General features: G+C 69.3%; 54 protein-coding genes and 1 riboswitch (2 of these 55 only partly in view). Of the genes, 30 read left to right on the forward strand and 24 right to left on the reverse strand.

From position 1 onward, the window contains the following. Nucleotides 1-653, reverse strand: partial view of a flagellin gene (locus tag WC326_05860; protein MFA7330584.1) — the 5' portion only. Its footprint begins 190 nt before the window's first position; only the first 653 of its 843 coding nucleotides appear in the window; it begins with the start codon at nt 651-653; its stop codon lies beyond the left edge, outside the window. A gap of 294 nt (nt 654-947) precedes the next feature. Between WC326_05860 and WC326_05865 the strand changes: the two genes are divergently transcribed. The 6 genes from WC326_05865 (at nt 948) to WC326_05890 (ending at nt 11749) form a co-directional block, all read left to right on the forward strand. After that, the gene (locus tag WC326_05865; GenBank protein ID MFA7330585.1) at nt 948-2027 is read left to right on the forward strand and encodes a phosphotransferase; all 1080 of its coding nucleotides are present in this window, start codon (nt 948-950) and stop codon (nt 2025-2027) included. Further along, a complete protein-coding gene (locus WC326_05870; GenBank protein MFA7330586.1) occupies nt 2024-3994 on the forward strand; it encodes a UDP-N-acetylglucosamine--N-acetylmuramyl-(pentapeptide) pyrophosphoryl-undecaprenol N-acetylglucosamine transferase in 1971 nt (656 codons plus the stop codon). Before WC326_05865 ends, WC326_05870 begins: the two co-directional genes overlap by 4 nt. A gap of 37 nt (nt 3995-4031) precedes the next feature. Continuing rightward, nucleotides 4032-5138 (forward strand): phospho-N-acetylmuramoyl-pentapeptide-transferase, encoded by a 1107-nt coding sequence (gene mraY / locus WC326_05875; protein MFA7330587.1) that lies wholly within the window; start codon nt 4032-4034, stop codon nt 5136-5138. Between the two features lie 505 nt (nt 5139-5643). After that, nucleotides 5644-6546, forward strand: coding sequence for a sugar phosphate nucleotidyltransferase (locus WC326_05880; GenBank protein MFA7330588.1), 903 nt, complete (start codon nt 5644-5646; stop codon nt 6544-6546). Between the two features lie 28 nt (nt 6547-6574). After that, nucleotides 6575-7420, forward strand: coding sequence for an endonuclease/exonuclease/phosphatase family protein (locus WC326_05885; GenBank protein MFA7330589.1), 846 nt, complete (start codon nt 6575-6577; stop codon nt 7418-7420). 312 nt (nt 7421-7732) lie between these two features. After that, on the forward strand, nt 7733-11749 hold the full coding sequence (locus WC326_05890; protein MFA7330590.1) for a C25 family cysteine peptidase: 4017 nt from the start codon (nt 7733-7735) through the stop codon (nt 11747-11749). Between the two features lie 45 nt (nt 11750-11794). Here the strand turns inward: WC326_05890 and WC326_05895 are convergent, their stop codons facing one another. Together WC326_05895 and upp are read right to left on the reverse strand one after the other, a co-directional pair. Further along, nucleotides 11795-12850 carry a hypothetical protein gene (locus WC326_05895; GenBank protein ID MFA7330591.1) on the reverse strand — a complete coding sequence of 352 codons (1056 nt, stop codon included), beginning with the start codon at nt 12848-12850 and terminating at the stop codon, nt 11795-11797. A 5-nt stretch (nt 12851-12855) separates the two neighbouring features. Next, a complete protein-coding gene (gene upp / locus WC326_05900) occupies nt 12856-13494 on the reverse strand; it encodes a uracil phosphoribosyltransferase (protein MFA7330592.1) in 639 nt (212 codons plus the stop codon). A 179-nt stretch (nt 13495-13673) separates the two neighbouring features. On the opposite strand from upp, the gene WC326_05905 reads away from it, so the two are divergent. From WC326_05905 to WC326_05940, 8 genes are all read left to right on the forward strand, one after another. Then, nucleotides 13674-14654, forward strand: coding sequence for a response regulator (locus WC326_05905; protein MFA7330593.1), 981 nt, complete (start codon nt 13674-13676; stop codon nt 14652-14654). 241 nt (nt 14655-14895) lie between these two features. Continuing rightward, nucleotides 14896-15516, forward strand: coding sequence for a TetR/AcrR family transcriptional regulator (locus WC326_05910; GenBank protein MFA7330594.1), 621 nt, complete (start codon nt 14896-14898; stop codon nt 15514-15516). Beyond that, nucleotides 15513-16982 carry a TolC family protein gene (locus WC326_05915; protein ID MFA7330595.1) on the forward strand — a complete coding sequence of 490 codons (1470 nt, stop codon included), beginning with the start codon at nt 15513-15515 and terminating at the stop codon, nt 16980-16982. Before WC326_05910 ends, WC326_05915 begins: the two co-directional genes overlap by 4 nt. Further along, nucleotides 16979-17935, forward strand: coding sequence for an efflux RND transporter periplasmic adaptor subunit (locus WC326_05920; protein ID MFA7330596.1), 957 nt, complete (start codon nt 16979-16981; stop codon nt 17933-17935). Before WC326_05915 ends, WC326_05920 begins: the two co-directional genes overlap by 4 nt. Next, nucleotides 17932-19104 (forward strand): ABC transporter permease, encoded by a 1173-nt coding sequence (locus WC326_05925; GenBank protein ID MFA7330597.1) that lies wholly within the window; start codon nt 17932-17934, stop codon nt 19102-19104. The genes WC326_05920 and WC326_05925 overlap by 4 nt, the downstream gene beginning before the upstream one ends. Beyond that, entirely contained in the window at nt 19101-20264 is a 1164-nt protein-coding gene (locus WC326_05930) for an ABC transporter permease (protein ID MFA7330598.1), read from the forward strand. The genes WC326_05925 and WC326_05930 overlap by 4 nt, the downstream gene beginning before the upstream one ends. 251 nt (nt 20265-20515) lie before the next feature. Further along, complete coding sequence (gene dtd, locus WC326_05935; protein ID MFA7330599.1) at nt 20516-21007, forward strand: D-aminoacyl-tRNA deacylase; 492 nt, start codon at nt 20516-20518, stop codon at nt 21005-21007. 151 nt (nt 21008-21158) lie between these two features. After that, nucleotides 21159-21851, forward strand: a complete 693-nt coding sequence (locus WC326_05940; GenBank protein MFA7330600.1) for a biliverdin-producing heme oxygenase — start codon at nt 21159-21161, stop codon at nt 21849-21851. A gap of 39 nt (nt 21852-21890) precedes the next feature. Here the strand turns inward: WC326_05940 and WC326_05945 are convergent, their stop codons facing one another. The 12 genes from WC326_05945 to WC326_06000 form a co-directional block, all read right to left on the reverse strand. Then, nucleotides 21891-22532, reverse strand: coding sequence for an NAD(P)-binding domain-containing protein (locus tag WC326_05945; GenBank protein ID MFA7330601.1), 642 nt, complete (start codon nt 22530-22532; stop codon nt 21891-21893). Nucleotides 22533-22596: 64 nt separating this feature from the next. After that, the gene (locus WC326_05950) at nt 22597-22986 is read right to left on the reverse strand and encodes a hypothetical protein (GenBank protein MFA7330602.1); all 390 of its coding nucleotides are present in this window, start codon (nt 22984-22986) and stop codon (nt 22597-22599) included. Beyond that, the gene (locus tag WC326_05955; protein ID MFA7330603.1) at nt 22983-23441 is read right to left on the reverse strand and encodes a DUF2721 domain-containing protein; all 459 of its coding nucleotides are present in this window, start codon (nt 23439-23441) and stop codon (nt 22983-22985) included. The genes WC326_05950 and WC326_05955 overlap by 4 nt, the downstream gene beginning before the upstream one ends. 39 nt (nt 23442-23480) lie before the next feature. After that, nucleotides 23481-23684 carry a PspC domain-containing protein gene (locus WC326_05960; protein MFA7330604.1) on the reverse strand — a complete coding sequence of 68 codons (204 nt, stop codon included), beginning with the start codon at nt 23682-23684 and terminating at the stop codon, nt 23481-23483. A gap of 39 nt (nt 23685-23723) precedes the next feature. Then, nucleotides 23724-24035, reverse strand: a complete 312-nt coding sequence (locus WC326_05965) for a YciI family protein (protein ID MFA7330605.1) — start codon at nt 24033-24035, stop codon at nt 23724-23726. Between the two features lie 3 nt (nt 24036-24038). Next, nucleotides 24039-24743: an epimerase gene (locus WC326_05970; GenBank protein MFA7330606.1), complete on the reverse strand. Its 705-nt coding sequence runs from the start codon at nt 24741-24743 to the stop codon at nt 24039-24041. A gap of 104 nt (nt 24744-24847) precedes the next feature. Further along, complete coding sequence (locus WC326_05975; protein MFA7330607.1) at nt 24848-25927, reverse strand: alkene reductase; 1080 nt, start codon at nt 25925-25927, stop codon at nt 24848-24850. Nucleotides 25928-26035: 108 nt separating this feature from the next. Then, a complete protein-coding gene (locus WC326_05980) occupies nt 26036-26650 on the reverse strand; it encodes a TetR family transcriptional regulator C-terminal domain-containing protein (protein ID MFA7330608.1) in 615 nt (204 codons plus the stop codon). Nucleotides 26651-26749: 99 nt separating this feature from the next. Further along, nucleotides 26750-26932, reverse strand: a complete 183-nt coding sequence (locus tag WC326_05985; protein ID MFA7330609.1) for a DUF4177 domain-containing protein — start codon at nt 26930-26932, stop codon at nt 26750-26752. A 47-nt stretch (nt 26933-26979) separates the two neighbouring features. Beyond that, nucleotides 26980-28356 carry a serine hydrolase gene (locus WC326_05990; GenBank protein ID MFA7330610.1) on the reverse strand — a complete coding sequence of 459 codons (1377 nt, stop codon included), beginning with the start codon at nt 28354-28356 and terminating at the stop codon, nt 26980-26982. A gap of 65 nt (nt 28357-28421) precedes the next feature. Continuing rightward, nucleotides 28422-29234 carry a ferredoxin--NADP reductase gene (locus WC326_05995; GenBank protein MFA7330611.1) on the reverse strand — a complete coding sequence of 271 codons (813 nt, stop codon included), beginning with the start codon at nt 29232-29234 and terminating at the stop codon, nt 28422-28424. 61 nt (nt 29235-29295) lie between these two features. Next, nucleotides 29296-29523 carry a hypothetical protein gene (locus WC326_06000; GenBank protein ID MFA7330612.1) on the reverse strand — a complete coding sequence of 76 codons (228 nt, stop codon included), beginning with the start codon at nt 29521-29523 and terminating at the stop codon, nt 29296-29298. Nucleotides 29524-29723: 200 nt separating this feature from the next. Between WC326_06000 and lexA the strand changes: the two genes are divergently transcribed. The 5 genes from lexA to WC326_06025 all read left to right on the forward strand — a co-directional run bounded on the left by lexA (nt 29724) and on the right by WC326_06025 (nt 32834). Then, nucleotides 29724-30374: a transcriptional repressor LexA gene (lexA, locus tag WC326_06005; protein ID MFA7330613.1), complete on the forward strand. Its 651-nt coding sequence runs from the start codon at nt 29724-29726 to the stop codon at nt 30372-30374. Between the two features lie 7 nt (nt 30375-30381). Next, nucleotides 30382-30636 carry a hypothetical protein gene (locus WC326_06010; protein ID MFA7330614.1) on the forward strand — a complete coding sequence of 85 codons (255 nt, stop codon included), beginning with the start codon at nt 30382-30384 and terminating at the stop codon, nt 30634-30636. Between the two features lie 51 nt (nt 30637-30687). Next, nucleotides 30688-31068 carry a VOC family protein gene (locus tag WC326_06015; GenBank protein MFA7330615.1) on the forward strand — a complete coding sequence of 127 codons (381 nt, stop codon included), beginning with the start codon at nt 30688-30690 and terminating at the stop codon, nt 31066-31068. Between the two features lie 144 nt (nt 31069-31212). Next, complete coding sequence (dinB, locus tag WC326_06020) at nt 31213-32508, forward strand: DNA polymerase IV (GenBank protein ID MFA7330616.1); 1296 nt, start codon at nt 31213-31215, stop codon at nt 32506-32508. Further along, nucleotides 32505-32834, forward strand: coding sequence for a helix-hairpin-helix domain-containing protein (locus WC326_06025; GenBank protein ID MFA7330617.1), 330 nt, complete (start codon nt 32505-32507; stop codon nt 32832-32834). Before dinB ends, WC326_06025 begins: the two co-directional genes overlap by 4 nt. A gap of 178 nt (nt 32835-33012) precedes the next feature. Here the strand turns inward: WC326_06025 and WC326_06030 are convergent, their stop codons facing one another. Together WC326_06030 and rfbC are read right to left on the reverse strand one after the other, a co-directional pair. After that, nucleotides 33013-35592, reverse strand: a complete 2580-nt coding sequence (locus WC326_06030; GenBank protein MFA7330618.1) for a TonB-dependent receptor — start codon at nt 35590-35592, stop codon at nt 33013-33015. A 46-nt stretch (nt 35593-35638) separates the two neighbouring features. Further along, a riboswitch (TPP riboswitch) is annotated at nt 35639-35730 on the reverse strand. Nucleotides 35731-35795: 65 nt separating this feature from the next. Next, nucleotides 35796-36353 (reverse strand): dTDP-4-dehydrorhamnose 3,5-epimerase, encoded by a 558-nt coding sequence (gene rfbC / locus WC326_06035; protein ID MFA7330619.1) that lies wholly within the window; start codon nt 36351-36353, stop codon nt 35796-35798. A gap of 102 nt (nt 36354-36455) precedes the next feature. Between rfbC and WC326_06040 the strand changes: the two genes are divergently transcribed. After that, nucleotides 36456-37676, forward strand: coding sequence for an MFS transporter (locus WC326_06040; protein MFA7330620.1), 1221 nt, complete (start codon nt 36456-36458; stop codon nt 37674-37676). Next, a complete protein-coding gene (locus WC326_06045) occupies nt 37676-38656 on the forward strand; it encodes a GNAT family N-acetyltransferase (GenBank protein ID MFA7330621.1) in 981 nt (326 codons plus the stop codon). The genes WC326_06040 and WC326_06045 overlap by 1 nt, the downstream gene beginning before the upstream one ends. Nucleotides 38657-38812: 156 nt before the next feature. Here WC326_06045 and WC326_06050 read toward each other — a convergent pair whose 3' ends face one another. Together WC326_06050 and WC326_06055 are read right to left on the reverse strand one after the other, a co-directional pair. Next, the gene (locus tag WC326_06050) at nt 38813-39268 is read right to left on the reverse strand and encodes a DUF2231 domain-containing protein (protein ID MFA7330622.1); all 456 of its coding nucleotides are present in this window, start codon (nt 39266-39268) and stop codon (nt 38813-38815) included. After that, nucleotides 39268-40212: a hypothetical protein gene (locus WC326_06055; protein ID MFA7330623.1), complete on the reverse strand. Its 945-nt coding sequence runs from the start codon at nt 40210-40212 to the stop codon at nt 39268-39270. The genes WC326_06050 and WC326_06055 overlap by 1 nt, the downstream gene beginning before the upstream one ends. Before the next feature lie 302 nt (nt 40213-40514). Here WC326_06055 and WC326_06060 point away from each other — a divergent pair, with 302 nt between their 5' ends. Together WC326_06060 and WC326_06065 are read left to right on the forward strand one after the other, a co-directional pair. Beyond that, a complete protein-coding gene (locus tag WC326_06060; protein ID MFA7330624.1) occupies nt 40515-41288 on the forward strand; it encodes a TSUP family transporter in 774 nt (257 codons plus the stop codon). A gap of 63 nt (nt 41289-41351) precedes the next feature. Then, complete coding sequence (locus WC326_06065) at nt 41352-41852, forward strand: hypothetical protein (GenBank protein MFA7330625.1); 501 nt, start codon at nt 41352-41354, stop codon at nt 41850-41852. 285 nt (nt 41853-42137) lie between these two features. Here the strand turns inward: WC326_06065 and WC326_06070 are convergent, their stop codons facing one another. Next, nucleotides 42138-43565, reverse strand: coding sequence for an FAD-dependent oxidoreductase (locus tag WC326_06070; GenBank protein ID MFA7330626.1), 1428 nt, complete (start codon nt 43563-43565; stop codon nt 42138-42140). Between the two features lie 384 nt (nt 43566-43949). Then, nucleotides 43950-44309, reverse strand: a complete 360-nt coding sequence (locus tag WC326_06075) for a phosphomannose isomerase type II C-terminal cupin domain (protein ID MFA7330627.1) — start codon at nt 44307-44309, stop codon at nt 43950-43952. A gap of 594 nt (nt 44310-44903) precedes the next feature. On the opposite strand from WC326_06075, the gene WC326_06080 reads away from it, so the two are divergent. The 7 genes from WC326_06080 to WC326_06110 all read left to right on the forward strand — a co-directional run bounded on the left by WC326_06080 (nt 44904) and on the right by WC326_06110 (nt 52613). Then, nucleotides 44904-45734 carry a methyltransferase domain-containing protein gene (locus tag WC326_06080; protein ID MFA7330628.1) on the forward strand — a complete coding sequence of 277 codons (831 nt, stop codon included), beginning with the start codon at nt 44904-44906 and terminating at the stop codon, nt 45732-45734. 46 nt (nt 45735-45780) lie between these two features. After that, nucleotides 45781-46992: a HAMP domain-containing sensor histidine kinase gene (locus WC326_06085; protein MFA7330629.1), complete on the forward strand. Its 1212-nt coding sequence runs from the start codon at nt 45781-45783 to the stop codon at nt 46990-46992. Between the two features lie 694 nt (nt 46993-47686). Next, entirely contained in the window at nt 47687-48217 is a 531-nt protein-coding gene (locus WC326_06090) for a gamma carbonic anhydrase family protein (GenBank protein ID MFA7330630.1), read from the forward strand. Next, nucleotides 48198-48887 (forward strand): C40 family peptidase, encoded by a 690-nt coding sequence (locus tag WC326_06095; GenBank protein MFA7330631.1) that lies wholly within the window; start codon nt 48198-48200, stop codon nt 48885-48887. Before WC326_06090 ends, WC326_06095 begins: the two co-directional genes overlap by 20 nt. A 76-nt stretch (nt 48888-48963) precedes the next feature. Beyond that, nucleotides 48964-50718, forward strand: coding sequence for a cytochrome c biogenesis protein ResB (locus WC326_06100; GenBank protein MFA7330632.1), 1755 nt, complete (start codon nt 48964-48966; stop codon nt 50716-50718). 178 nt (nt 50719-50896) lie between these two features. After that, nucleotides 50897-51064 carry a DUF5679 domain-containing protein gene (locus WC326_06105; GenBank protein MFA7330633.1) on the forward strand — a complete coding sequence of 56 codons (168 nt, stop codon included), beginning with the start codon at nt 50897-50899 and terminating at the stop codon, nt 51062-51064. A gap of 157 nt (nt 51065-51221) precedes the next feature. Then, nucleotides 51222-52613: a glucose-6-phosphate isomerase gene (locus WC326_06110; protein MFA7330634.1), complete on the forward strand. Its 1392-nt coding sequence runs from the start codon at nt 51222-51224 to the stop codon at nt 52611-52613. Here the strand turns inward: WC326_06110 and WC326_06115 are convergent. The 3 genes in view from WC326_06115 to WC326_06125 are tightly spaced (at most 2 nt apart) and all read right to left on the reverse strand, a layout consistent with a single transcriptional unit that may run on beyond the window. Then, entirely contained in the window at nt 52610-53083 is a 474-nt protein-coding gene (locus tag WC326_06115) for a 4'-phosphopantetheinyl transferase superfamily protein (GenBank protein MFA7330635.1), read from the reverse strand. The genes WC326_06110 and WC326_06115 overlap by 4 nt on opposite strands. Then, nucleotides 53073-54050, reverse strand: a complete 978-nt coding sequence (locus WC326_06120; protein ID MFA7330636.1) for an SDR family NAD(P)-dependent oxidoreductase — start codon at nt 54048-54050, stop codon at nt 53073-53075. Before WC326_06120 ends, WC326_06115 begins: the two co-directional genes overlap by 11 nt. A 2-nt stretch (nt 54051-54052) precedes the next feature. Beyond that, nucleotides 54053-55666 carry the 3' portion of a hypothetical protein gene (locus WC326_06125; protein MFA7330637.1) on the reverse strand. The gene runs 48 nt beyond the window's last position, so 1614 of the gene's 1662 nt are visible here — the last part of the coding sequence; the start codon falls outside the window, past its right edge — the gene reads right to left on this strand; it ends in the stop codon at nt 54053-54055.

Here is a 55666-nt window from a genome sequence, read left to right on the forward strand (position 1 = left end):
CGTTCCACGTAACTGCCGATTCGCGTGCGCTCGGTGTCCTTGGTGTTGATGGCGCTGTCCACCAAGGTGATCGCACTTTGCGCGGAGGCGGTGTTGGTCAAGTCCACGCTGGCCAGGCCCAGTGCGCTGGCCGTCATGTCGTTGATGGTGATCTGATAGGTGTCCACGTTGGCCGCGGCAAAGGTGCCCACCTGCAGGCGAATGCCGCCGGACGCGCTGCCCTGGCTGTACGTGCCGTCCAGCAGATTCAAGCCGTTGTAGTTGGTCACGCTGGCGATGCGCGTGATCTCGCTTTTCAGCTGCTGGAACTCCACGTCCAGGTAGCTGCGGTCCAGACTGGTGAGGGTGCCGTTGGCGGCCTCCACCGACAGGGCGCGCATGCGGATCAACTTGTCGTCGAGGATGGCCATGGCGCCTTCGGCCGTGGCCAGCAGATTGATGCCCTGGCTGGCGTTGCGCTCGGCTTCCACCATGCTGGCGATCTGGGCACGGAATTTCTCGGAGACCGCCAGTCCGGCGGGATCGTCCCAGGCCTTGTTGATGCGCAGGCCGCTGGAGAGCCGTTCGACGGCGACCCCCAGCTCGCGGGTGGTGTTGGCCAGGGCACGCTGCACGGACAGCGACGGGATGTTGTGGTTGATGCGGAGCGCCATTTTCGCCTCACGGTTGGGCGCCGCCCCAGGCTGCTTGGCCGGGCAGGCGCGGATTGTCGTCCGGCATCCCTCATCGGCAAGAGTCCGGGACTTCTGGAGTTCCAAACCTGCAAACTTGAGTCGCGGAGCGCTTGGCGGAAGATTCTGCCCTGAGATGGAAAGCCATCCACCGGCAGCGAGGGAATCACAAGACCGGCGCCCAGCCAAGGCGATCTTCCCTGGTCCGCGAGGCCACGGATGGGCTCGCCGGCTGCCGTCGGCTCGCGGGAAAGCCCTATTTTGCCCTGCATGAACATGCCCAACCCCACCCTTGAGCCCGCTGCCTGGTTGACGGCGGCCGGCATTCCCCACCACCTTCCGCGGGCCTGGCGCATGCCGGGCGGGGGCAGCGACCGCGTGATGACCCGGATCTGGCCGGACGGCGGCAAGCGCAAGAGCCTGGTGCTGGTGGAGAATCCCCACCCCCAGACCTTCGGTGGACCGCTGAACGAAAACCACTCCTTCTGGTACGTGGGCGGCCTGCTGCGCAAGGCGGGCGGACACGGGCCGGCGCTGGTGTTCGCGGACCTGGAACAGGGCTGGTACCTGGTGGAGGACCTGGGCGACACGCTGCTGCTGGCGCTGGTGGAGGAGGCGGGGCGTGAGGATCCGCGCGTCGAGGGTTGGATGGAGGAAGTGCTGGACATCCTGCTGGATCTCCAGCACGGTCTGCAGGACGTCTTCGACCCGGCCCGCGTGCATGCCCTGCCCTACGATTTCGAACTGATGACGGTCTGGGAATCCGGCTACTTTCGCGAACGCTTCCTCGAGGGCTTGCTGGACCTGCCCCTGGACCGGGCGGCGTTTGACGGCGAGTGCGGGGAGCTGGCCCGCCGGGTGGAAGCTTCCACTCCCAAGGGCGTGCTCTTCCGCGATTTCCAGTCCACCAACGTGCTGCGCACGGACGACAGCTGGCGGTTGATCGACTTCCAGGGCGCGCGACTGGGTCCGCCCCAGTACGACGTGGCCTCCTTCGTCAACGATCCCTACCTGAGGCTGCCCGCGCCGCTGCGCGCCCGGCTGGTGGAGCGCTTCGCGCGGCGGCGCGCGGCGCGCGGACTGGAGTCCGCGGCGTCTTTCCTTGAGGCGTACCCGCTGGTGGCCGCCCACCGCATGATGCAGGCCCTGGGCGCCTACGGTCTGCTGAGCAAGGTGAAGGGCAAGTGGTGGTTCCTGCAGCACGTGCCTGCGGCGCTAGGCCACCTGGAGGAACTCCTGGTCCAGCCCGCCTTCGACTGCTGTCCGGAACTGCGCCGGGTGACCCAGGTTGCGGCTGAGCAGGTGGCGGGGGGCGTGCTGGACCGGCTGCGCCCGGCTGACGGGGGCGGCGCGTGAGACGCGCGGTCTTCACCGGAGGCGGCACCGGCGGACACGTCTATCCGGCCCTGGCCATCGCCCAGGCCCTGTTGGGTCCGGGCGGCTGGGACGGGCTCTACATCGGCACCCGCGGCCGCGCCGAGGAGCGCATCCTCGCCAGCCTGGAGGCTGGCGGTCCGCTGACCCTGCCCTTCCGCAGCGCGAGCGCCACGGGCTTCCCCGGCCTGCGCAGTCCGCGCCTGCTGCCCTTCCTGTTCAAACTCAAGCTGGGGACGCTGCAAGCCGCCTGGCACCTGCTGCGTTTCCGGCCCCAGGTGGTGGTGGCCACGGGCGGCTACGCCTCGGCACCGACGGTGTTCGCCGCGGCCCTGCTCCGGAAGCTGGGTCTTTTGCGTTGCGGCATCCTCATCCACGAACAGAATGCCAGCGCGGGGTTGATGAACCGGCTGGCCGGGCGGCTGGCCGACCTGGTGGCGCTGACCTTTCCCGAGTCCGCCGCGGCCCTGCCCGGCTGCCGCACGCAAGTGACCGGTTATCCCGTGCGCGCCGGGCTGGAGCGGCTGCCCGACCGGCTGGAGGCGTGCCGCAGCCTGGGACTTAATTCCGACAAACCCGTGTTGTTCGTGTTCGGGGGCTCCCAGGGCGCGCGCGCCATCAACCTGGCGCTCTACCGGATCCTGCCGGAGCTGCTGCGGCAAGGCGTGCAGGTGCTGCACGGCACGGGCATGTCCGCCGGCACGGCCTGGGACGCGGGCCGCGAGCACGCGCTCCAGCTGGAGCAGCTGGAGCGTGACTGTCCGGACTGGAGCCGGCTGGCGCCGTTGTATCACGCCCGGCCCTACTTCGACCAGATCCAGCTGGCCTACGCGGCGGCCGACCTGGTTTGCTGCCGGGCGGGCGCGGGCGCGCTGTTCGAACTGCTGGCCATGGGCCGGCCCGCGTTGCTGATTCCCAAGATGGGCCTGCCCGGCGACCACCAGACGGCCAACGCGCGCAGCGCCGAGAAGGCGGGCGCGGCGGAGGTCCTGCTGGAGGAGCCCCTGCCGGAGGAGGGCCGGCTCGTGGCGGGTCTGCGGCCGGAAGCCCTGCTGGAGCGGGTGCAGACCCTGCTGAACGACCCCGAACGCCGCGCCGGACTGGGAGTCCGGGCCCGCGAGCATTTCCACGCGGACGCGCGCGAGCGGCTGGCCGCGCTGGCGACCGCCCTGGCCGCGGGCGAGCGGCCCGCCGGAGAGCGCGTGGCGCCGGGTCCGCGCTCGCTGGAGCGCACACCCACGCTGGAGCTCTGCCGGGGCGCGACCCGGGAACCCGAGGGCCAGGACCGGCGCTACCTAGAGTACCGCTGCCTGGCGGCCCTGTGCTCCGATTCCTGGGTGGAACGCAACGCGGGGCTCAAGCTGGCGGCGGCCCTGCGCCTGGAGCGTGCCCTGCCGCTGCTGATCCGGCTGGCCGAGGATCCCACGCCGGTGGGCGGTCTGCGCCGTCTGCTGGGCGAGCGCCGGGGCCAGAACGGCTTCATCCGGCGCAACCTGATGACCACGCTGGCCGCGCTACCGGCCACGCCCGAGACCGACCGCGTGCTCCGCGCGGCGCTGGAAGACTCCTACTGGGAGGTGCGCGTGGAGGCCATCCGCACCCTGACCCTGCAGGAGGGGCCGGCGGATCCGGCGCTGGTGGAGCGCATGCAGCGCTTCCGCCGGCAGGGCAACTTCGAGGAGGCCCAGGCCGTGGCCCACTGGTGGGCGGCCTGTCAGCCGGCCGCCGGTTGGCGCGAGTGGATCCTGCCGCTCTCCCTGCACGCCAATTGCCTGGTGCGCGAGGCGGCCATCCGGGCCCTGCAGCGCAAGGTGAAACAGGGCGAGCTGCAGCTGGCCGACCTGCAGGGCGAGCTGGATCTTTTCCTGCTCACCAGCACGCACTTCCGGCCGCAGTTTCCCCTCAAACAGGCCATGCGCGCCCTGGCCGAACAGCGGGAGGTCTCATGAGACAGGCCCGGCGAAGTCCGGCCGGCAGGCGGCGCCCATGCTGACCTGGCTGGCCAATCTGTTGCGCGAGGAACTGGGGGGACCCGGCTTCCTGCGCCTCTTCAACTACATCTCCTTCCGCACGGTGATGGCCGCCATGACCACCTTCGTGGTGAGCCTGATCATCGGCGGGCGGCTGATCCGCTTCCTGCACCTGCGGCGGATCCGTGATGTGGTGGAGGACTACGGCGTCATCGACGTCTCCAACAAGCGCGGCACGCCCACCATGGGCGGACTGCTGATGATCCTCTCCATCCTGACGGGGTACGGGCTCTGGTTCCGGCCGGACAATCCCTTCTCCTGGGCCGGACTCTCCGCCCTGCTCTGGTTCGGGCTGGTGGGGCTGATGGACGATTGGGGCAAGCTCAAGGGCGGCAGCGGCAAGCACGGTCTCTCCCAAAGCGCCAAGTTGGCCCTGCAGGCCCTCTACGCCACGGGCTTCGCGCTCTGGCTGCTTTCCGCCTGGTCGCCCCTGCCCGAGGCGCTGCAGAGCCAGCTCTACCTGCCCTTCGTCAAGGGCCCCGTGCTGGAGCTGGGCTGGTGGAGCGTGCCCTGGACCGTGCTGGTCTTCCTCAGCGTGTCCAACAGCGTGAACTTCGCCGACGGCATGGACGGCCTGGCCGTGGTGCCCGCGGCCATCTCCTTCATGGTTTACGCCGTGTTCGCCTATGTGCTGGGCAACGAGGTCTACAGCCAGTACCTGCAGTTCCAGTACGTGCGCGGCGTGGGCGAGCTGGCCGTGCTGGGCGGAGCCGTGATCGGCGCGGGGCTGGGCTTCCTGTGGTACAATTTCTTCCCGGCGCAGGTCTTCATGGGGGACACGGGCAGCATGGCCCTGGGCGGCCTGCTCTCCGCCGTGATGCTGCTGATGCGGCAGGAGGTGCTGTTCCTCATCGTGGGGGGCGTGTTCGTGCTGGAGGGCGCCAGCGTGCTGATCCAGGAGAAGATCGGCATCGGGATCCTCGGGCGGCGCATCTTCTATCGCGCGCCCATCCATCACGCCTTCGAGCACCGGGGCGTGGCGGAGACCAAGGTGGTCATCCGCTTCTGGATCATCGCGCTGTTCCTGGGATTCCTGGGCCTGCTCTCGCTGAAGATCCGCTAAGGCGCGTTCCCCGAGTGGCTTTCACCACAGAGGCACAGAGGCACAGGGTTATTGTTGGATTCCGCCTGGGTTGGGGCTGGCTCGTCGGGGAGTCCGGTTGGCACGAAGACTCAAAGGCTCGAAGCGAATGCAGGGTAGTCGTAGTGGCTCTTTAACACAGGGGCACAGAGTCGCAGTGAGATCGTGAGACCGTTGAATTCAATGATCGAGTGAGGTGAAGCCCGGAAGGGCTGAACCAGGAAATGGGTGAAGCGCGAAGCGCGAACCAACTACCAGGAGACAGGAAGGAGCCGCTGCCGCCAGCGGAAGCCCGCCGGGAGGCGGGCTGACTCTGGCGGTTGATAAAAAGCGCCTCTTTGGCGCCACCTTTCTGGCGCAAGCAGAAAGGTGGCAAACAAGGGCTCCGGTAGATGATTGGGATGCGAAAAACCCCCATCCTAACCTTCCCCCTTGCAGGGGGAAGGGATTGCTATCGATGTGTCACAGCCGACTATGAGGGAATGAAGTGAAGGAACCCATTGGCGTGCTACTCGCTGCCGGGCTGGGGACGCGCCTGCGCCCCCTGACCCTGGTGCGTCCCAAGCCGCTGGTGCCCCTGCACGGCATTCCCCTGCTCGAGTTCGGGCTGCGACAGCTGCGGCAGGCCGGCTGTCGGCTGATCGCCGTGAACGGCCACCATCTGCGCGAGGCGGTGCAGACGTGGCTGCAGGCGCGCGCTGCGGATGGCGGCCTGGACCTGCGCTTCTTCGCCGAGCCCGACCTGCTGGGCGTGGGCGGCGGCCTGGCCCGGATGGCGCGCGAACTGCCACCCGGTCCGCTGCTGGTGCAGAACGGCGACGTGCTGCACGACGGGGAGCTGGGGCGCCTGCTGGAGCGCGCGCGGGGCGCCGAGGTGGCGCTGGCCCTGGGCGGCGAGCCCCGGGTGGTGGAGTGTCCCGCCGGCCGCGTGCTGGGCCTGCGAGATCCGGCGCGCAGCACGCACGGGTTCACGGGCATCCACGTCTGGAGCGAGGCCGCCCGCGAGCGGCTCTGCGCCTGGACCCGGCCGGACCTGATTCCCTTCTTTCAGGCGGAGGCGGCAGCCGGGCGCGACATCCGGGGGGTGGCGTTGGCGGCGGACGGGACGGGCGCGCTCTGGGAGGACCTGGGCCGGCTGGAACGCTATCTGCCCCTGCACCGGGAACTGTGGGAAAACGGCGCCTATCGCCGGTTGCTGGACCGGCTGGAGCTGGCGCCGCGCTGGGATGCCGAACGCGCCCTCAGCCTGGGAGAGCGCAGCCTCTTGCCGGAGGACGCCCGCAACTGCGTGGCCTGGGAGGGCGTGCGCTGGCAGGGCGAGGCCCGGGACAGCGTGTTCCTGGACGGCGTGCAGGGCCGGGGCCTGGTGGCAGGCGAGATCGTGTTGTGACGGAACAAGGCCGGAAGGAAACGCGGGCATGACCCTGGGACGCTGGATCCGTCGACTGGTCTGGTTGGGCCTGGCCGGGCTGCTGGCCTGGGGCCTGCTCTGGCTGTTTCCCTGGACCCATCCTGCGGGGGAGACGACCTTCCGCCTGCTCTCCTGGAACGTGCACGGCTTCCACAACCAGTTTGACGGCGACTCCCGGCAGCTGATCCTCGAAGGGATCGCGGGTCAGGACGCCGACGTGCTGGTGCTGCAGGAGTTCCCCGTCTCCCGGGGGGGCGGGCGGGTGCGCGAGGCCCTGCGCCGGGCGGGCTACCCGCACGAGGCGTTGTTCGCCTACGACCACTCCGTCACCGACGCCTACGCCATGGGCCTGGCCATCTACTCGCGCCACCGCATCCTGCGCTTCCGTGAATTTCCCCTGCTGCCGCTGGCCGAGGGGCGCATCCTGGCCCTGGCCGAACTGGAACTGGAGGGCCGCGTGCTGCGCGTGGGAGGCGTCCACATGCCCAACTCGGACATCCACTTGAACGGCAAGCGGGCGATGATCATGAGCGAGCTCTTCGGCGAGAACCTGCGCACCCTGCAGTGCGAATCGCTGATCGCCGCCCTGCAACCCTGGCGGCAGGAGGCCCTGGTGGTGGCCGGCGACTACAACACCTTCCCGCTCTCGTCGGCCTGGCGCATCATGCGCGGCGAGTACCTGGACGCCTTTTCCGCCAAGGAGTGGACCACCGGCACCTTCAACATCCGTGAAAACCTGGACGTGAAGATCGACCATATCTTTCATTCCAAAAAAGTGCGAAGCTTGACTGCGCAGGTGGTGAATCTGGCCGGCTCCGATCATCGTCCCGTGCTGGCGGAGCTGCAATTCTGACACGATCCACCGCAGGAGGAATCGCCCTCCGCCGGCCCCCAATCTGGAGTGTGCATCGATCCCTGGCTCAGCCTTGCGCCGCCCCCTGCTAGGAGTCTGTCGGACTTGGCCACTTGGCGGGCTTCATCGCCCCACCCGGCCCGGATGTTTCGGAGCTTTCTTGCCCATACCCCCGGTATGCGCTGCGAAATCTCCGAAAAGCCGGCCTCGACTGGGACGCGAATCCCATCCAAGGTCCAAGCCCGACAGACTCCTGGCGCAGCGGACCCCGGCCGTGATCCCGGGGACTTGTGCAAAACCGGAGCCATGAGGATGAGCCTGTACCCCGTCCGCCCCGCCGAGGCCCGCGCCGCCGTTTCCCCAATCCAGTTCCCGCCCCGTTCCGCCGTCGCCGGCGGGCTGGCCGGCCTGCTTCTGTTGCTGGCCCTTCTCCTGCCGGCGTGGGCGGATGCGCCGGCCGCCGGCTGGGAGGACGTGCAGGTGCTGCGCCAGGACTCCCGGGGCGTGGAGTTCCTGCTGCGGCCCAGCGTGCAGGAGCTGGGGATCACGACCGAGGGCCGCTCCCGCCTGCGGGTGGGCGGCAGCACGGACGCCGCGCCTCATCGCCAATTCCAGCTGGCCCTGCCGCCCGGCGCCCGCCCGGTGGTGACGCTTTCGGGCAGTTCCCTGCGTTCCTGGGCCGGTCCCGTGGACGGGGTGGACTTCGCCGGCGAGAACCCCGTGCCGCTGCTGGAGTGGGAGGAGGTGGGCTTCCACGACCTGCGGCTGCTGGTGCTCCGGCTGGAACTGCTGCGCCAGAACGGGCTCCAGGCCACGCTGGTCGAGGATGTCCGTGTGCGTGTGGACTTCGGCGTCGAGGCCGGAGCGGGATTTCCCAGCCGTCTGCCGGCTGCCGAGTTGGCCGCGCTGGTGCTGAACCCGGGCCAGGCCGCGGGCTGGGCCCGGCCGCGGCTGGCGGCCCGGGATGGGCTGACCCAGTGGGACGGCGCGCAGTGGGTGCGGATCCCGGTGACCCGCGAGGGCCTGTACCAGATCACGCCCGGCCAGCTCTCCCAGCTGGGGCTGGATCCGGCCACGCTGGATCCGCGCACGTTCAAACTCTACGGCTACGGCGGCGCGCTGATCCCCGAGAATCCGCTGGCCGCGCGCAACAACGAGTTCGCGCCGCGCGAGCTGCCGGCCCTGCGCCAGCACGATGGCGACGGCGCCTTCGAGTCCGGCGAGCGCCTGCTCTTCTACGGGCGCGGCACCTCGGCGCTGGTGCCCCTGGCCAACGGCTCCATCGGCGTGCAGGACCACTATTACAGCGACACCAACGTCTACTGGCTGCTGCTGGGCGGCGTGGAATCCGGGTTGGAGATGGGCGCCCTGGCCGACGACTCGGGCGCCGAGCCCTTCCTGCTCTCCGCCGTGCGCTGGCGCGGGTTGTTGAACGAGCACAAGGGCTACGGCGAGACCTCGGCCCGGGCCTGCATGGGCGACGTGTTCAACGAGGGTACGCGGGCGGTCTACACCTTCCCCGCCCCGCTGCCGGGAGTGGCGGCCACCATGTGGCTGGAGTACGACTTCTACCCGACCATCACCATGCCCAACGACCTGATCGCCTTCGACCTGAACGGGCAGAGTTTCCCCGTGCAGGGGCTGCCGCACAGCACGCGGCTGGAGGGAGAGCTGTCCCTGGCCGGCGAGCAGCTGAGCCTGGGCGTGGAGCGGCTGGTGGACTCGGGCTATCCCATCCGCCTCAGCTGGTTCTGCCCCAGCTTCGAGGCGCCGGCGCGCTTCGTGGACGACGAGATCTCCTTCGAGCTGCCCCCCGTGCCGGGCAGCTACCAGGTGAACGTGCAGGATCCGCCGGCCACCTTCTGGCTGGTGGACGTGACGGACTTCGACTCGCTGCGTGTCACACAGGGCGCGCTGCTGACGGACCGCGTGAAGCCGCTGACGCCCAACAGCCCCACGGGGCGCGCGCGCCGCTACTTCGGCGCCACGGAGGCCGGGTTGCGTACGCCCGGCGGGCTGAGCCTGGCGCAGATGCCGGACCTCAAGGCCCAGGCCGGGACGGCGAACCTGATCGTGATCGCGCCCGCCGCCTTTGCCGACGCCGCCCAGGAGCTGGTGGATTACAAGAACAGCCTGGGCCCCGCCCGCGCGCGGCTGGCCGTGCTGGAGGATGTCTACAGCGAGTTCAACGGCGGCGTGGCGGATCCGGGCGCGCTGCGGAACTTCCTGCGCCACGAGGTGCTGAGCGCCGAGACGCCCGCGGAGCACGCGCTGTTCGTGGGCAACGGGCACTACGACTACCGCGGCCTGCTGGCCGGGGCCTACCCCCTGCGCATGCCCGCCTGGTACTGGGAGATCTCCTCGCTCACCGACGCGGACTGGATGGTGGACGACTGGTTCGCGCAGGTGGAGTCGAGTTCGCTGATGAGCCTGTCCATCGGCCGGCTGCCGGCCAACAGCGAGTCCGAGGTCCGCGCCTACACGCGCAAGCTGCAGGCCTACGAGGGTGCCGCGGACCAAGGTCTCTGGCGCAACCGCATGCTCTTCGTCGGCGACGACGAGCACGGCGAGAACGACCGCGTGGACACCTTCGAGATGAGCCATAGCCAGGACACGGAGGAGTTGATCCGCACGCGCGTGCCGGGCACCTTCGACGTGGAGCGGCTCTACGTCTTCAATTATCCCACGGTCTACAATCCGGCCATCCGCATCCGCGAGAAGCCCCAGGCGGAGGCCCGGCTGGTGGAGGCCCTCAACGAGGGCGTCGCGCTGGTGAACTACATGGGCCACGGCAACAACATCACCTGGACCCACGAGTACATCTTCTACGCGCCGCGGCACTTCCAGCTGCTGCAGGCCACGGGCCGGCCGGCCATCTTCCTGGCGGCCACCTGCTCCTGGGCGGAGATCGACTTGCCGCTGGGCGAGGCCTTTCCCCAGCAGCTGGTGAACATGGACGGGGGCGGGGCCATCGGCGTGCTGGCCGCCACGCGCAAGACCGGCGCGACCAGCAATTTCCTCTTCGCCAACACGCTGATGCAGCAGCTGTTCCAGCGGGACGGGGACGGCCAGTGGCCCGTGCTGGGCGGCAGCATCATGCGCGCCAAGAACCTCAACGCCTCCGACACCAACCGCCGGCGCTATGTCTGGCTGGGGGATCCCAGCCTGCGACCGGGCTTTCCCCGGGGCACCGGCCACCTGGACAATCTGACCAGCGGCGGCCAGCCCGCGGACACCCTGCTCAGCCAGGCCCTGGCGGGTTTCAGCACCCACGCGGACACGCTGCTGACGGATCCCGTGCAGGACGGCTTCAACACGACCGTGATGCGCCAGGCGCCGCTGGCCCGGCGTTACAACTACGACCCCTTCACCAACAGCACGGTGTATCACGGCATCCATCTGGACTACGAGAGTCCGGGCGCGCTGATCTTCTCGGGCGTCTCCACGCTGGCCGCCGGCCAGGCCGTCAACCGCTTCATGCTGCCCGGCGAGCTGGGCGACCTGGAGCACCCCGCCGAGCTGCGCTGCTACTACCAGGGCCGGACCGGGTCGGGGGCGACCTCCGACGGGCTGGTCTACGCCGAACTGCCGCTGGCGCAGAATCCCAATCCCGCGCTGGACGACAGCGCGCCAACCCTGCGCCTGCTGCTCAACGGGCCGCAGTGGCGCGAGAGCGACTGGGTGGCGCCCAACTCGGTGGTGATCCTCCAGGTGCAGGACTCCTCCGGCGTCAATCTGACGGGGGAGCTGGGGCACCGCATCGAGATGGAGATCGATGGCGGCACGCCCCGGGACCTGACGGCCTCGTTCCAGTACGACCTGGACGACTGGACGCGCGGCGAGGCGCGCCTGGAGCTGCCCCTGCTCGAGACGGGGTCGCATCGCCTGCGGGCCCGCGCCTTCGACACCTTCAACAATCCGGGTTACGCCGAGGTGGAGTTCCAGGTGCTGGATCCCGGCACGCCGGCCCTGGCGGACGTGGTGAACTTCCCCAACCCGGCCCGCGAGCGCACCCAGTTCACGTTCCGGCTGCTGGGCGCCCAGCAGGAGGCGCCCTCCAGCTGCGACCTGCTGGTCTACACGGTGAAGGGTCGCCGGGTGGCGAGCCGGCGGCTGGCGCTGAGCGGCGCCTCGGACTTCATCTGGAGCGAAGCCTGGGAGCCGCGCAACGACCAGGGCGATCCGCTGGCCCGGGGCGTGTACTTCTACCGGGTGCGCCTGCGCCTGCCCGCGCTGAGTTACAGCCTGCTGGACGAGAACGGCCAGTACGTGGTGCGCAGCCTCAAGGCCGCGGACGTGGAGGCCACGGGCAAGCTGCTGGTGGATTGAGGGGCCAGGTGGTCCGCGCCACGCGCGGTGACGGAAAGGGCCGGGCTACTTGAGCCTGGCCCGGCGGCGCAGGCGCTCCAGCTTGTCCGTCAGCCGTTGCCGCTCGGGAGCCTCCAGCGGAAGGACCAGGGCTTCCCGGGCCAGGCGGCGGGCCGCCGGGCGGTCGCCCTGCCGCTCCGCCAGCGCGCTGCGCTTCTCCAGACAGATCAGCCGGTTGACCCGCTGGGGCCAGCTGTCCTGCGCCAAGCTGGCCAGCAGGGCGGCGTAGACGGCGTCCGCCTCGCGCAGCCGCCCCTGGGCCTCGAGGGCCTCGGCCTGGGGAAAGAGGAAGAGCCGGCTGCCGGGAAAACGCTCCAGCGCCTGCCGGCAGATGGAGAGCGTGGAGTCGGGTCGGCCCAGTTCCAGATAGATCCAGCACAGGTTGGCGGCCGGCAGCCAGGGGCTGAAGCGACCCAGGCGGCGGGCCCGCTCCACCATGGCCAGACCCTCGCCGCGCCGGTCCTCGATGAAGGGCAGCCAATTCAGGCGGCGCAACTTCACGCTGGTCCAGAAGCGCAGATTGCCGATGCCCAGCTCCAGGTCCGCCCAGCCCGGACAATCCTTCAACAGCGCCTCCCAGGTCCGCGAGGCGGAGAGGCCCGCCTGCAGGGCCGGGGGCCAGCTCTCCCGCCGCCCGGCGTGGTAGGCCCGCCAGGCCTGGATGCTGCCCTCCAGGAAGCGCAGCGTGCAGTCCGGCACCCGCCGCGACTTGGCCGCGCGCAGCCGCTGGATGCGTACGCCGGCGGAGTCCAGGTCCGCCAGGAAAGCGCCCTCCCAGCGGAAGCTCTCCTCGTCGGTCATGCGGTAGGAGAACACCGTGGCGCGGTAGAACCAGGGCGCGGGGTGCCAGCCCTCGCGGACCACCAGCTCGTTCATGCGGCGCAACGCGCCGTTCCAGTCTTGGCGGATGCAGGCCTCCACGGCCTGGTTGATGGCGGGGACGAAGGACGTGTCCGGGCGGCAGGGCGCGGGTGCGGCCGCGGCCGAGACCCCGCCCAGCAGGAGGAGCAGGAGACCCGTCAAGAGGCAGGAGGGCAAGCGCAGGCTGGAGCGACGGAACACGGGGCTTAGAATTCCGTGCCGAACATGCGGTCGCCCGCGTCGCCCAGGCCGGGCAGGATGTAGCCGCGTTCGTTCAGCTCGCGATCCAGCGCCGCCACCACCACGGGGACGTCGGGATGCTGGGCCTCCAGTTGGGCCACGCCCTCCGGAGCCGCCAGCAGGCAGACCAGGCGCAGGGAGCGTGGCTGGCGCTCCTTCAGGTACTGCAGGGCCGCGCAGGCCGTGCCGCCCGTGGCCAGCATGGGATCCAGCACGATGAGATCCCGGCCGCGCAGGTCGGCGGGCAGCTTTTTGTAGTAGACCACCGGCTCCAGGCTGACCTCGTCGCGGTAGAGCCCCAGGTGCGCCACCGACACGTCGGGCACCAGGTGCTTGAAGCCGGGCACCATGCCCAGTCCGGCCCGCAGGATGGGCACCAGCACCAGCCGATGGGCCAGCCGGTCGCCCGCGTAGTCCTCCAGCGGCGTGCGTACGGTCACCGCTTCGAGTTCCAGGTCCCGCGTGCTCTCCGGCACCAGCAGCGAGGCCACCTGCTCCACGCACTTGGCAAAGGCCTCGGACGGCGTGTCCCGATCGCGCAAGCGGGTCAGGTAGTGCTGGATCAGCGGATGCTGCACGACGCGCAGATTGGAGAAGGAATGCATGCGGGCCTCGGATCTTGATGCTGCAAAGTAGAGGATGCCCCACCATGCCGCAACCGGACCGGGACCGACTGGCGGGTCAATCAGAAAAGCGGCCAGGATTTCCCTCGCGTTTTCGTGCGCCGGGTTTAAGTCCGCCGGGCCGCTGGCCGATCTACAGCCTGTGAGCAAGCCAGATCCACATGTTTGAGCGCATCCAGGGCCTCCCCGCCGAGGGCGAGGGGATCAAGGGTCTGGAGTTGGTGTACCGGGCCGGACTGGAACCGACTTCCACCTTTTTCGCTTTGGCCGCCAATCACTTTCGTTCCGTGAAGGATTGTCTGGGACGGCCGCTGGCCTACCTGGACGGCCTGGGGGACGAGGTGGAGCAGCTGCACTCCGCCTATCAGCTGATGAATGGCGAACTGAGCGGACAAGCCCAGGGCACCCTGTTCATGGCGGCTCTGGCGGCGGGTTTGCAGCGGCGGCTGGGCGGAGTCGAGCCGAATTTCAGCGTGGACACCCGGGCCGAAGTCCAGCGGATCTCCTTTGAACCGGGGGGAGATTTCCTCCACAGCTTTTGCTTGCTATATTCGGCCAGCTTCATGCACTACGCCTGGCTTGAGAACAGCGTGGAGCCGCGGCTGCTGCAGCTGCTGGAAGTGGCCGAGTTGTTCTTTCTCACGGATGCGGGCGGTCTGGACGGACCCGGCCTGCCGGAACTGGAGACCCAGTTCCCCCAGGAGGTGTTGAACAGCTTCGTCAATCTGATCCACCCGCATCCCCGGCATCTGGGCAACCTGCTGACCAAGATTCTGCTGCTGGAAGACAACCGCGAGCTGGGCGAGATCATCGCCGACATGCTGTCCAGCGTGGGCTATGTGGTCTGTCAGGCCCCGGACGGAATCAGCGGCCTGGGTCGGATGGAGCGCGAACGCTTCCATTTGATCCTCAGCGATATCCAAATGCCGCGCTTGAATGGCATGGGCCTGTTGAAGGCACTGCGCAACCTGCACCTGGACATTCCCGTGATCCTGACCACGGGCTTCACGGGGGTCTGGCAGGAAGAGCAGGCCCTGCAGCAGGGGGCCGTGGCCTTCCTGCCCAAGCCCTTCGGGATGGCGGACCTGATCCACACCGTGGAGCGGGCCCTGGCCGGTCATCCGGCCCACCATCCGCCATGATACTGCCCCTCTTTTAGCTGTGTGTTTGCAAGTGGTTCAGGCATCCCAGCCTGAGCCACTTGCGCTTTTATCCCCATCCGCTTCCCCACATCAATGCGCAACCAGCCTCGCGCGCCGTCGGCCCCGGCCGAGTCGGCCCGTTTTCTGTGTCCTTCCGGCCGAGAAATCCCGCCCTCCGCTTGCATAACACGAAATGGAATTTTCTATTAGAACTGACTGGTCAGTCATTTATGGAGGGCCCATGAGTCGCGCCCCATCCGCCCAACCCCTGCGCCGGGAGCACGTGCTGGCCGCGGCCGTCCGGCGCTTCGCCTTCGATCCCTTTCACCTGGTGGACATGGAGAGCATCGCCCGGGAAGCCGGCGTGGGCAAGGGCACGCTCTACCGCTACTTCCGCGGCAAGGACGAGCTCTTCCTGGCGGCGGTGGAATACCAGCTCGAGGACGCGCTGGGCTGCATCCACCGTCAGGCGGCGGGCGAGACCCGGCCCGCGGACTATCTGCGGGCGATCATCCACGGCGCCGTGGACTACTTCCTGGCCCGGCCGGAGGGCTTCCGCCTGGTCCAGCTGGCCCACGGCTCGCGGCAGCCCGAGGTGGCCGCCACCGTGGAGCGCGTGCGTGCGCGGCAGCTGCCGGTCTTCGAGGCGCGGATGGCGGCGGCCCGGCGCGCGGGTGAGCTGGAGGTTTCGGATGCGCAGCTGCTGCTGCGCGTGCTGGACGCCAGCATCGTCCAGCTGCTGGGCGATGCGCTGGGCGAGGCCGATCCCACCGCCGCGCTGATCCGCAGCGGCGCCCGGATCAAGGCCCACCTGCCCGACCTGCTCCTGCGCGGCCTCCTGCCCCGGAGGACGGAGGCATGAAGCGCCGACCCATCCCCCTGCTTGCGCTGGCCGGCCTGCTGCTGGTGAACGCCGCCTGGTCCGGGCCGCTCAGCCTGGAGCAGGCGCTGGACGAGGCGCTGGCCGGACATCCCGCCGTGCGGGCCGCCGCCGAGCGGGTGGAGCAGCGGCGCGCGGCGGAACGCCAGGCCCGCGGCCACTTTCTGCCCACGCTGCGGCTGGAAGCCACCTATCAGCACTTGGACGCGCCCCTCAGTTTCGACCTGTCCCCCATCCGTTCGGCGATGATCCAGCTGCAGGCCGCCAACCAGACCGAGTTCGCCAACGTCTACGGGCTGCTGCAGGGCAACCCGGCCCTGAGCGCCGGGCAGCGGGCCGAGTTGGCGCAGACCTTCGCCGCCGGACTGGAGGGCCTGCTGCCGCCCTTCGAGTCCGTCCTCAAGGATCAAAACAACCATGGCGCCAGCCTGAGCGGCGTGCAGCCGCTCTTCATGGGCGGCAAGCTGCTGGCCGGACGCCGGGCGGCCCGCGCGGAGGCGGGGGCGGCCCGCGCCGAACTGGAGCGCGCGCGCGCCGACGTGCGCGGCGAGGCCTTGCGGGCCTATCTGGGCGTGCTGCTGCTGCGGGAGGCCTGCGCGGTCCGGCAGGCCGTGCTGGAGGGCATGCGCGCCCACCGGGAGGACGCCCGGCGCCTGCAACAGGAAGGGCTGCTGAATCGCGTGCAGGTGATGCGGGCGGAGGTGGCCGTGGCGGAGGCCGAACGCAAGCTCTTCGACGAGCGCAGCGGGCTGGATCTGGCCGAGCAGGCCCTGCGCCACGCGCTGGGCCGCGCCGCAGACGCGGAGCTCGAGCTGGTGGACAGCCTGCGCTTCCGGGCCCTGGCGGATTCGCTGGATCCCTGGCTGGCGGCGGCTCGCGGGCGTCAGCCCCTGCTGGCGCAGCTGGAGTGCAAGCAGGCCGCCGTGCGCCAGAAGGTGGCGGCCGAACGCGCCGACCTGCTGCCGCGCTTGGCCGGCGTGGGTCGCTACGAACTGCTGGACGAGGACCTCTCGGCCCTGGAGCCGCGCTGGGTGGTGGGGCTGCGGCTGGACTACCCGCTCTTCCAGGGTTTCCGGCAGGCCGCGCGGCTGCAGGAGGCCCGGCACCAGACGCGGGAGGTGGACGACCTGCGCGAGCAGGCCGGGCGCCAGGTGGACCTCTGGGTGCGGCGCGCCTACAGCCAGCTGCGCAGCGCCGAAGAGCGCTACCGGCGGCTGGAAGCCGAAGGCGGATTGGCGCGGGAGAATCTGGCCCTGAACCAGGCCCGCTTCCGGACGGGGCTGGGCACCTCGCTGGACGTGGTGGACGCCTGGCTGCTGGAGGAGAAAATCCGGCTGGAGCGGCTCGCCTCGCTGCAGCAGTACTACCTGGGGCTGTCCGAGCTGACGACGGCCTCCGGACAACCCGAACGCTTCGTGGAGATCTGGCGGAGTGGGGAGGAACGATGAAGACGCGACGTGCGTGGCTGATTCCGGGCATGGCGCTGGCCCTGTGCCTGGGCGGATGCGGGCGGGAAGCGCCCCATCAGGTCGGGCTGGTGGAGATGGCGGAGATCGACGTGGCCTCCAAGATTCCGGGCCGGGTGGACTGTGTGCTGGTCCAGGAGGGGCAGTGGGTGGAGCGCGGCCGCCTGCTGGCCGTGATCCGCTCCGACGAGATCGAGGCGCGGGTGGAACAGGCCCGCGGGCTGCTGGAGGCGGCGGAGGCGCGCCTGCGGATGGCGCGCAGCGGCGCACGCCCGGAGGAAATCCGCGCGATGGCCAGCCAGCTGGAGAGCGCCCGGGCCCAGTTCGAACTGGCCGAGAAGACCTGGTCGCGCGTGCAGGCCGTCTACGCGGACAGCGTGATCTCCACCCAGGAGCGCGACGAGGTGGAGTTCAAGTACCGGGCGGCGCGCGAACAGCTGGAGACGGGCCGGGCCAAACTGGATCTGGTGCGCAAGGGCGCGCGGGACGAGGAGATCGAGGCGGCGCGGGCCCTGGCCCACCAGGCCGCCAACGCGCTGGCCGAGGCCCAGGCCTATCAGCGTGAGACACGGCTGACGGCCCCCCGGGCGGGGCGCGTGCACTCGCTGGTGCTGGACGCGGGTGAGCTGGCAGCCACGGGCGTGCCCGTGGTCACGCTGGTGGACACGACGGATGTCTGGGTCGTGCTGCAACTGCGCGAGGACCAACTGCAGGGGGCCGCCGGCGGGCGGCGCGTGACGGGCAGCCTGCCCGCGCTGGGCGGCCGCCGCGCCGAGTTCGAGGTCACGCGCGTGGCCGTGCTGGCGGACTTCGCCACCTGGCGCTCCACCAGCCGCAAGGGGGATCTGGACCTGCGCAGTTTCGAGGTCCAGCTGCGTCCGCGCACGGCCTTGGCCGGTCTGCGGGCGGGCATGAGCGTGAGATTGGCCTGGTGAATCCGCTTCGCCCGGCGCTCCGCGATCTGGTGCGCGTGGTCCGGCGGGAGGAGGCGCGCCTGCGTCCCGGCCACCTGGGCTGGGCGCTGGCGCCGCTGCTGCTCTTCCTGTTGCTGGGCGCCCTCTATGCCCGGCACCAGGCACGGGACCTGCCTGTCGGCGTGCTGGACCTGGATCGCAGCGTCCTGTCGCGCCAGGTGGTCCGGGCCCTGGACGCCACGCCCTCGCTGGCGGTGACCCGCTCCGTCGCCAGCCTGGAGGAGGGGCTGGACGACCTGCGCGCCGGGCGCATCCTGGGCCTGTTCGAACTGTCCGCGGGCACCATGTCCGCGCTGCAGGCCGGCCGGCCCGCCGGGGTGGGTCTCTACCGCAACACGTCCAACCTGGTGGTGGGCAACCTGCTGCTCAAGGACGGCAGCGCGGCCCTGCGCACGCTGTCCCTGGGAATCGCGCTGCGGCGGCAGCAGGCCCTGGGGGCGGGCGCGTCCGCCGCGACCCGCGTGCAGCCCCTGCGGCTGGACGCGCGCAGCCTCCACAATCCCGCCACGGACTACGAGTTCTTCCTGGTGCCCGGCCTGCTGGGCGCCCTGCTCTTCATGCTGGCCCTGCTGGACGGCGTGGGGGCCTGCTCCGACGAACGGGCCCGGGGCACCCTGCCGGATCTGCTGCGGGCGGGCGGCGACCGTCCGCTTCCCGCGCTGCTGGGCAAGGCCCTGCCCCACCTGCTGCGCCAGGCGCTGCTGGCCGTCCTGCTGCTGGCGCTGGTCTTTCCGCTGTTCGGGATCGGGTCCCGCAGTCCCTGGCCCCTGTTGCTGGGCTGGCTGGTCCTCTTCCAGTGGACCACGCTGGGCCTGGCCTGCGCGCTGGGACTCTGGCTGCCCTCGCGCCTGCTGGCCCTGGAGGCGGCCGTCTTCCTGGGCACGCCGGCCTTCATCTTCTCGGGCTACACCTTTCCGCTGGAGGCCATGCCCGTCCTGCACCGCGTCTTCGCCCGGCTCCTGCCCAGCACGCCCTTTCTGGAGGGCTTCATCGCCCTGTACCAGAAGGGCGCCGGAGCGGGCACGCTGGCCGGGCCGCTGCTCCAGTTGCTGGGCTTCGCCGGCCTGGGCTGGGGCGCCAGCCTGTGGGGCCTGCGACGTGGGGCCGCGCTGCGGGAGGACGCCCGGTGAATGGGTGGAGCCAGAGCTGGAGCGTGCAGCGCGCTGTCACACGGGGTCTGCTCCGGGACCGGGAGTGGCTGCTGGTGGCGCTGGTCTCGCCGCTTTTCTACCTGTTCTTCTACGGCAGCGCCTACCTGCACAAGGTGGAGGCCGATCTGCCGCTGGCCGTGCTGGACCTGGACCGCAGCGCGCTCTCGCGCACCCTGGTCCGCGGCCTGGAGGCCCACCCCATGCTGGCCGTGACCCGCACGCCGGCGTCCGGCGAGGAGGCCCGGCTGGAGCTGGAGCGCGGGCAGGTCAAGGCCGTACTCTGGATTCCCCGGCGGCTGTCCGCCCGCCTGAAGGCCGGGCAGGCCGCGGAGGTGGAGCTGTGGACCGACGCCAGCCGCTTCCTGCCCGCCAACGACGTCAACCGCGCCGTGGGCGAAGTGGTGGGAACGCTGGGGACGGGGGTGGTGATGAAAGGCTGGCGGGCCCGGGGCGCCGGGGCGGACCAGCTGCCCAGCCGGGCGGATCCCCTGCGCCTGGAGCAGCGGCCGCTCTTCAACGAGCGCGACGCCTACGGGGACTTTCTGCTGCCCGTGCTGCTGGGCCTGATCCTGCAGCAGACCCTGCTGATCGCCGTGGGATTGCTGGCCGGCGGCCTGCGCGCTTCGGGCGGGCTGGCCGAGGTGTCCCGGCGGGCCGGGGGCCGGCCGCTGGCCGCGCTGGCGGGCTTGCTGCTGCCGGTCCTGGTCGTGTACGCGGGGCACGCGCTGTTCATCCAGGCCGTGCCCGTGCGCCTCTACGGGCTGGGCCAGGCGGGGAGTCCCGCCGCCCTGCTGCTGCTGACCCTGCTCTTCCTGCCGACGCTGGCCTGCCTGGGCTGGCTGGCGGCCTCCTGGCTGCCCGACCGACTGGCCGTGCTGCAGCTCTTCGTCTTCAGCTCCTATCCGCTGCTACTGCTCTCCGGCACCTCGTGGCCGCTGGAGGCCATGCCCGCCCCATTGGCTCTATTGGCGCGCCTGCTGCCCGGCACGCCCTATCTGCAGGCCCTGGTCCGCGTGACCCAGACCGGGGCCGGCCTGCGCCACATCCGGCCCGAGCTGCTGCTGCTGGCCGGCCAGCTGCTGGTCTACGGCGCGCTGGCGCGCTGGCGGCTGGCCCGGCAGCTGCGCTCCGCCACATAAAATGAGCGCCCGCCGGTCTTGTGGAACCGCGGGCGCCCGCCACAGCAGAAAAGGGTGATCCAACTGTCGCCCGCCCTGGCGGACCTGGCTTCCCAACAGGTCCGGACGGGTGACCCCTCCTACATCGTCCCGCCGGTGGCCCGTCTTTAGTCCCGGCCCGCGGCGCCCGGAAATCCGCTTGCTCCCCTGCCGCCGATCCTGGACCTTGCGACAGGCCGGGCAGGACGCCGGGTCACAGACGGGAGGTCGGCATGCGGGCCCTGTTGCAGCGCGTGGCCAAGGCGGAGATCACCTGCGCGGGCGGACACCGGGCCGCCATCGGGCGGGGCCTGGTGGTGCTGGTGGGCGTGGAGCACAGCGACGGACCGGCAGACGTGCTCCAGCTGCTGGGCAAGCTGCCGCACCTGCGCCTCTTTCCCGACGCCGGCGGGGTGATGAACCTCTCGCTGCTGGAGATGAATTCCGCCGCTGCGGGCCGGCACGTCACGGGGACCCCGGACAGCCCCGGTGAGTTGCTGCTGGTGAGTCAATTCACCCTGCACGCCGACACCCGGCGGGGGCGGCGCCCCTACTACGGCGCCGCGGCCGCTCCCGCCCAGGCCCAGACCCTCCTGGACCAGCTGGCGGCAGGACTGCTCGCGGCGGGTCTGCCGGTGGCGCGCGGCGTGTTCGGCGAGCACATGGACATCAACCTGCTGGCCGACGGACCCGTGACCCTCCTGCTGGACACCCGCGTGGGCTGATTCGCCCCGCCTTCCCAAAGTTAGCCTTGTCTAACAAATCCCGATGCCGCATATTGAGCCGGTCAGATGGAGGTTGTGGCATGGCCTTGCAGCGCTGGATTCGCCGGGGCGGCTGGGTGGGATTCTGGTTTTTCATGTTGAAAGGTGTGTCATGGCTGTTGATTCCCATGTGGATCGCGGGGAAGGGCTGCGGGGCCTGACTGCGCCGGAGAGCGTCCGGGGACCGGGAGGACTGGCGCTGCTGTTGCGCGAGCAGACCGCCGAGCATCACCGCCGCGCGGAGGGCGCCCACTTCCAGCGCCTGTTGTTCGCTGGCCAACTACCACTGGAGCAGTACGTGCGCTGGCTGGAGCAGCTGCGCGCCGTCCACAAGGCCCTGGAGGCCCGACTGTGGCTCAACTGGGACTCCCCGGCCTGGCGCGAGCTGACGGCCCCGGACCGGCGCCGCAGCGTGCAATTGGAGCAGGATCTGCTCAGCCTGGAGCGGACCATCCTGGCGGAGCCCGGCGCGGCCACCCAGCGCTTCCTGGCCCAGCTCGCCAGCCTGCCCGACGACCCGCCGGCCGCCCTGCTGGGTGCGCTCTACGTGCTCGAGGGCAGCAGCAACGGCTCGCGCATGATGGCCCGCGGCCTGCGCGTCGCCTACAACCTGCCGGGCGTGGAGGGCACACGCAACCTGGACCCCTACGGCGAGGCCCAGCCCGTCCGTTGGCAGGCCTTCCGCGCCGCGCTGGACGAGGCCCTGCCCGAGAGCGCCTGGCCCGCGGCCCTGGACGGGGCGCGGATCTGCTTCGAGGCGATCACGCAGATGGGCGAAGATCTGCTGGCCCAGTCCGCCGACTGAGGCCTTCCGCGCCTCCGGCGTGCCGGTGGGCCGCCGCGGTCACGACGCCAGCAGCTTGAAGGCGTGGCTCCACTCGCCGCGCAGGAAACCCGGCAGACACCAGAGCATGACCAGGGGTTCGATGGCCCGGGCGCCGCGCACGTCGCCCATGTCCACGCTCTGCCAGCCGAACTGCGCCAGGATCCGGCCCGCGCTCTCCTTGGCCTTAAGGTCGTCGCCGCAGATGAACATGCTGGGTGGGCCGCCCGGCAGCTCGGGGTTGACCATCAGCGCGCTGCCCACGCAGGAGAAAGCCTTCACCAGCCGGACGGCGGGAAAGGCCTCCTGCAGGCGCTCCAGCAGGGATTCGCCCTCCTCGGTGAACAGGCGCAGCACGCCGCCCTCCGGCGGCAGGTCGGCGATGGGATTGGTGGCGTCCAGCACCACCTTGCCCGCCAGCCGCTCTTCGCCCGCGGATTCCAGGACCGCCACCGCCGCCGTGCCCTTCACGGCCAGCACCAGCAGCTCGCCGAACTCCGCCGCGGCAGAGACACTGCCCAGTTCGAGGCCGGGCTGGGCGGCCTGCAGGTCCGCCAGCTTGCCCGTGTCCCGCGTGCCCAGACACACTTGGTGGCCGTGCCGCAGGAAGCCCGCGGCCAGGGTGCGGGCCACCACGCCGGATCCTAGTACGCCGATCTTCATGTCTCACACCTCTTGGATTTGGCTTGTTGTGGGCGTCCGGAGCCGCGTGGCCGGAACGCCGGACTCAGCGCTCGGGGGGCTGGGCGTGCAGTTCCAGCCAGGCCTCGGCCGCCGACCGTTCTTCGAAGACCCGCACCTGGATGCCCCGGTTCCGGCAGGCCATCTCGTAGAAGTGCACGGCCTCCGCGGCCCGCCCCTCCCGCATCAGGATGGCCTCGCGGAAGGGCTTGGTCAGCGGCAGCGCATCGATGTGCTCGATGAGTTGCAGCAGGTCGACGGGGGAATGGCCCCCTTCCAGGTCGCGGCAATCCGCGAACAGCAGGAGGTGCTCCAGCTGGGGAACCAGCTCCAGCACGGCCTGCAGGGCCTCGTGCAGTTCGGCCCGGGACACCAGGCCGCTATAGGTCAGTTCCAACCAGGGCCGGTCGGCGGGCAGGCGCAGGGTCCAGCTCATTCGGTTCCCCGGGTTGTGTTCGCCGGCAGTCCGGGCTCGATCTCCAGCGTGATGGCCCGCAGCGAGTAGCCCACCTCGATCACGAAGAGGATGGAGGCCACCACCACCAGACCGATGGAGACCATCAGGAGCAGGGCCTTCAGCCAGCCCAGTTCCAGGCCGCCCAGGCCCTCCAGCGCCGTGGCGAAAATCATGGCGCCGCTGGAGACGATGCTGCTGGACACGCAGAGGATGGCCTTGCGCATGATCTTGCAGCGCCCGTAGATGATCCCGATGGACAGGTCCACCTTGCGCCAGTCCGCCATCGGTTGGGCCTGCTTTTCCTTGAGCAGGTGGCGGATGCGGTCCAGCGCGTGGTTGTAGCGGTTGGTCATGCTGAGCAGCAGCAGACCCACGCCGGAGATGAGCGCCACGGGCGTGAGCGTGGCCTGGAGCAGGTGGCTGAAGTCTTCCATGGGTCCTGTTCGGCTGATTTCAGGTTGCGGGCCTTCCGGTCAGCGGCTCTCGGGTCCGGGCATCACGAACCAGAGGAAGAGGTAGACCAGGATGCCTGGAAAGGCCACGCTGAGGATGGAGACCAGCACGTAACCCAGTCGGAAGCGGTTGGGCGGCCAGCCCAGGTGCTCGGCCAGGCCGCCGCAGACGCCGGCGATCAACGCGTCGCTGGAGCGGCGCAGGGTGCGGGGCGAATCGTACATCTTGCCTCCCGATTCAGGGTCTGTGACACATGTGAGGGGTCAGACGGCCGCCGGCGGATCCACGAAACTGGGCCCCACCCGGCAGGCGCGCACATCCACCTTCTCCCAGACCTTCTCCGTCACGTAGGGCTCTTCGGCCAGCCAGGCGTCCAACTCGGCGCGGGACGCGTACTCGGCGATGATCACGGAGCCCACCATGCGGCCGGACTCGTCCAGCAGGGCCACGCCGTAGAGGTGGCTCCCTGCGGCCCGCAGCCGGCGACCCAGTTCCAGGTGGGCGGGACGCGCGGCCAGACGCCGTTCCAGGGCCATGGAGTCCGTGCCGTCCCAGGCGCTGACGATGAATTGCATGCCTCAGGCTCCTTGCTTGCCGTCGTTGCGGCGGGCGCTCTCCGCCCGGGCCAGTTCGTTGATCCGCCACGTCTCCAGCACGGACTCCGGCGCGCCCTCGCGGGCCGCGCGCAACATGGCCCGCGCCAGATCCACCGTGCTGGTGATCTGCCGCGGGAAGCAGCGCCGCAGCAGGGGCAGGCTCCAGCCCAGACCGCTGTAGAAGGCCTGGTAGAGGCGGGTGCGCGAGCGCACGCCGCGCAGCGGCTGGATCAGGCCCGGCCGGAAGATCCAGACGCCGCGAAAGGGCATCCCAAGCAGCGCGTTCTCGGTGCGCCCCTTGATCCGCGCCCACATCAGCCGTCCGCGCTCCGTGGAGTCCGTGCCCTGGCCGGACACGTAGCAGAAGGCGGCCCGGGGGCTCTGCTCCAGCACGGCCCGGGCGGCGGCCAGGGTCAGGTCCAGCGTGAGACGCGTGTATTCCGCCTCGCTCAACCCCGCCGCGGACACGCCCAGGCAGAAAAGGCAGGCGTCGACGCCCTGCAGCTGCCCGCCCAAGGTGCTGAAATCCTGGAAATCAGACTGCAGTTGTTCGCGCAGTTTGGCGTGGGCGAGGCCGCAGGGACGGCGGCCGATCACCAGCACGTCGTCCACCGCGGGATCGTCCAGGCACTCCAGCAGGACGCCCCTGCCCACCATGCCGGTGGCGCCGAAGAGCAGGACTCGCATGGGACGGCCTTTCGTTGTCGTCACGATGATAGGTCTTTGGCCGCCGTGGCGGCAGGGGGAGGCCCGGCGGACGCGCGCGGCGCCCGCCGGGAGCCTTGGCCGAATCAGGCCAGGGCGGGATAGTCCGTGTAGCCCTTCTCCCCGGGCGTGTAGAAGCTGTCGAAGTCGGGCTGGGCCAGTTCCAGGCCCTCGCGCAGCCGCCGCACGAGATCCGGGTTGGCCAGGAAAGGCCGGCCGAACGCCACCAGCTCGCCCTTGTCCGCCGCCAGCTCGGCCTGGGCGCGGGCCAGGTCGTAACCGCCGGAGAGGATCACCACGCCGCCGAAGTTGCGCCGGATGACGTCCTTGATTTCCTGCGGCACGGCGGGCGCGCCCATGGAACTGTGATCCACCACGTGCACGTAGGCCAGTCCCAGGGCGCCCAGCTCGCGGGCCAGCAGGGAATAGAGCGCGTCGGTGTCGGCGTCGGCCTGCATGCTGTTGAAGGCGCCGTAGGGCGACAGGCGGATGCCCACCTTGGCGGCGCCGATGCGGGCGGCCACGGCGCGGGCCGTCTCCAGGGCGAAGCGGGCGCGGTTCTCCACGCTGCCGCCCCACTCGTCCGTGCGCTGGTTGCTGGCCGTGTTGAGGAACTGCTCGATCAGGTAGCCGTTGGCGGCGTGCAGCTCCACGCCGTCGAAGCCCGCCTCCACGGCCAGGGCCGCGCTGTCGGCGAACTCGGCGCAGGCCGCGAGGATCTCCTCCGCCGACATCGCCTGGGGCGTGGTGTAGGGCTGCAGGCCCGCCGCGTCGGTCCACATCTCGCCGTCCAGCGTGATGGCGGAGGGGGCCAGCACGCGCGCGCCGGCGGGCATGTTCACCTGGACGCTGGCCCGGCCCGTGTGCATCAGCTGCACGAAGATCCGCCCGCCCCGGGCGTGGACGGCCTCCGTCACCGGACGCCAGCCGGCCACGTGCTGGGCCGTGAACAGGCCCGGAATGCGCGTGTAGCCCAGCCCGTTGGGAGAGGGCGAGACGCCTTCGGTGATGATCAGTCCGGCGCCGGCGCGCTGGCCGTAGTACTCGGCCATCAGCGCCGTGGGCTGATGCTCGGCGTCGGCGCGACAGCGGGTCATGGGGGCCATCACCACGCGGTTGGCCAGGTTGAGTCCGTTCAGGTCGAGGCTCTCGAAAAGCGTGCTCATGGGGTGCTCCTGGTTATGATTGACTTGTTCACGTCGCGGTCTTGTTATCAAACCAACCGGTTGGTTTGATGGCGAATCCGCCAACGGCCCGCAAGCGGGCCGGGCGGATCAGGCGCTGCGCAGGCGCAGAGCCAGCAGGTGTTCTTCCAGGGTGGCCAGGGTGTCGGCGAAGAGCTGCGGATCCTGCGCGGTCTTGGCCGTGCCCGTGGCGCCTTCCACCACGGCCACCACGAAGGCCGCCTCGCGCGCCGGATCCACGCCCGGGCGCAGCAGTCCCGCTAGCCGGGCGCGCTCCAGGGCGTCCTGGATCAATAGGCGCCAGTCCCGCATCACGGCCTCGATGCGCCGACGGAACTCCTCGTCCAGGCCGGCCAGCTCCTGGGCCAGGTTGTTGAGCGGGCAGCCGTGCTGGACCGTGCAGAGCGAGGCCTGGTCGCGCTTGCGCCGCAGCAGCACCAGCAGGTCGGTGAGCGGATCCCCGCCCTGGCTGAGCCCGGCCCGCCACTCGTCGAGGAAGGGCGTGCGGTAGACTTCGTCCACCACGGCCAGGCCCAAGTCGTGCTTGGTGGCGAAGTGGTGGTAGAGCGCGCCCTTGCTGACGCCGGTCTCGGCCAGGATGGCGTCCAGGCTGGTGGCCTGGAAGCCCAGCCGGTGGATCTGGGTCGCGGCGCTCTCCAGCAGGGCGCGGCGGGTGGCTTCGGGATTGTGGGCGGTTCGACTCATGGGATGAACATACCGAACGGTCGGTTTGGAGTCAAGCGGTTGCTCGGGAGACCCGCACGACCATGGCCGTGATCAACGGCGTTTTGGAGATCGGCCAGGTCACGCCACGGCGCGCTCGAAGATCAGGATGTACTTGGAGAGGCCGCCGGAGTTGGGCGGCAGGATGTGGGCCAGCCGCCAGCCACGGGCGGCGTACTCGTTCAGGGTGGTCTCCAGCCCTTTGGGCTCGCTGGTCCACAGGCTGGCTTCCACTTCCACGGTCTCGTAGGAATAGCGCGACATGCTGCAGGTCTCCCCGGCTGGGTCCATCATGGTTCATAAGTGTGCGACTACCGCCGCTTCAGCGGAATCGCCTGTCCGCCCTGATGAAGCACGGCTCCCGTCACCCGGCCCGCGGCGTCGCGCTGGAACTCCAACTGGGCGTCGACCACCTTGAGAAAGAACAGCGAGGCGGATTCGGCGAAGAGCGGAAAGGCCTCCTGGCCCGTGGCCTGGGTCATCAGCTGACCGTCCCTCAGAAACACGTCGATCAGGAAGTCCGTGCGCAGCTCGTAGCTGCCGCTCACCTGCTGCAGCACCTCGGTGGGCAGTTCGACCTCCTGGCGCTCGCGGGCCAGCGTGACCGTCTCGCCCAAGGCCACGGCGGCCAGTTTGCCCGCCAGGTCCCCGGGAGCCGGGCCGCTCAGATTGCCCAGCACGATCACGCTCAGCCGCTCGTCGGGATACCAAGCCAGGTGCGTGTTGAAGCCCTCGATGCCGCCGCCGTGCTCCACCACCCGGTGGCCGTTCACCACGTGCACCATGACGCCCAGGGCGTAGTCGTCCAGGTGCGGGGTGAGCAGGGCGGCCAGGGCGTCCGGCCCCAGCAGCCGCCCGTCGTACAGGGCCAATTGCCAACGCAGCAGGTCTTCCGTGGTGGAATAGAGCGCCCCGGCGGAGAAGGGCACGCTCATGTGGATGAAGTCCGTGTTGACGGGTTCCTGCGCGCCGCGCTCGTAGCCGGCCGCGCGCCGAGCCAGCACCCGCCGGTTGGAGTCCTGGCCCGTGTCCTGCAGACCCGCTGGGCGGAAGAGCCGCTCCTGCAGGAAATCGGCGTAGGACTGGCCGCTGACCCGCTCGATCAGATGGCCCAGCAGCACGTAGCCCGAGTTGCTGTAGTTGAACCGCTCGCCGGGTTGGAACTCCAGGGGCAGGTCGCGGAAGCGCGCCACCAGCTGTTCCGGCGTGCTCGCCGTCCCCTTGCTGGCCTGGTAGTCCGGCAGGTCCGTGAAACTGGGAATGCCCGAGCTGTGCGTGAGCAGGTGCCGCAGGGTGATCGCCTTCCAGGCCTTGGGCGACTCCGGCAGCCACGTGCCGATCGGATCGTCCAGGTTCAGGCGGCCCTGCTCCACCAGCGCCAGCACGCCGACCGCCGTGAACTGCTTGGTGATCGATCCCAGCCGGAAGCGGGTGTCCGGGGCGTTGGGAATCCCCCACTCCAGGTTGGCGCTGCCGTAGCCCCGGCTGAGCCAGACGCTGTCCCCGCGCGCCACCAGCACGGCGCCCATGAACTCGCCGCTGTCCACGTAGCTGCGCACGATCTCGTCCAGGCGGGCGAGGTCCGGCCGAGCCTGGGCGGCGCCGGACAACAGGAGCAGCAGGCCGGCGGCGGCCGGCAGCAGCCGACGACGGAGGCTGGCGCGGAGGGTGCGAAGCGGTGCGGACATGCTGACTCCCCTGATTCGGTTTGTCGGGTTGGAGTCCGGCGGCGCGGCTTGTGTTACAACGACCTCTACCAATAGGTCTCCACGTGGATCTGGCCGGGCTGCTGCTTGGTGTGCCGCGTGAAGCCCTCCGCCGTCAGGGTGAGCAGGAGGGTCTCCACCATGGCGGGATTGCCGCAGAGGAAGACGTGCGTGTCCGCCGGCGTCGGCTCGAAGCCCCAGCTCTCGGCCAGCGTGCCCCGGGTCCAGAGGTCCTGGACGTAGCCGGACTCGCCGGCCCAGCGGCTGCTCTCGTCCCCCGGCCGGCTGACGATGGGCAGGTAGGTGAAGTTGGAGCACATGCGCTTCAGGGTCATCAACTCGCTGCGGTAGCCCAGGTCCCAGGAGTGGCGCGCGCCATGCAGCACGGCCATCCGGCGCGTGCCGCCGCAGACCAGCGTGGAGCGCAGCATGCTCATGTAGGGCGCCAGTCCCGTGCCCGTGGAGACGAGCACGATGTGCTGGTCCGCGGGGACTTCCGCCAGGGTGAACATGCCGCTGAACTTGGGCGAGAGCCAGAGGCGGTCGCCGCGGTTCAGGGCGAAGAGCCGCGGCGTCAGCGCCCCGGAGGGCACCAGCACCACGTAGAATTCGAGGAACTCGCGCATCACGGAAGAGGAGGCGATGGAGTAGGCGCGCTTGATCAGGCGCTCCGGCTCGACGGGCTCCTCGTCGGGCTCGCTGGTGACACAGCGGATGGCGCTGCCCGGCAAGGCCAGCACGCCGAACTGGCCGGGCTGGAACTCCGCCGGCTCCCAGCCGTCGGGCACCACGCGCAGGATGGCCAGGCCGGGCGAGACTTCGATGTGCTGGGCCAGGGTGGCGTTCAATTCGACGGCCATGGGTGGATCTCCGGTTGGAGCGGGTTCCCGGCCGTTGGCGTCCGGGAGTCCGCCGTGAAGGTCATTGCTTCGGGGGCCGGCGCGAGGCCACCAGGCCGAACAGGCCGCCGGCCGCCAGCGCCGCCAGGGCGATCACGCCCGCCTGCCGGCTGAGGGCGTTGGGGCCGCGCTGGGGATGCCGGATCCAGGCGAACAGCATCATGAGCAGGAAGAAGAGGACCGAGAAGCCCAGCCCCGCGCCCAGCCACCGGCGGCCGCGGGAAGGATGGCGGGAGGGCGTGCTGTTCATGGGTGCCGCTGCCTCGTGCTGGGGGCCGCAGGGCCGGGTGGTCCACTCAGGAGCAAGATGGGAGTGCGCGGGCGTCCATGCAGGAATTTTCCCGCCGGGACACAAGCCGCCCTGCGGCGGAGGAAAGGTCGTTCGGTGGAGATTTCTCTTGCGGCGGGAACATTTGTTCAGTAGCATGTGAACAAAACCCCGGAGGTCCCATGAGCCCGCGTGGCGCCAACGACAACCTCACCAGTCGGCAGGAAGAGGTGCTGGACTATCTGCGCCAGGCCCTGGAGAAGGGTGGCGCGCCGCCCAGCTACCGCGAACTGGGCGAGCGCTTCGGCATCAAATCCACCAACGGGGTCAAGGTCCTGCTGGACGCCCTGGAGCGGAAGGGCTACCTGCAGCGCGTGGCCGGCCGGGCCCGGGCCCTGGAGCTGACCACCTCGGCGCTCACTGACCGCCGGGACCTGGAACTCAGCGTGCGCAGCGTGCCGCTGCTGGGGCGCGTGGCGGCCGGCGAGCCCATCCTGGCGGTGGAGCACGTGGAGGACATGCTGCAGGTGGACGCCCAGCTGCTGCGCGGCGAAGAGAATTTCGCCCTGGAGGTGCGCGGGGACAGCATGGTGGAGGCGGGCATCCTGGACGGGGATCTGGTCTTCGCCCAGGTGCAGGACTCGGCCCGGGCCGGCGACATGGTGGTGGCCCTCATCGGGGAGGAGGCCACCGTCAAGTTCTACTTCCCGGAACAGGAGCGCGTCCGACTGCAGCCGGCCAACCCCCGCTACGAGCCCATTTTCGTGGAGCCCGCCAGCCCGGAGTTCCGCATCGCAGGCAAGGTGGTCGGGTTGATGCGCCGCTATCGGTAGGTGAAGCATGCGTTACGAGGAGATCGGGGATCCCATCGAGGTGATCACCCTGTTCCGCAACGGGACCATGAGTCCCCTGCGGTTCCGCTGGAAGAACCACGTCTACAAAGTCAGCCGGGTGAACGGCGGCTGGGTGAGCGACGAGGGCTACAACCGGCGCAAGCATTTCGCGGTCTGCGCCGAGGGGCCGGACGTCTACGAGTTGTGCTACGCCATCGAAAGCCAGCACTGGGAACTGACTCGTGTCTGTCTGGTGGGCTGAGCGGCCGGAACGGGGCGACAGGAATCAGGGAGCAAGGGAAAGGGTGTGGAGATGGACTACAAACCGCAGGACTACAACAGCCTGTCACCCTATCTGGTGGTGGCGGACGCCCAGGCACTGATCGACTTTGTGCAGGGCGTGCTGGACGGGGTGGAGCTCGCCCGCCACACGGCCCCGGACGGCCGCATCCAGCATGCGGCTCTGCGCATCGACGACAGCGTGCTGATGCTGGGGGAGGCGCAGCCGGAGTGGCCGCCGCTCCCCGCCCACCTGCATGTCTACGTCCCGGACGTGGACGAGACCTATCGGCGGGCACTGGCTGCGGGAGCCCAATCGCTGCAGGAGCCGGTGGCGGCCGGCGACGGGGACAAGCGTGGCGGCGTGCTGGATGCCAACGGCATCTCCTGGTGGTTCGGGACCCAGGTACCGTGACGGCGAAACCCGCTGGTGAAGCCGCTGCCGGTAGATGAAACGCCGCGGGCTGATGGATCCGGCCCTGCCGGGGTCCGGCCCACTGGACAAATCGAACAAGTGGTGTCAGGCACCGTGCCAGACACCATCCAGGCGGAGGGCACCATGGAGCGCTGCTACCTCCATGTGGACATGGACGCCTTCTTCGCCGCCGTGGAGCAGCGGGACAACCCCGCCCTGCGCGGCCGCGGGGTGGTGATCGGCGGCGGACCGCCGCCCTGGGGCAAAGAGGGCCGCCAACTGAGCGCCCGCAGCTGCGAGGACGCCCAGTCGCCGGAGGCGGCCTTTTCCGGCCGGGGGATCGTCACCACCTGTTCCTACGAGGCTCGGGCTTACGGCATCCACTCGGGCATGCCCATCGCGGAAGCCTGGCGGCGCTGCCCGGACGCCGTCTATCTGCCCGGCTCGCGGGGCAAGTACGGCGCGGCCTCCGAGCAGGTGATGGCCATCCTGGGCCAGTACACGCCGGATCTGGACGTGCTCAGCGTGGACGAAGCCAGCCTGGAAGTGAGCCGCTGCAGCCTGCTCTTCGGCGGGCCCTGGGAGATCGCCCGCACGGCCCAGGCCCGGGTGAGGAGCGAGCTGGGCCTGAGCTGCAGCATCGGCATCGGCCCCAATCCGCTGCTGGCCAAAATGGCCTCCAAGCTGCGCAAGCCCGCCGGGCTCTTCGAGATCCCGGCGGACCAAGCCCAACAGATCCTGGCGCCCCTGGACGTGCAGGCCATGCACGGCATCGGGGAATCCACGGCAACCAAACTGCGTGAATTGGGCATCCACACACTGGGGCAACTGGCGGATTTTCCCACGGCCATCCTGGCGCGCCGCTACGGGCCCGTGCTGGCGGGCAACCTCCAGCGGCTGGCTCGGGGCGAGGGCGGGCGCGTCACCCGACCCTTCGGCTATTCCCGGGAGGAGAAGTCCGTGGGCCATTCCCGGACCTTCGGGCGGGACCTCAAGACCCGGCTGGCCCTGGAGGCCGAATTGTTGGACCTGACGGAGCGGGTCTGTCGCCGGCTGCGCGAGGCCGGGCTGGCCGCGCGGCAGCTCACCCTGCAACTGCGCAGCCCGGATTTCCAGAACCGCTTTCGCCAGCAGCCCCTGCACCGGCCCAGCCAGCGGGAGTCCGATCTCTACGCCGCGGCCCGGCACCTGCTGCACGAAAACTGGCAGGAGGGCGAACCGCTGCGGCTGATCGGCGTCTCCGCCGGACGGCTCAGCCCGCTGGACCGTCAGACGGAACAGCTGGGGCTGTTGGACGGCGGCCGACCGGAGAAGGAGAACCGCCTGAACCGGACGCTGGACGAACTGAAAGACTGGTGGGGGCGGGACGTGATCAGCCGTTGCCAGGTGGTGATGCGCAAGGAACTGCGCCTCGTGGTGTTGGAGGAGGACCCGGCATGAACCAGCCTGTCTGGCCCACGCGGCCGGAGATCCGGCGCCTGGAGGACCTGCCCAACGTGGGCCGCGCCACGGCCGAGGATCTGCGGCAACTGGGCATCCGCGAGCCGGCGGAGTTGTGCGGCCAGGATCCCCGCGCGCTCTATGATCGACTGTGCGTGCTCACGCACTGCCGGCAGGATCCCTGCGTGCTGGACGTCTTCCTCTCCGCCGTGCGTTTCATGGAGGGGGCTCCGGCCCGGCCCTGGTGGGACTACACGCCGGAGCGCAAGCAGCAGCATCCGGATCTCGGCCCGGGAAAGGCCCGCAAGGGGGCGCGCTCCGCCTGAAGCCTGGCTTCCGGCCTGGAGCTGGTCGGGCCATGGGGCTGGTGGGGAAAACAAGGCGGACCGGGAAGCCGGTGTGCCGGGCAAGGGGGGGACGATGCCCGGCTCCTGACCTCCCGATCCGTGAAGTCAACTTGTTAAAAACACTGACCTTGCGCTTCGTTTCGGGGCAATTTTCGCTTCACAGGCTCCAGCGCAATCCCAGCAGCCAATTGCGCCCCGCCGCAGGATACAGACAGGGCTGGGGTTCATAGAGACCGTCCCCGTTGAGATCAAGCCAATCGTTCCAGTAGCCCGCGGTCTCGTATTCCAGGTCCAGCAGATTCTCCACCTGCAGACTGACGGCCAGTTCCTGACCCTGCCAGACCGGCAGACTCCAGCGGGCGTCCAACCCCAGCACCGTGTGGGCGTCCAGGGTCTTGGAGTGGCGCAGCCCGCCGGATCCGTCCAGCAGCCGCGGATCGATCAGGGCCGGATCCAGGGCGCTGAAGCCGTCGTCGCCGGAGGTGTCCAGGTACTGCTCGCCCACGTGCTGCAAGCGGGGCCGCAGCACCAAGCCGGTCAGGGGCCGCCACTCCAGCCAGAGGTTGGCCAGCAGGGCCGGGCTGAGCGCGGCGGGGTTGCCGCCCATGTCGCGGCGCACCACGCTCTCCGACCAATCTGCGCCGTAGTGCGTCTCGTGGAGCACCAGTTCGTCGATGCGGTTCCGGCTCAGGGTCAGGTTACCGCCCGTCTCCAAGCGGGAGTGCAGGCGCAGGCGGCCCGTCAGCTCCACGCCGGCGTGGTGGCTGCGCGGCGCGTTGCCGCGCACGGGGCTTTCCTCGTCCATGCCGCCGTAGGCCACGATTTCGTCGCGCATCTCCAGCCAATAGAGATTCAGCCCCAGCAGGTGCCGCGCGCCGCGCCACTCGCCCCCCAACTCCAGATCCAGCATGCGCTCCGGCTGCACGAGGGCGTCGGACCACTCCAGACTGCCATCGGCCAAGGTGTCCGATCGGGCGAACATGGGCCGCTGTCCCAGGTCGTCGGGTCCGGCGAAGGCGTTCCAGTATTCGCTGCGGCTGGGCTCGCGGCTGGAGGCGGACAGGCTGGCGAAAGCGCGCAGCTCCGCCCGGGGCGACCAGCTCAGGCCCAGGGAGGGATTGAGGAAGAGCTGGGAATCCTCGAAACGGTTGAGCAGGGAACCCTGGAAGGAGCCCCCTGGCAGCTGGCGCAGGGCGTAGCGCGAGTGCTGCAGCGCGAGGGTGGCCGTGCCCAGCCAGCCGGTCCCCAGCGGTCGGGCCCACGAAGCCAGCAGGCCGGCCTTCTCCTTGGCCGTGCGGTGCGTGTAGTAGCGCCCGTTGGGCAGTTCGCCACCCGGGGTTGGGCTGGCCCAGATCACCCGGCCGTAGTGCTCGGCGTCGTAGGTGTAGCCGTTCAGGCCCAGGGTCAGGCGCCCGCCGCCCCAGTCGCGGTGGTGATACAAGTTGAGTCCGCTCTGGCGCTTGTCGATCCAGCGGCGGTTGACCACGTCCACCGGGCCGCCGTCCTCCAGCTCCGGTAGGCCGTAGTCCAGCGGATCGCGGCCGGTCTTCCAGGTCTCGTAGAAGCCGGAGCCGTCCACGTGATACAACGTGGCCTCCAGCTCCGAGCCGTCGGGCAGGGCCAGCAGCAGCTGGGCCTCGCTGTGGGGCTGGCGGAAGTCGTCGATGCTGTTGTCGTAGGCGGCGTCGTTGTTCTGGCTGCGCTGGCGGGGTGTGCCGTCCAGGCCGCGCAGCAGGGTCAGGGGAACGCCGTCCCAGGCTGTGTGGGTCAGCTCCCGGCCCGTGTAGTGCGTCAGGCGCAGGGCGCCCCCCGGCCAGAAACGGCGGGCGGAGAAGAAGGCGCCCCAGGTGTCCACGCCGCTGGCCTGGCGGAAGCCGTCGCTGCGGACCTCGCTCCAGCGCGCGTCCATCTGCCAGCGACCCTCCACCACGCCGCTGGACCAGCCCAGGCTCTGGCGCCGGGTGCCGAAGCTGCCCAGGCCGGTCTCCAGCCGCAGGCCGGGCTCCTCGCCCAGATCCGTCAGCAGGTTGACGCTGCCGCCGAAGTTGCTGCCGCCGAAGTGGCCGCTGCCCGTGCCGCGCTGCACCTGCACGTCGCGCAGGCTGCGGCCCAGGTCCGGCAGGTCGACCCAGTAGACGTAGTGGTCCTCGGGGTCGTTGAGCGGCACGCCGTTGACCAGCACTTCCACGCGCTTCTGGTCGAAGCCGCGCAGGCGGATCTCGCTGTAGCCGATGCCCGTGCCCGAGTACGAGGTGGTGATCAGCGAGGGCGTGCCTTCCAGCAGGCGGCTCAGGTCCTGGCCGTGGTGGGCCAGCTCCAGCTCGCCGCGGCTGAGGTTGGTGTGCGCAAGGGAGCCGGCCGCTGCGGCGCTGCGGCTGGCGGTGACCGTGACGGGAATCCCCTCCAGCAGACTCTGGACGAGGGTCACCGTGAGGACCTGGTTGTCCCGGCCCTCCACCTCCTGGGTGGCGTACCCCACCCGGCTGACGCGCAGATGCGTGGCGCGGCCGTCCTCCAGCGGGAGCCGGAAGCGGCCCTGGGCGTCGCTGACGCAGCCGCGGGGCTCGCCGCTGACCTGGACGTGCGCGCCCTCCAGCGGTCGGCCCGCCTCGTCCAGGACGCGGCCGCTCAGCGTGGCGGCCTGCAACAACAAGGGAAACAGGCCGGCGGCCAGGACGGTCAGCCGGGCCAGGCGCTCCGGGCCGGGCCGGAGTCGCGGGGATGGGACACGGAACATCGTCCTTCCTCCTGGATGAGAAAGGGCACGTAACAAGGCGGGCTGGGGAAAGGAATCCGCTGTTCCCTGCGCCGGCATTATCCGGATCAGGTTCGGAGGGTGTACTCTCAGCCGGTTACGGCACCCCTACAACGTGGTGACTGGAAAAGAATGGCCGGGCGCTCCCGGCGCGGGCTGCAACTTGTCATTGCTCCGCGGGATGGTCAACCGTGCCAGGCGTGCTGGAGGCGCTCACGCAGTTCCGCCAGCCGCGGCGCCGCGGCGTCCTTGGGGGAGAGGCGCGGGTTCGCCAGCGGCCAGGGGATGGCCAGCTCGGGATCGTCCCAGCGCAACACGGCGTCGTGCTCGGCGGAGTAGGGCTCCGTGCAGAGGTACTCGAAGTCCGCCTGCGCCGTGAGGACGCAGAACCCGTGGGCGAAGCGCTCGGGAATCCAGATCTGCTCGTGGCTCTCCGCTGTCAGGTGTTTGCCCGCCCAGCGGCCGAAGGTGGGGGACTCGGGGCGCAGGTCCACGGCCACGTCGAAGACCTCGCCGGAGAGGAGGCGCACCAGTTTGCCCTGGGGCCGCACCCATTGGAAGTGCAGGCCGCGCAGGGTGCCCTGCTGGCTGCGGCTGTGGTTCAGCTGCACGAAGGGCCGGTCCAGGCCCAGACACGCGTAGCGCGTCTGGTGCCAGACCTCCAGGAAGAAGCCGCGCTCGTCGCCGTGCACCGTGGGGCGCACCAGCCGGACCTCGGGAATCTGCAGGGGCAGGACGTCCATGTCACCTCCGGCGAAAACGTAGGAATCGCGGGCAAATGCAACCTTGACCGCCGGTCGCGCTGTCACACGCAGCGCGCGGCTGCGGCACCGAAGGGAGCGGGCATGGGGAGCGGAATCTGGCGCCGGCTGGTGCCCAGGGTGGAGGACACGGATCCGGACATGCGCCGGATGCGTCACTACCTCATCCTGCTGGGAATCTGCTCCTTCGTGGGCTTCCAGATCTGGCGCGGCGTGTTCACCAATTTCGCCGTGGAGAGCGCGGGCATCACGGCCCCGCAGATGGGCATGATCCAGGGCTTGCGCGAGCTGCCGGGCCTGCTGGCCGTGCTGGTGATCTTCCTGCTGCGCCTGCTGCCCGAGCACCGGCTGGCCCTGGCCGCAGCCGCCTCCATGGGCTTGGGCATCGCCATGACGGGCTTCTTCCCCAGCTACGCCGGCCTGCTGCTCACCACGCTGATCATGAGCACGGGCTTCCATTACTTCGAGACCGTGGCCCAGAGTCTGGCGCTGCAGCACATGCCGCCGGACCGGCTGCCGCACTTCCTGGGCCAGATGGGCAGCTGGACGGGCCTGGCCGGACTGGTGGGCCTGGGGCTGGCCTTCCTGCTTAGCGGGCGGCTGGACGAGCGGCAACTGCTGCTGGCGGGCGGTGCCCTGCTCGTGGGCGGCGCGCTGTTCGCCGGCCTGCGCTGGCCGCACTTCCGCGAGCGGGTGCCCCAGCACAAGCACATGATCCTGCGCCGCCGCTACAGCCTCTACTACGCCCTGACCTTCCTGGCGGGGGCGCGCCGGCAGATCTTCGTGGCCTTCGCCGTCTTCCTGATGGTGGAGCGCTTCGGCTTCACGGTGAAGGAGATCACCGGCCTCTACCTGTTGAACAGCCTGGTTACCCTGTTGGCGGCGCCGCAGATCGGCCGGCTGGTGGGCTGGATGGGCGAGCGCTTCGTCGTGCTGTTGGAGTACTCCAGCCTGATCCTCGTCTTCTGGGGCTACACGGTGGCGGACAGCCGCTGGCTGCTGGCCCTGCTCTTCGTCACGGACCAGCTGCTCTTCCTGATGTCCATGGCCATCCGCACCTGGTTCCAGAAGATCGCCGACCCGGCCGACGTGGCGCCCAGCATGGCCGCCGGATTCACGATCAACCACATCGCCGCCGTGGTGATCCCGCCCCTGGGCGGCCTGATGTGGGCCCTGGACTATCGCCTGACCTTCTATCTGGGCATGCTCCTGGCCTGCGGATCGCTGCTGCTGGCCCTGCGCATGCGCACGGAGCGACCCGTGGCCGACGCGGCGGGGCTGGCCGAACTTCCCCAGGAGGCCTGATGGGAAGCGGGCGCCCACCGGATGACGACGAGTGGCGGGAGTTCCTGGCTTCCCGGTCGGCGGCCTCCGTGTATCACACGCCCGAATTCCGCCGGGCCCTGCGACTGGCCGGCCTGAGCGCGCACGTGGAGACGGTGCGGCGGGCCGGCCGGCTGGCCGGGCTGGGGCTGGTGCTGCTGGACCGCCTGCTGCCCGTGCCGCTGCTGGGCCAGAAGGCCTTCGCTCCCGCCGGCCTGCTGGCGGAGGACGAGGAGGCGCTGGTGGAGTTGCTGGACCGGCTGGACCGCCGGCTGCGCCCCCGCTGCCTCTACTTTGAACAATACCTCGACCATCGCGGGCTGGACGGGCTGGTGGCCGCGCGCGGCCAGCGCACCGACCGCCACCGCAATTTCCTGGTGGACCTGGACCGGCCGCTGGAGCAGATCCGCGCCAGTTACAGCCGGGGCATCCGGCGCAACATCCGCGCCGCCGAGGTCCACGGCTTCCTTTGGCGCCTGGCGCGCACCCCGGAGGAGCTGGTGGGAGCCCACGCCCTGCTGTTGGAGACCAGCCGCCGGGTGGGCGCACCCCCACTGCCCTGGGGCCTGCTCAAGGCCGTGCATCACGAGCTGGTGCCGGCGGGCATGTGCCGGATCTACCTGGCGGCGCCCTCGAGCGGGCGCGGGCCGGTGGTGAATGCGCGGGTGGAACTGCTCTTCCAGGGGCGGGCCATCGACTGGTACACGGGAACCTCCGAGTCCTGGGCCGAGAGCCAGGTGGGCACCTGGCTGGTGGACCAGATCCTGGCGGATCTCCACAGCCGCGGCCTGCGGGTCTTCGACTTCGGGGGCGGCGGCCGGGTGGGCGAGTCCTACGGGCCGGCGGAATTCAAACGGCGCTTCGGCGGCCGGGAAGTCGAGATCTCCCGCCACATGCAGGTCTACCACCCCTGGCTGAAGCGGCTGGCCCGCACGGGCTGGCGCTTGCTGCACGCGCGCTGATCTCTCGGGGGGAACTCAACCCGAGATACTCAACACAGAGACACAGAGGCACAGAGAATTTGAGATGGGGTCTTCCGCCAGGCGGAATCTCCTCTCTATTCTTCAATGTGTCTCTGTGTCTCTGTGTCTCTGTGGTGAGAGGTTCGAAGCGCGAGTCTAGCCCAGCTCGGGGTGTCCCACGGCGCCGCCCAGCCAGGCGGCCAGCAGCAGCAAGAGCGCGGCCGCGACGCCCAGGCCCAGGGCTGTCCAACGTTGGGCCCGCGCGGGCTCCTGTCCCTGGAACCGGGCCAGGACGCCCTGCAGCTGCGCGGCTCCCGCGAGCAGCAAGACCAGGAAAGCCGCCCGGCCCGCCACGCCGTGGGTCTCGGCTGCGGCCTGGAGCGACCAGACGCCGCCCGTGGCTTCCGCCGTCAGCCGCAGGTGCTCGTAGGCCGCGCCGCCGCTGAAGTAGACGGCGCCCGCCAACAGTGCCAGCAGCAGCCAGAGCCAGCTGAACAGGCGCTCCCAGAACGGCTCGGCGCGCCGCCATGCCAGCGCCCAGCCGGCCAGGATCAGCGGGAATCCCACCACCGGCAGATGAACCAGGGCCAGATGGGCGTGCAAGGGGCTCATCAGTTGGCGCTCGTGCCGATGGCCTTGCGCGGATCCACGCCCTGCTCCAGTTGCTGGTAGTTCAGCTCACTGCCCCGCATGCTGTGGGGGATGATGTAGGCGCCGGTCATCACCACGGCGGCCAGCACGATGATCAGCCGGTTGGGCCATTCCTTGGGCCGCGGACGCAGGCCCACCAGGCTGCAGGCCACGATCCAGCTCAACCACATGATGAGCATCTTGTTGTCCGTCAGGTCCTTGCCAAAGGGGAAGCCGGTCCAGAAGTGGCCGAAGGCGAATTTCTGGACCAGGGGGCCGAGCATCATGCCGCCCAGGGTCATGCCCACCAGCGCCACCCAGGCGTGGCGGCGCATCCGGCCCGGATCGACCAGCGCGGACAGACCGGCCCGCATGCCGAAGAGCACGGAGAAGAACATCATCACCACGTGCGGCCAGAGGACGAAGCCCGGGACGGGGTCCTTGTAGCGGATGATGATCGGATCCTCGGGCGCGGGCGGAATGCGCTGGGAGCCGTCCGGCGTGGTGACCTCCAGGTAGTATTCCAGCTTGCCCGCCGGCGGCTGGACGGGCAGCGCGGCCACCAGCTTGTCGCGGAGTTCGTCGGCCTCCTTCGCCCCCAGGTTGGGCAAAACCTCCAGCGCCGGACAGAGATCCAGCGGGATGAAGGGCTCCTGCACCTTGTAGCGTTTCCAGTAGAGCGTGGCGCTGACCTGTCCGCCCGCGGCCGGCAGGATCACCCAGGCCTCGCGGGATGTCTCCTGGCTGCGCACCAGCTTGTAGCGCAGGGATTCCCCGGCCACGACCAGCTCGCCGCGGCGCGGATAGGTGGGGCCTGTGCGGCGCTGGTAGACGATGGCTGCGAACATGATCAGCACGGCCAGGGTCCAGAGCAGGACATTGGCGAGTCGGCCGCGCAACGGGGCGGCAGGAATGGTGGTGGTCATGGGTCTCCTGGGTTCTGTCGTGCCTGAAGATAGGGTCCGGCAACCGTGACAATTGTCGGGGAAGGGTCAGGTCGGAGCCAGGTCGGTGCCAGGTCGGTGCCGGGTCGGTGCCTGGCCGGTGCCGGGTCGGTGCCAGGCCGGTGCCTGGCACCTTATCCACATCGTCCTCATTCCTGAACAGCCGTTGGTTGGCCGGCGGGACACCCTGCGGCAGGACGGGCCGGCCTGTCCTACCTTGGGTCGTCCGCTGAACGAACAGGGAAGCCGGGGTCACGCCCCACACAACGCCCAGGAGACCCCGCGTGGAGACGTCCCTGTCCTGGTTCACCCTCGGTCTGCTCTGGCTGGCCTCGCTGGTGGCCGGCTTCGTGGACGCCATCGCCGGCGGCGGGGGCCTGATCACCCTGCCCGCGCTATTGGCCGCGGGTCTGCCGCCCCACCTTGCGCTGGGCACCAACAAGCTGCAATCCAGTTTCGGCAGCCTCAGCGCGGCCCTGCACTACCGCCAGGGCGGGCTGGTGCGCTTCCGCGAGCTGGCCGTCGGCATCCTGTTCACCTTCATCGGTGCCGCCTCGGGCACCCTGGCCGTGCAGGCCCTGCGTCCGGGTCTGCTGCGCCTGCTGATTCCCATCCTGCTGACGGCCGTGCTGGTCTGGACCTTTCTCTCGCCCCAACTGGGCGAACACGACGAGCACCCCCGGCTGGATGCACGCCTCTTCCTGCCCCTGGCCGGGCTGGCCCTGGGCTTCTACGACGGCTTTTTCGGTCCGGGCACCGGCACCTTCTGGACCCTGTTCCTGGTGGCCGGACTGGGACTCAACCTGAAGACCGCCACCGCGCGCACCAAGGTGGTCAACTTCACTTCCAACGTGACCTCGCTGGGCTTCTTCGCCCTGGGCGGCCACGTGCTGCTGCTGCCGGGCCTGGTGATGGGCTCGGGCCAGTTTCTGGGCGCGCGGCTGGGATCGCGGCTGGTGATGCGCCGCCACGTGCGGTTGGTGCGGGTGATGTTCCGCCTGGTGGTGGCGGCCACGCTGCTCAAACTGGTGCTGGATTTGCTCGAGCTGCGGGCGTAGGTTCCGCAGCGGCGGTCCGGCGCAGTCGGGCGTCGGACCCGGCCCACAAGAACGGAGGTGCCCATGATTCCGCGAGTCTTGAGCGGCTGGCTGCTCGGTCTGCTGCTGATGGGCGGAACCGGGTTCGCCCAGGACGAAGTGGCCTATCCGCCGGTGGACGGCGAGCTCGCCGCCTGCCTGCAGGAGGCCAAGCTGGTCTGGGAGCCCGACGCCGACGGCGACTGCCGCCTCCTGCTGGAGTACGAGTCCGGCCGCAGCCAGCAGGTCTTCGTCAATTCCCGCACGGAGGAGTTGGACGGTTGGCGACTGCGGGAGATCTGGTCTGTGGCGGGAATGGGCGCGGCGCTGCAGGAGCCGGTGACCATGGAACTGCTGCTGCGGACCAATCCCGACCAACTGCTGGGAGCCTGGGGCTTCCGGCAGATCGGCGAGCAAACGGCCGCCGTGTTCGTGTTGAATGCCCCGGCCACCTGCGATCCGCAGCAGCTCCGGCGGCTGATCGGGCTGGTGGGTCGCGGCGCCGATGAAATGGAGCAGTCGCTGGGCGAAGGCGACCAGTTCTAATCTCTCGCACGAAATCACATCTCAACACAGAGACACAGAGACACAGAGCAGAGTGTTGGTTTGTGACTTGGACGTGTCAGCTGTCCAGGCCCGCGCAACTCCAACTCAATTCTTCTCTGTGACTCTGTGTCTCTGTGGTGATTCCCCCTCGCTGGAGGGTCAGGAACGCTTGGCCCGATCCACGGCCTTGAGGATCTTCAAATTCAACACCACGAAGCGCATGAGCTGGAAGAGCTTGTTGTTCATCCAGAAGCGGTCCTTCTGCGTGATTTCCATCCGAGGCTCCTATTCCGGAATGAACTGCCAGCCCGGGCGGCCCTGCAGCTTGTGCATGAAGGTGTGGTGGATCATGCGCTTCATCCAGGCGCCGGCCAGACCCATCTCCATGTGCGTTACGAAGGGATCGCGGCCGTTCTGATCCGGGAACTGCTTGTGGTTGGGCACCACGGGGTAGATCAGGATGGTGGCCGCGGATCCGTCCCAGAGGCTGTCGCCCATGCTGGCGATGCAGGCCGCGGCCATCTCCGTCATTCGTTCCGAGTGGCTGGTGCGGCCACGGGTCACCAGGTCGATGATGTTGAGCGCGCAGAGGCGGCCGATGATCCCGGCCACCATGCCCGTGCGCGGCGGCGCAGCCGTGATGGCCAGGCCCGTGGGCGTGGTGTGCGGCTGGCTGATGGGCCCGGGCGGCGCGAAGGCGATGCCTGCGGCGAAGATGTTGGGGAAGCGCGGATTGCGGTAGTCCGCCGGCCAGGCCTCCGGCGTCTGCTGGAGCTGGTCGTAGGGCAGCCCGTAGATCCCGTCCACCTTCACGAAGCCCGCCGGGTTGAAGATCTCGTCCGCCAATCCCTCGCCGCCCTCCACGCTCAGGCGCTGGCCCTGGAACTGGGGAATGAGCATGGAGAAATCGAAGGGCGTCTCGCCCGGCCGGCCCTCATAGTCTTCCCAGTAGATGCGCCCGGGCTCCACGGCCTTCACGCCTTTCTGCACGTCCCAGCTGATCCCGAATTCCTTGAAGGCTGCGCCGAGGAAGGCTTCGCTGGTTTCCGCCCGCGAACCCGGTGGCATGTGGATGCCGCCGATGCCGAAATCGCCCAGGGCCGCCTCGTTGGAGAGCCAGTGCAGGTCGGCCTTGTCCCGCAGCCCGCGGGCCACCAGATCCTTGTGCAGGTTGCTGATGTACTCGAAGGCCGCGCCCTGGCAGGTGGCGCCGGGATGGCCCGTGCCGATCACCAGGCGGGCGCGCTCGCCGCGCTGCATGCGCTCGACCTGCTCCAGGTAGCGGTCCCGGGCGTTCTCCGCGTGGGGCAGCGTGCAGATGCTCTGGCTGTGGCCGCCGTGCGGTCCCAGTCCAGGCGTGCCCTCGAAGTTGAGCTTGGGGCCGGTGGCCACCAGCAGGTAATCGTAGTCCAGTTTCAGGTCGCCCGCCGCCCCGGGCCGTTCCACGCGCACCCACTGTTCCAGCGGCTGGATTGCGCGGGCCATCCCCTGCACCAGCCGCACGTGGAAGCGGTCCAGCACGGGCTTGAGCGGAAAGCGCGTACGGGCCGGGGCCATCCGGCCGGTGCCCACCCAGACGAAGGAGGGGATGAAGTAAAAGTGGTCGCTGGCGTTGACCACCGTGATGTCGTGCTGCTTCCCCAGGGCGCGACCCAGGTACAGCGCGGCGGTTTGGCCGGCAAAGCCGGCCCCGATGACGACTACCTTGGCCATGGGCCTTCCTGTTTGTTGCTGGTGTGTGGCTGGCTGACGGGCCGCCTGTCGGACTTGGCGGCCTCCCTGTGGCGTACCCAATGTGGGGTGCCCGGGACGGCGATCGCAACGAAAATCTGTGTCCACGGTGGGGAGTGGCGGCCCCGGGCGGCGGGGGTCCAACTTGTCGACTCTGTGCTGGATCGGGCGGTTTGCGGTCGGATGCTGAACACGTTTCCGCAGTCGTGGAGTGAACTCAAAGCTGCTCAAGGGCCGGTCCGCGCGGAAAGCGATGGGCACGGGGTTTGCACTTTCCGTGGTGGTCCTCAGGGGGCTAGAGGATCACTTGCAAACACACAGCACGTGCTGCGGCCGGCGCCGAGGGGGCGTCGGCCGCGTCTCGTTTCAGCCCTCCAAGCGGCCGTAGTCGTCTTCCCGCCGCTCGATGTCATCCTCGCCGAAGTAGCTGCCCGTCTGGGCTTCCACCAGCACCAGGTCCGTCGGGCCAAGATTGGCCACCCGGTGCCAGCTGCCCAGCGGAATGTCCAGCGAGCCGCCCGCTGCCACGTCCAGCTCCTGCTCGTCCAGGGTCACGCGCGCCGTTCCGGCGGCCACGAACCAGTGCTCGCGCCGCTGCTGGTGGCGTTGCAGGCTAAGGCGCTGGCCGGGCTTGACCACGATGCGCTTCACCTTGAGTTCGGGATCGTCCAGCAGGACCTCGTAGTGGCCCCAGGGACGGTGACTGATCTCCAGTGCGACGGTCATGCGTTCCTCCGGGGTGCAGAGTGGCGATTCGGGGCAAGCAGGACAAGCCGCCCGGACAAGGAAAGCGGCCCCGCAGGGCCGCTTTACAGGGTCTTCGCCTGCGTCCGGCGCAGGATTCAAGCTCCGGACTTCACTGAACGACGCCACTGGATCGCCTGAAGGCCAACCCCGAGACATCCAACAAGCGCCGCGCCTGGGCCGCGTCGGGTGCGGGACAGGCCTGAACGCGGGCGGAGACCGACCGTCGGTCATGACGAACAACCCCAGGGGATACCCGGGCCGTTCTGGTTCGGCTGCACTGGGTCCGATGTTCGGGTCCGGCGGTCGCCGGAACGGATCGGACAGGTTCTAGAGCGACAGGGGCTCGTGCAAATCCTGTTCCAGCTTTGGAATTGCTTGCGGATCATGTCTTTGGCCGCAGGAGCCTCCACCGGAGCTGGCGAAAGTGTGCAGAACCGGTCAGCTTTGAGACATAGGTTGGCGACGGCTCCTGCCAGTTGTCTGGAAAGCTGCGCGCCGAACCCGTGCCCCGGCCCGGCCGGCGGCCAGACCTCCCACCTTGCATGGGGCGGGGCTGGGCCCTATGTTGGCCGCATGGACTACGAACCCATCAAGGGGCGGCTGGCCCGCCTCTTCCTGCGCCAGACCTGGCTGAAGCACCTGCTCTTCCTGTTGTCACGCCAGGTCTTCCTGCGGGAGTTGGAAGTCCGGCGCGCCCTGCGCGCCCTGGCGGAATCGGGATTCCGGCCGCGCCGCATCCTGGACGCCGGCACGGGCTACGGGCAGTACGCCTTGGCCCTCAATCGCTTCTTCCCAGGCGCCAGCATCCTTTCCGTGGACATCAACCCGGCCTGCGTGGACCAGCTGCAGGACCTCTGCCGGCGCGGCGGGGTGACGAATGTGGAGGCCCGGGTGGCCGACCTGCTGGACTTCGAGCTGGACGAAGCGGTGGATCTGGTGCTCAACGTGGACGTGGTGGAACACATCGAGGACGATCGGCGCGTGTTCCGCAACTTTGCCCAGGTGCTGGCGCCGGGCGGCCGCCTGCTGCTGCACACGCCGGCCATGGCCGACGAACTGAGCGAGGCCGAGGTCTTGCGCCGCACGCCGGCGGTGGGCGAGCACGCGCGCGAGGGCTACACGCGGCCGATGATGCGGGAACGCTTGGCCCAGGCGGGCCTGGAGGAGCTGGAGCTGCGCCCGACCTATGGCGCGGCGGGCGGGCTGGCCTGGCGGCTGGGCGTGCGCGGCCCCTTGCGCGCGCTCAAGCTTGGCTTCTGGACCCTGCCCTTCGTGCTGGTCTGGTCCGCGCTGATGCTGCTGCCCGTGCGCCTGCTCAACGAACTGGACCTGCGCGGCCGGCGCAGCCGGGGGGGCTGCCTGCTGGTGCTGGCCGCGAAACGCTCCAATCCGACAGGGCGCTGACCGGTACGGGAGGCAAGCGAACACCACCGGGTGGGAACGGAGGCACATGCGGGGAAAATGGCGAGCCGTCATCCTGCGCGGCGGCGGGATGCGCAGCCTGGTGCTGTTGCTGGGCGTGGCAGCGGCCATCTTCATCCTGTTCCTGGCCCGCGAGCTGGTGGAGGATCTGCGCGCGGAAGCCCGCCGCAACCTGACGGTACGCGTGGAGCACTACGGCCTGCTGGCCACGCACAATCCCGAGCAGGTGCTGGATTTCCTGCAGACCATCGACTTTCCGCTGATCGTCACGGACGCCCGGGGCAATCCCAAGTTTTGGCGCACGCTGGACTCGGCCTTCGACAGCACCAAGACCCCCAACACCTTGTCCGCCGCGGACAGCACGCTGCTCTATGGCATGATCCGCCAGATGGACGTGGTCCACGAACCGATCCCCTTCCAGTACGACACGCTGACGGACTACTTCCACTACGGGGATTCCCGGCTCATCGAGCGCGTCCAGCTCTTTCCTGTCTACACGCTGGTGGCCTCGATCCTGGTGGGCTTTCTGGGCTACCTGGGCTTCCGCCAGATCCGGCGCGCCGAGGAGAGCGGCGTCTGGGTGGGCATGGCCAAGGAGACGGCGCATCAGTTGGGCACGCCCATCTCCAGCCTGATGGGCTGGATCGAGGTGCTGGAGTCCGACCCGGGTATGGGCGAGGCCCTGGATCAGATGAAGCTGGACACGGCCCGGCTGGAGAAGATCGCCGCGCGCTTCAACAAGATCGGCTCCGAGGTGGAACTGACTCCGGTGGACCTGCCCCGGCTGCTGGAGCGCGTGGTGGATTACTTCAGCAGCCGCCTGCCCCGGGGCGGGCGGGACATTTTCTTTGAGATCGTGGTGGAACCCGGGCTGCCCTCCGCCCGTTTGAACGCCTTTCTGTTCGAGTGGGTGATCGAGAACCTGGTCAAGAACTCGCTGGACTCCATCGGCCAGTGTGGCGGGCAGATCCGCCTGGAGGCGCGCACGGCGCGGCAGGGACAGCGCGTGGTGCTGGATGTCTCCGACACGGGCAAGGGCGTGGACCCCTCCCTCAAGGAGCAGATCTTCCGACCCGGCTACACGACCAAGAGCCGCGGCTGGGGCCTGGGCCTCTCGCTGGCCCGCCGCATCGTGGAGGACTACCACCGCGGCCGGATCTTCGTGCACGACACGCGGCCCGGGCGGGGGATCACCTTCCGGATCCAGCTCCAGGCGGCGCCCAAGGCCGTGCAGGGCTGAGAGCCCGGGGTGGGAATCACCACAGAGGCACAGAGGCACAGAGCTTCGAGTTGGATTTGCCTGGGTCGAGGCTCGGTTGCCCGAGAGTCCGTTTGAACACGAAGGCTCGAAGACTCGAAGACGATTTGTGTCACGTGAGGTGAAGGCCGACTGCGGGCGACCGGCTGAAGAGCTGAACCACAGAGGCACAGAGGCACAGAGAGTTGAGTTGGATTTGCCTGGATCGAAGGCCGGCTCATCCGAGAGTCCGTTTGAACACGAAGGCTCGAAGACTCGAAGACGATTTGTGTCACGTGAGGTGAAGGCCGACTGCGGGCGACCGGCTGAAGAGTTGAACCACAGAGGCGCAGAGGCACAGAGAGTTAGTTGGAGTTGGCCTGGGTCGGGGCTGGCTCATCTGAGAGTCAGTTTGAACACGAAGGCACTAAGACTCAAAGACAGTTTGTGTCACGTGAGGTGAAGCCCGCAGGGCTGAACGAGAAAATGGGTGAAGCGCGAAGCGCGAACCAACTAGCTGGAGACAGGAAGGAGCTGCTGCCGCCAGCGGAAGCCCGCCGGGAGGCGGGCTGACTCTGGCGGGTGAGAAAAAGCGCCTCTTTGGCTCCACCTTTCTGGCGCAAGCAGAAAGGTGGAAAACAAGGCTCCCGGACAAATGCCGGGATGACAGCACATCGCCGATTGGCAAGGAGAATCCATGCGTCTGGGGACCATCTTGGACTTCGAAGGAAAAAGCCCGCGGCTGGCGGATGATGTGGCCCTCCTGCCGGGCTCCATCGTCCTTGGCGACGTGGAGATCGGCGCCGGTAGCAGCGTCTGGTTCAACGCCGTCGTGCGCGGCGACGTGAACTGGATCCGCATCGGCGAGCGCAGCAACGTGCAGGACGGCGCCGTGCTGCACGTTACCCACGACACCGCGCCCCTGCGCATCGGCAACGAAGTGACGCTGGGCCACATGGTCATGTTGCACGGCTGCACCATCGAGGACGGCTGCCTGATCGGCATGCAGGCCACGGTGCTGGACGGCGCCATCGTGGGCACGGAATCGCTGGTGGCGGCGGGGTCCACGGTGCTGGAGGGCATGATCATCCCGCCGCGCTCGCTGGTGGCGGGCAGCCCGGCCAAGGTCAAGCGCGCGCTCAGCGCCGAGGAAGTGGCCAAGCTCAGGCAGAGCGCGGCCAACTATCAGGCCTACATCGAGCGCTTTCGTGCCTCAGGCTATCGGTAGCGGGCGCCGGCCGGGTTTCCTGCGCCGGACGCGCCGGACGCTGGGCTGGCTCTGGGCCTTCAGCCTGGTGCTCGCCTTCAGCGGGTGCGCCAGCCTGCGCAGCCAACCGCGCTTTCGCACCCCCGAGTCCGAACGGCCGCCGGCCCAGGCGCCCGCCGGCAAGCAGGCCAAGCCGCGCGGCTCGAAGCCGGAGCCGGAGAAGTCCGGCGGCGCCTTGCGCACCAAGCGCAAGAAGGACGCCCGGCGGGGCGGCGGCCTGCCCAGCCTGCGGCTGTTTTCCAAGGAGAGTTCCGACCTGGTGGAGACGGCGGAGCAGTTCCTGGGCACGCCCTACCGCTTCGGCGGCGACACGGAGCGCGGGATGGACTGCAGCGGCATGGTCCGCCGCGTGGTGCAGGAGGCCTGGGGCAAGGATCTGCCGCGCAACAGCGCGGAGATGTCCAAGCTGGGCATGCCCGTCTCCCGGGGCGAGCTGGAGGCCGGCGATCTGGTCTTCTTCGCCACCAGCGGCGGGCGGCGCATCTCGCACGTGGGGATCTACGGCGGCGACGGCCGCTTCATCCATTCCAGCACCACCCAGGGCGTGGAGTGGAACACCTTGGAGGAAGGTTATTGGCGGCGCCATCTGGTTTGTGCCCGACGCGTGACGCCTTCCTCGATATCTCCTTGATGATCAAGGCTTACCTTAGAAGGTGCATTTGCCATCTTCTTGCGGGAGAAACGAAACGAAGAAAGATTCCGCCTACATGAACCTGTTGAAACGACTCTATCGCATCCTGTCGTCGCTTGGACTCGGCGTCAGCCTGCTGTTCCTCATCGCGCTCATCCTGGCCTTCGCCACCAAATTCGAGTCGTCCACCTCGACGCATCTGGTGCAGGCCTACATCTACCGGACCGTCTGGTTCGACCTGCTGTTGGCGCTGTTCGGCGTGAACCTGAGCCTGGCCACCTGGAACCTGCGTCCCTGGCGCCTGCGGCATCTGGGCGTGATCTGCATCCACACCTCCATCCTGGTGATCCTGGTGGGCGCGTGGATGACCCGCCAGTATGGCTTCGAGGGCACGATGAGCATCGACGAAGGCGGTTCGTCGGACTACATCTCCACCCGCGAGCTGGTGCTGACGGTCTACGATCCGCAGAAGCTCGACGTGCCGGTGGTGGTCTTCCCCACCAATCTGCAGAGCAGTCCGCCCCAGGAATTCCTCAACGAGGAGTACCAGATCCCCGGCGGCGGCAGCTTCACGGCGGACCGCTACTACACGGACGCCCAGCCCAAGCTGAACGTGAAGGAGGATGGCCCGGTGGAGAATCCGGGCCTGCATTTCCTCTTCAAGTCGGCCATGTTCTCGGAGGAGGTCTGGCTCTTCCCGCGCCGGCCCGGCGAGAACGTGCGCGACTTCAACGGCATGCTGCAGTTCGAGGCCGTGGAGGCTCCGGACCAGGCCAGCTGGCTGGCGTCGCTGGCCTCGGCGGGCAACGGCAGCCTGGCCTTCCTGCTGGGCGGGGCCCGGCAGAACGTGGAGCTGCCGGCGCCGGGCGAGTCCGTCGCGCTGTCCGGCGGCCACAGCCTGCAACTGGTCAAGGTGTACCGCAACTTCTCCATGAACGAGAAGGGCGCGGCCCTGGACATGCCCGGACCCGCCGCCAATCCGGCGCTGGAGTTCCTGCTCGCCAAGGGCGGACAGAGCGACCGCTACGTCTACTTCCAGAACATGCCCGACTTCGATCCGCTGCTGGGCAACGAGCCCACGCTGACGCGCCTCTCCGGCTTTCAGTGGCAGCCGGTCTTCTCCGACCACGACCTGGGCGACAAGCAGATCCGCTTCGGGCTGATCGGGCAGGACGTGCGCGCGGCCTGGATGGCCGGCGGCAAGCTGGTGGAGCAGCCCGTCGCCGTGGGCGGCGCGGCCCTCACCCTGCCCTGGATGGGCTTCCAGCTCTCCGTGGACCAGGTGTTGCGCAAGGCCTGGCGCCAGGAGGACATGGAGAACATCGGCGTGAAGGGCGAGATGCCCGCCCTGCGCCTGCGCCTGGACAAGGACGGCGTGGTGGAGCAGAAGTGGCTGCGCATGGGCCAGCGCAAGCCCATCGAAGTGGACGGCAAACTCTGGCTGATCGGCTTCGAGCAGAACCGCATTCCGCTGGGCTTCAGCCTGACCCTGAAGGATTTCGTCGAGGACCGCTACCCGGGCACGATGATGGCCGCGGGCTACGCGTCCTTCGTGGTGCTGGACGACCCGGAGCAGGGGATCACGGGCAAGGAGATCGAAATCTCCATGAACAACACCCTGATTCACCGGGGCTACAAGTTCTTCCAGTCCAGCTTCCGGCGGGCCCAGAACATGGGCGGGCAGGAGACCACCATCCTGTCGGTGAACAACGACCCGGGCCACCTGGTGGTCTACGTGGGATCGCTGTTCCTGGTGCTGGGACTGTTCGTGGTTTTCTTCCTCAAGAAGAAGCTGATCGATCTGGAGCGGCGGAACAAGGCCGCGGCCTGAACCAAGCGCGGGCGGGATCCGGGATCCACGCAAGTGGCCGCCGGATTCCGCCCGTTTTTCCGTAGCCGTGCGACGCCTGCGCGGTCCGGCTTTGACAAGCTTCACGCGACCGCACTTTTGCTTTGAAGATTCTTGTTGGATATCCCACTTTTGTGACCGCGATCAACAAGGAGGCGTCATGTCACACTCTGGCTATTGCATGCGTTGTCGGGCCCATCGGGAGATGAAGGATGTGGCCAATCTTTCGATGAAGAATGGACGGAATGCCGTCAAGGGCGCCTGCAGCGCCTGCGGTGCCGGCATGTACAAGATTCTCCCGGCCGAGGAGAAGAAGCCGAAAGCCTGAGCGCGGTCTCCCGTGCCCAGACTGCCTGATTCCCCAAACCGAAGCGGGCCGTTTGTGCATTGGGAAGCCGGAAATTCTGAAAGCCACCCTGGGGCTGGGTGGCTTTCCTCATGTCAGCGGGTCGCCGGCTGCCACCGGCCAGAATCCTGGGGTTTGAATGAAGTCATTGCTGGGTATTGATTTAAGCCGGATGTTGGCTGGAAATCTGGGCGGCGGCGGCGGGTTGGCGGCGGCCGAACTGGACGCGCTGGCGCCCCAACTGGAAGAGATCCGCACGAGGCTGGCCGCCATGGTGGAGAGCGAGACGGGCACCTTCGCCAACACCTTCCGGCGCCCGGAAGTCGCCGCGGCCAAGGCGCTGGCGGCCCGGCTGGCGGGGTCCTTCGACGACTTTCTGCTGATCGGGATCGGCGGCAGCACCTGGGGCACCATCGCCATCCAGGCCGCGCTGTGCCACGGTTTCTGGAACGACCGGCCCGAGTTGCGGGGCGGACGGCCGCGCTTCCACGTCCTGGACAACAGCGACCCCGACGCCCTGCGAGAAATGCTGCACGTGCTGGCGCCGGGTCGCACCCTGGTGAACATCGTCAGCAAATCGGGCACCACCGCCGAGACGGCCGCCAATTTCATGGCCGTGGCCGACTGGCTGCGCAAGGCGCTGGGCGAGCGCTGGCGCGAGCACGTGGTGGTGACCACCGACGCCGGTCAGGGCCTGCTGCAGCGCCTGGCCGCCCGGGAGGGCCTGGCCGTGCTGGACATTCCGCCCAAGACCGGCGGACGCTTCTCGCTGCTCAGCAACGTGGGGCTCTTTCCGGCTGCCGTGCTGGGCCTGGACGTGGACGCGCTGCTGGCCGGCGCCGAGGCCCTGACCCTGGACGCCGCCCGCTCCCCGTGGCAGGAGAACCGCGTGCTCTGCGCCTCCGCCGCCGCCTGGCTCTGGTTCCAACGGCTGGGTTCCGTGCACGTGCTGATGCCCTACTCCCGCCGCCTGCGCTACGTGGCCAACTGGTACGTCCAGCTGTGGGGCGAATCCCTGGGCAAGCGCAGCGATCGCCAGGGCCGCGAGGTGCATTCGGGCAGCACGCCGCTGGGGGCATTGGGGGCCGCGGATCAGCACAGCCTGCTGCAGCTCTTCATGGAGGGGCCGGCGGACAAGCTGCTGACCTTCGTGCGACTGGAGGCCTTCCAGGGCGCCAGTCCGATTCCGCGGATCTTCGAGGAGGATCCCGAGGTGGCCTATCTGGCCGGGCATGACCTGTCCGAGCTGATCAACGCGGAGCAGGAGAGCACGGCGGAGGCCCTGCGGGCAGAAGGTCGGGGCAGCCGGACGCTGTCCCTGCCGACGCTGGACGCCTACTGGCTGGGCCAGCTCTTCCAGTTCTTCATGCTGGAGACCTTCGTCAACGGCGAGCTGCTGGACATCAACACCTTCGACCAGCCGGGCGTGGAGGCGGGCAAGATCCTGACCTATCAGCGGATGGGACGGCCGGGTTTCGCTCCGCTGGAGCGGCCGCTGGCCGACCGGCTGGACTTCCCGGTCCGGGATTAGCGAAGGGTCTCGGGCGTTCCCTGATCACCGAAGCCGAGCGCGGGCCGGGAGGAATCCCGGCCCGTTTCCGTCCGGGCCTCCGGACCCTGCCAGGCCAGCACCCGGGCCCAGCCCAGGTCGCCCTCCAGCCCGGCCTGACCTTCCAGTTGCAGTCCACGACGGCCGGGCAGCAGACGCAGGCTCCAGCCGGCGTCGGAACTCCAGCGGCACTCCACGGAATCCGGCCCCACCTGGTGCTGGGCCCAGAGCGCCTTGATCGCCGCCTCCTTCAGGCAGAAGAGCTGCAGGGCCAGGCCGACGGGGTCCGGGGCCGCGCCCAAGGCCTGGCGCTCCAGCGGCAGGAACCAGCGTTCCAGGAAGCCGGAGTCCCGCTCCAGCGTGCGCTCCAGGCGGGCGCGCTCCTCCGTGTCACAACCCACACCCACCAGCTCGCGCAGGCGGGCCTCGTCACCATGCAGGTCAGATGTCATAGGAACCGCCCGGGCGTTGGGGCTGCCCGCGCAGCCATTCCAGGGTGCGACTCAGCCCTTCCTCCAGCGGCACGCGCGCGCTGACGCCCAGCACGCGGCGGGCGGGCTCCGGATCGCAGCAGAGGCGCAGCACCTCGCTCTCCGCGGGGCGCCGGCGGGCCGGATCCTGGACCACGCCCAGCTCGCGCCCCAGCAGGCCGCCCGCCAGGCGGATGACCTCGTCGATGGAGGTCTCGCGGCCGCTGCCGTAGGTGGTGACCCGCCCCAGGGCCAGCGGGGCGTGACCCGCCGCCAGGAAGGCCTCCACCGTGTCGTCCACGTAGTTGAAGTCGCGCGTGGTCTCCGTGGCGCCCAGTTGCAACTCGCCGCCCGCCAGGGCCTGGCCCAGGATGGACGGGATCACCGCGCGCCCGCTCTGGCCGGGGCCGTAGGTGTTGAAGGGGCGCAGCACGGCCACGGGCAGACCGAAGGAACGGTGATACGCGAGGCCCAGCTGATCCGCGGCGATCTTGGAGGCGGCATAGGGCGATTGGGCGCAGAGCGGGTGGTCCTCGGGCATGGGCACCTGTTGCGCGCTTCCGTAGACTTCGCTGGTGGAGGTGAGCACCACGCGCTCCGGCCGCTGCTGGCGCGCCGCCTCCAGCAGGGCCAGGGTGCCGCCGGCGTTGACGCGGAACACCTCCGCCGGGCAGGCATAGGAGTAGGGGATGCCCACCAGCGCGGCCAGATGGAACACCACCTCCGTGTTCTGCAGCGCCGCGCGCAGGAGGGCCGTGTCGCCCACGTCGCCGCGGTGGACCTCCGCCTGGCGCAGGATGTCCTCGGGCAGGCGCTGGGCGGCGGGCTGTGAGACATAGCGCAGGAGGATGCGCAGGCGGGCGCCCTCCGCCAGCAGGCGCCGGCACAGGTGACGGCCGATGAAGCCGCCGGCGCCGGTCACCAGGACGGTGCGGTCTTGCCAGGTCATGCTCAATCCTCCACTTGCAGGGGTCGATCGTTCCAGGCGCTGACCCGGTAGCATCCGGCCCCGCGCCGCTGCTCCCGGGCAAGTTTCCAGCTGGTGCCCGTGGTCCAGCCCAGGCATTGCGCCGGTTGGCAATCCACGCGATCCACCCGGTAGTGCGAGGCGCCCGGCACGGGATCCCAGGCCAGGCAAAGCGCGCCGGCCCAATTGTTCACGCGCAGCTCCGGCGGGGCCAAGCGCCCGTTCACCATGAGCTCCAGATCGTCGACGTACCAGCGGTCATAGGCGCCTTCGCCGCCGTAGAGCAGGCCCAGATCGAAGGTGCCGCTGGCGGGCACGGTCCACGGCAACCAGGGCGTGGTCCACCACTCGTCGGCCGGACCCAGCCAGGGATCCTGGATCAAGTTGGGCTCGGCGAGGATCTGCCACTGGGTCGTGCCGCTGAGCCGCCAGCAGAAGGCGTGCCGGCGCAGGCCCGAGGAGTGCCGCCGGTACTGGCTCCAGCGCAGGCCCAGTTGCGCCCCCTCCTGCAGGCGCAGGCCGCCCAGGAAGACCACGTCTTCGCAGGTCAGGCCCTGGATGGGGGCGTCGTGCCCCATGAAAGGGCCCGGCCGGCCCAGACCCTGGACCAGGCGCCAGGCATGGTTGGCGTCGCTGGAATCCAGCAGCTGCTCGGTGGCCAGCGCCCATTCGTCCCAGTTCGCGATCAGCAGGTCCGCCATGCTGGTGGCCCCCAGCAGGGGAATGGTGCGCACGGGGTTGTTGGTGGCGTTGGTCTGCAGCAGCAGCGCCCCGTAGCCCAGGGAATCGCCGCTTCCCTCCCAGTTGACCTGCAGGAAGAGCGTGTCCGGCGGCATCAGGGAATCTGGCCCCAGCAGCCGGGCGCTCCAGCCCGGGCCCTCGGTTTCAGCCTGCACCTGCAGCGGGGCCGTGCCCTGATTCAGGACGGGCACGGTGATGGACAGCGGCTGGCCCGCCGGGCCCCGTCCCAGATCCAGCCGGGTCCAGGGAAACTGCAGATAGGCCTGCGCGGTGTCCAGCCAGACCTGGGCACAGAAGTGCATGTCGCCGAAGGGTGTGCCGTCGGGCGCGCCCCACCAGACGATCTGGCCGTTTTGCAGGAAGAAGGAGTGGCCCGTGTAGGAGCCCAGGCCGGCCGTGACGTAGGCGACGGTGTCCACGGAGGCGGCGGGCAGGAAACTCAGGCCCAGGAAGAACTCCTCACCCTGGCCGAAATCAAAGGGCAGGCTCAAGGGGATGCTCAGCACGCCGGTCTCCACCGTGTCCGTGCTGAAAATGGACATCTGTTCGAAGGGACCGGGCAGAAGGCCCACTCGGCGGTGGACTGTCAGCTGCACCAGCCCCTCGTGCCGCAGGTTGCCCGGGAAGTTGTTGTACAGCCGCAGTTCGAAGGCGTTCATGTGCCCCGAACTGCCCGGCGTGATGCGCTGGAAGAGCGGTCCCACCGCGCCGTTGCTTGGATGGGGCTCCTTGACGTAGTACGTAGAGCCCTGGTGGTAACAGATCAAGGCCTCTTCGCGCTCGCCACCCGGCGCGTGCTCCTCCAGGGTGACGGCCGGCACCGGCCGGGCGCTGGATGGCAGACACAGCTCCTGGGC

The organism is Candidatus Delongbacteria bacterium (genome assembly GCA_041675285.1).
Lineage (GTDB): Bacteria > CAIWAD01 > CAIWAD01 > CAIWAD01 > CAIWAD01 > CAIWAD01.

Excerpts from the sequence above, each read along its gene's own strand:
- dtd (MFA7330599.1), top strand. The coding sequence starts at position 20,516 with ATGCGGGCCCTGTTGCAGCGCGTGGCCAAGGCGGAGATCACCTGCGCG.
- upp (MFA7330592.1), bottom strand. The coding sequence starts at position 13,494 with ATGCATTCCTTCTCCAATCTGCGCGTCGTGCAGCATCCGCTGATCCAG.
- WC326_06100 (MFA7330632.1), top strand. The coding sequence starts at position 48,964 with ATGAACCTGTTGAAACGACTCTATCGCATCCTGTCGTCGCTTGGACTC.
- WC326_06115 (MFA7330635.1), bottom strand. The coding sequence starts at position 53,083 with ATGACATCTGACCTGCATGGTGACGAGGCCCGCCTGCGCGAGCTGGTG.
- WC326_06040 (MFA7330620.1), top strand. The coding sequence starts at position 36,456 with ATGGGGAGCGGAATCTGGCGCCGGCTGGTGCCCAGGGTGGAGGACACG.
- WC326_06070 (MFA7330626.1), bottom strand. The coding sequence starts at position 43,565 with ATGGCCAAGGTAGTCGTCATCGGGGCCGGCTTTGCCGGCCAAACCGCC.
- WC326_05965 (MFA7330605.1), bottom strand. The coding sequence starts at position 24,035 with ATGCAATTCATCGTCAGCGCCTGGGACGGCACGGACTCCATGGCCCTG.
- WC326_05990 (MFA7330610.1), bottom strand. The coding sequence starts at position 28,356 with ATGTCCGCACCGCTTCGCACCCTCCGCGCCAGCCTCCGTCGTCGGCTG.
- WC326_06075 (MFA7330627.1), bottom strand. The coding sequence starts at position 44,309 with ATGACCGTCGCACTGGAGATCAGTCACCGTCCCTGGGGCCACTACGAG.
- WC326_05885 (MFA7330589.1), top strand. The coding sequence starts at position 6,575 with ATGACCCTGGGACGCTGGATCCGTCGACTGGTCTGGTTGGGCCTGGCC.
- WC326_05940 (MFA7330600.1), top strand. The coding sequence starts at position 21,159 with ATGGCTGTTGATTCCCATGTGGATCGCGGGGAAGGGCTGCGGGGCCTG.
- WC326_05995 (MFA7330611.1), bottom strand. The coding sequence starts at position 29,234 with ATGGCCGTCGAATTGAACGCCACCCTGGCCCAGCACATCGAAGTCTCG.
- WC326_05980 (MFA7330608.1), bottom strand. The coding sequence starts at position 26,650 with ATGAGTCGAACCGCCCACAATCCCGAAGCCACCCGCCGCGCCCTGCTG.
- WC326_05910 (MFA7330594.1), top strand. The coding sequence starts at position 14,896 with ATGAGTCGCGCCCCATCCGCCCAACCCCTGCGCCGGGAGCACGTGCTG.
- WC326_05905 (MFA7330593.1), top strand. The coding sequence starts at position 13,674 with ATGTTTGAGCGCATCCAGGGCCTCCCCGCCGAGGGCGAGGGGATCAAG.
- lexA (MFA7330613.1), top strand. The coding sequence starts at position 29,724 with ATGAGCCCGCGTGGCGCCAACGACAACCTCACCAGTCGGCAGGAAGAG.
- WC326_06010 (MFA7330614.1), top strand. The coding sequence starts at position 30,382 with ATGCGTTACGAGGAGATCGGGGATCCCATCGAGGTGATCACCCTGTTC.
- WC326_05915 (MFA7330595.1), top strand. The coding sequence starts at position 15,513 with ATGAAGCGCCGACCCATCCCCCTGCTTGCGCTGGCCGGCCTGCTGCTG.
- WC326_05945 (MFA7330601.1), bottom strand. The coding sequence starts at position 22,532 with ATGAAGATCGGCGTACTAGGATCCGGCGTGGTGGCCCGCACCCTGGCC.
- WC326_06050 (MFA7330622.1), bottom strand. The coding sequence starts at position 39,268 with ATGAGCCCCTTGCACGCCCATCTGGCCCTGGTTCATCTGCCGGTGGTG.
- WC326_06085 (MFA7330629.1), top strand. The coding sequence starts at position 45,781 with ATGCGGGGAAAATGGCGAGCCGTCATCCTGCGCGGCGGCGGGATGCGC.
- WC326_06120 (MFA7330636.1), bottom strand. The coding sequence starts at position 54,050 with ATGACCTGGCAAGACCGCACCGTCCTGGTGACCGGCGCCGGCGGCTTC.
- WC326_05920 (MFA7330596.1), top strand. The coding sequence starts at position 16,979 with ATGAAGACGCGACGTGCGTGGCTGATTCCGGGCATGGCGCTGGCCCTG.
- WC326_06015 (MFA7330615.1), top strand. The coding sequence starts at position 30,688 with ATGGACTACAAACCGCAGGACTACAACAGCCTGTCACCCTATCTGGTG.
- WC326_05985 (MFA7330609.1), bottom strand. The coding sequence starts at position 26,932 with ATGTCGCGCTATTCCTACGAGACCGTGGAAGTGGAAGCCAGCCTGTGG.
- WC326_05975 (MFA7330607.1), bottom strand. The coding sequence starts at position 25,927 with ATGAGCACGCTTTTCGAGAGCCTCGACCTGAACGGACTCAACCTGGCC.
- rfbC (MFA7330619.1), bottom strand. The coding sequence starts at position 36,353 with ATGGACGTCCTGCCCCTGCAGATTCCCGAGGTCCGGCTGGTGCGCCCC.
- WC326_05970 (MFA7330606.1), bottom strand. The coding sequence starts at position 24,743 with ATGCGAGTCCTGCTCTTCGGCGCCACCGGCATGGTGGGCAGGGGCGTC.
- WC326_05955 (MFA7330603.1), bottom strand. The coding sequence starts at position 23,441 with ATGGAAGACTTCAGCCACCTGCTCCAGGCCACGCTCACGCCCGTGGCG.
- WC326_06030 (MFA7330618.1), bottom strand. The coding sequence starts at position 35,592 with ATGTTCCGTGTCCCATCCCCGCGACTCCGGCCCGGCCCGGAGCGCCTG.
- mraY (MFA7330587.1), top strand. The coding sequence starts at position 4,032 with ATGCTGACCTGGCTGGCCAATCTGTTGCGCGAGGAACTGGGGGGACCC.
- dinB (MFA7330616.1), top strand. The coding sequence starts at position 31,213 with ATGGAGCGCTGCTACCTCCATGTGGACATGGACGCCTTCTTCGCCGCC.
- WC326_06000 (MFA7330612.1), bottom strand. The coding sequence starts at position 29,523 with ATGAACAGCACGCCCTCCCGCCATCCTTCCCGCGGCCGCCGGTGGCTG.
- WC326_06110 (MFA7330634.1), top strand. The coding sequence starts at position 51,222 with ATGAAGTCATTGCTGGGTATTGATTTAAGCCGGATGTTGGCTGGAAAT.
- WC326_05950 (MFA7330602.1), bottom strand. The coding sequence starts at position 22,986 with ATGAGCTGGACCCTGCGCCTGCCCGCCGACCGGCCCTGGTTGGAACTG.
- WC326_06055 (MFA7330623.1), bottom strand. The coding sequence starts at position 40,212 with ATGACCACCACCATTCCTGCCGCCCCGTTGCGCGGCCGACTCGCCAAT.
- WC326_05960 (MFA7330604.1), bottom strand. The coding sequence starts at position 23,684 with ATGTACGATTCGCCCCGCACCCTGCGCCGCTCCAGCGACGCGTTGATC.
- WC326_05865 (MFA7330585.1), top strand. The coding sequence starts at position 948 with ATGCCCAACCCCACCCTTGAGCCCGCTGCCTGGTTGACGGCGGCCGGC.
- WC326_06065 (MFA7330625.1), top strand. The coding sequence starts at position 41,352 with ATGATTCCGCGAGTCTTGAGCGGCTGGCTGCTCGGTCTGCTGCTGATG.
- WC326_06090 (MFA7330630.1), top strand. The coding sequence starts at position 47,687 with ATGCGTCTGGGGACCATCTTGGACTTCGAAGGAAAAAGCCCGCGGCTG.
- WC326_06045 (MFA7330621.1), top strand. The coding sequence starts at position 37,676 with ATGGGAAGCGGGCGCCCACCGGATGACGACGAGTGGCGGGAGTTCCTG.
- WC326_05890 (MFA7330590.1), top strand. The coding sequence starts at position 7,733 with ATGAGCCTGTACCCCGTCCGCCCCGCCGAGGCCCGCGCCGCCGTTTCC.
- WC326_06105 (MFA7330633.1), top strand. The coding sequence starts at position 50,897 with ATGTCACACTCTGGCTATTGCATGCGTTGTCGGGCCCATCGGGAGATG.
- WC326_06025 (MFA7330617.1), top strand. The coding sequence starts at position 32,505 with ATGAACCAGCCTGTCTGGCCCACGCGGCCGGAGATCCGGCGCCTGGAG.
- WC326_06080 (MFA7330628.1), top strand. The coding sequence starts at position 44,904 with ATGGACTACGAACCCATCAAGGGGCGGCTGGCCCGCCTCTTCCTGCGC.